Source organism: Streptomyces sp. NPDC002467, assembly GCF_042889825.1.
Classification (GTDB): Bacteria; Actinomycetota; Actinomycetes; order Streptomycetales; family Streptomycetaceae; genus Streptomyces.
Genome location: NZ_JBIARJ010000008.1, coordinates 134,126 through 180,211 on the forward strand (window position 1 = coordinate 134,126; position 46,086 = coordinate 180,211).

The following is a 46,086-nucleotide window of genomic DNA, read 5'->3' on the forward strand; positions in this document are numbered from 1 at the left end:
GTTGGGGGTGCTGGCGGCCCCACCCCCGGGGGCGGGGGGCCGGGCCCCCGCCCCCCCCCCCCGGGCCCCGCGCGGCCCCCCCCCCCCCCGCGCCCCCCCCCCCCACGGTGCGTTGGTCGGTCAGTCCAGGGCGTGGACCGGGAGGGCGACCTCCGGGTCGTCCCGGCAGACGCCCGTCCGCAGGTCGAAGAGCTGCTTGTGCATCGGCGAGGCCACGACCGGCACCCCGCCCCGCGAACCCATGATTCCGTCCGCGATCACGTCCGCGCCCGAGAAGGGGTCCCGGTTGCCGACCGCGTACACCTCGCCCGCGCGGTCCTCGAAGAGCGCCGCCTCCGTGCCGTCCGCAAGCACCGCCGTGCGCCCGCGCCCCGGCTCCAGACCCCGCGCGGCCGTACGGAGGTCCGCCGCACCGGAGCCCGCCTCGCCGGAGCCCACCGCGCCGTGGCCTACGACTATGAGCGTCTGCGCCATGGTTCTCACTCCGTGTGCGTGCGGTCGTGCGGTCGTGCAGGTGTTCCGCTTCCGACTTTCGACCGTAGGTCCGCTCCACGGCCCCCAGCGCCGGTGAAGCCCCCTGGTCAGGGGACCGGCACCCCGTTCCGGACAGGACGTACGGCCCTCGTGACGGGCCCTTGGCCGCCCCGCCCCGGGCCCCTGTCGCGGCTACCGTGGAAGGTGTCCCGGGCCGATCCGGTCGTACGCCACCCGGCGCGAAGGGGGCGGCACCCATGCTCGTACTCGCCGTGCACGGCAGCACGGTCCCGGCCGCCGCCGCGACCATCGCTCGGCTCGCCTCCGCCATCGAGGCGCTGAGCGGGATACGCCCGGTCGTCGGCCACCTGGACGTGCAGTCCCCGTCCCTCGCCGACGTCGTACGGGCGCACCCGTGCGCGGTGGTCGTCCCGCTGCTCCTCGGTGACGGCTACCACCGCCGCGTCGACATCCCCGCCGTCCTCGAAGGCACCGGCTGCGTCCTCACCGAGGGCCTCGGGGGCGAGCCCGGCATCGCCCTGGCCCTGTACGGCCGGCTGCGGGAGGCCGAGCGCCGCCGGGGCCCACACACGCGGGCCGACGCCGTGGTCGTGGCGGGCGCGGGCTCCTCACGGCCAGGCGGGAACGCCGGTACGGAGGACTGCGCGGCCCGCCTCGCCGCCCTGCTCGCCGCCGACCCCGACACGGGCCCCGACCCCGTCCCGGTGGTCCCCGCGTACCTGACCTCGGCCGACCCCACGGTTCCGCGGGCGCTGGCCGCCCTGGAGGCCGCCGGACACCGCCGCATCGCCGTCGCCGCGCACCTGCTGGCCCCCGGCCGCTTCACGCGGACCCTCGCGGGCCTCGGTGCGTGGACGGTGTCGGAGCCGCTGGCCGACCACCCGAGCGTGGCCCGGCTGGTGTTGGGGCGCTACGAGACCGCCCGAGGCACGCGGGCGGTGCGGGCTGCGCGTCCGGCCTGCTGAACGGGCGCGCGTCTGATCTCCTGGCCGGTATGGCCTACCTAACGATGACCCCCCGCCGCCGCGACGAACTCCACCGCGCGTCCACCCCGCTGGAACTCTTCTTCGACCTCTGTTTCGTCGTCGCCATCGCGCAGGCCGGCGCCCGGCTGGTGCACGCGCTGGCGGAGGGCCACCCGGGGGCGGGGGTGACCGGCTACTTCTTCGTCTTCTTCGGCGTGTGGTGGGCGTGGATGAACTTCACGTGGTTCGCCTCCGCCTACGACGTCGACGACGTCCCGTACCGGCTCGCGACGTTCGTCCAGATCGTCGGCGTACTGGTCTACGCGGCGGGGGTGAGCCGGGCCTTCGACGAGAACGACTGGACGGTCCCCGTCATCGGCTACATCATCATGCGCGTCGCGCTGACCGCGCAGTGGCTGCGGGCGGCGGCCGCGGAACGGGGCGCGGCGAGGACGTCCGCGCTGACGTACGCGGTCGGGCTGGTGATCTGCCAGGCGGGCTGGGTGGCGCTGCTGTTCGCCCCGGAGGGCGCCCGGCGCTGGCTGTTCCTGATCCTGGTCGTCGCCGAGTTGCTCGTCCCGGCGATCGCGGAGCGCAGCCACCAGACCTCGTGGCACGCGCACCACATCGTGGAGCGGTACGGCCTGTTCACCATCATCGTGCTGGGCGAGACGATCTCGGCGGCCACGGTGGCGGTCAAGTCGGCGCTCGACGAGCACGACGCGGTGGGCCTACTGCTGCCGATCGCCGGCGGCGGGCTGCTGATCGTCTTCGCGGCGTGGTGGATCTACTTCGCGGTGCCGATGCACGAGCGGCTGAACACCAATCGGGAGGCGATCCCGTGGGGGTACGGGCACCTGCTGATCTTCGCCTCGGGCGCGGCGATCGGGGCGGGCATCGAGGTGGCGGTCGAGCACGCGGTGGGTGCGGCGCACATCTCGCAGGTGGCGGCGAACGCCGCAGTGACGGTGCCGAGCGCGGGTTTCCTCCTGATGGTCTGGCTCCTGCACTCCCGCCACTTCAAGCGGGGCGTGGCACAGCAGCTGACGCTGCCGGTGTCCGCCGTCGTGGTCCTGGCGTGCACGTGGGCCGGCGCGTACGCGGTGCTGTACGCGGGACTGGCCTGCGCGGCCACGGTCGCGATCGGCCTGGCCCTTGCCACGAACTCCGTCCCGGAACCCACCGCCCACTGACCCGGGGCTCCGCCCCGTACCCCGCTCCTCAAACGCCGGAGGGGCTGGATTTCGCTCCTGCCGTCCGCCGGGCAAATCCAGCCCCGCCGGCGTTTGAGGCGCGGGGGCCGGGGCGGAGCCCCGGCAGCGGCGCGGCAGCCGGACCGTCACCCCCGTGCCTCCGGCGGCGTTGGCAGGCCATGACACTCCCCGCACAACGCATCGGCGGAGCCCCCGGCAGGGAACTGGCCGAGCCGGGCTTCTGGCAGGCGCCGCCCGCCCACCGACTCGCCGTCTTCGCCCGCCTCCGAGAGACCGGCGGCCCCGTATTCGTCCCCGAAGGGACCGGCGGGGCCGGTCACTGGGCCCTCCTCCGCCACGCCCACGTGCAAGAGGCCAGCCGCCTCCCCAAGGTGTTCGCCAGCGCCCCCGGCGTGACCACCCCCGAGCCCGCCCGCTGGGTCCGCGCCCTGTTCGGGGACTCCATGGTCAACCTGGACGGCCCCGACCACGCCCAGCTCCGCAAGATCGTGCAGCGGGCCTTCACGCCCCGCCTGCTGGCGGCGGCCGAGGCGGACATCCACGCCGTGGCGACCCGCATCGTGGACCACGTACTGGCTGACCGGCCGGACGAGTTCGTCTCGGCGGTGGCTTCCCGGCTGCCGCTGGAGGTCATCTGCAACATGATGGGCATCCCGGAGCGCCACCGCCCCGAGATCGCCGACCGCGTCAACCACGCCTCCGAGAACATCGGCGTGCAGCGGGGCCTGGCCTCGCGGCTTCGGATGCCCGGTCGGGGGCTGCGCGCCCTCGCCCGCATGCAGCGGATGGTGGCGGGCATCGGGCGCGAGCGCCGCAAGAACCCCACCGACGACCTGATCTCGGCACTGGTCTGCGCGAACGTGGACGGCCAGGCCCTCGGCGCGCGGCAACTCGGAGCCTTCTTCTCCCTGTTGATGGTCGCCGGGGTGGAGACCACCCGCAACGCGATCACCCACGGCCTGACGCTGCTCACCGACCACCCGGACCAACGGGACCTTCTGCTCTCGGACTTCGAGAAGCACGCGGACGGCGCGGTCGAGGAGATGATCCGGCACTCGACACCGATCATCCAGTTCCGCCGGACGGTGGTCGCCGAACACACCGTGGAGGGGCACCTGTTCCACCCCGGCGACAAGGTGGTGCTGTACTACGCCTCCGCCAACCGGGACGAGGCGGTCTTCCCCGACCCGGACGCCTTCGACATCACCCGCTCGCCCAATCCGCACCTCGGCTTCGGCGGCGGCGGCCCGCACTTCTGCCTGGGCGCGCACCTGGCACGGGTGGAGATGCGGGCCCTCTTCCACGAGCTGCTGACCCGGCCGGTCGGACTGCGCGCGGTGGGCCTGCCCGATCTGGCGGGGTCGAACTTCGACAACCGGGTCCGCTCGCTGAAGTTCGCCTTCGAGCGGCCCTGAGCCCGCCCCGCCCGTCCCCGCCCCAGGACCGGGAAGGGGGCCGGCCACCGGGCAGGCTGGGAGCCCGGCGGCCGGAGCGCGGTGCCGTGCCGCTCGCCGCGGCGGCGGCGGCGCGGCTACTTCTGCAGGCGGCGCACCGAGAGCACGCAGTGGGCGCTGCCCGTGAGCACCGCCTCGTCGCCCGCGAACGCCTGAAGGGTCTCCGGGGTGACCGGCCGGCCGGGGACGGCCTCGGGCCAGGCCCGCGTCGCGAACAGGAAGTACGCCTGGCCGCTCTCGTCCGCGGCGGCGACCCACTCGTCGGGAGCGGTGCAGCGCGCGTTCATCCCGGGCAGGGTGAGCGCGATCTGGTTGCCCTCCAGCAGGATCTGCACCGGGAAGCCGGCCGGGTTGCGGGTGCCGTCCATGACGACGTCGCCGATGGGCAGGCCGATCTCCTCCAGCAGCCCGCGGGCCGCCGTCTCCCCGGCTTCCCGGCCGCCCGGGCCGTCACCGAGGGTGTAGGCGAGGAGGTACGGGATGTCGTGCGCCTCGGAGGGGTCGCCGATCCAGGCGAGCACGGAAAGGGTGCCGAGCTGGGTCCGGTCGATTTCGGCTTGTGTAGAAGTCATGCGCCGCACCCTAGTGGTCCGGCCGCCGAGCCTTTCACGGCCTTTCACCCGGGCGGGCTAGACCGCCCAGAATCCCTCTCCGGAATTCGCCCGGATGTTCGCGTCCTGGTACTGGAGACGGTCGATGCGCGCGTTTTCCGGGATTTCGAACACCACCCAACCCTCGGCCCGTTCACCGACGGCGAGGGAATCAAAAACGAGCGGTTTGCCCGTCGTCAGTTCACCGGCGGGCACCACCGGGTGGCGCTGTCCCGCGCTGTCGTGCGCCCACATGCGTCCGAGAGCCCCGTACGAGTCCCCGCCCACGTTGACGAACGACATCGAGGCGGCCACCCACCGCTTCCCGGGCGCCGGGGCGAAGTCCTTCGCGACGCTGACCGCCGGGTCCACGTACGCGGCCAGCAGGACCTCCAGGTGGCGACCGAGTCGCTGCCCGCGCACCCGTAGGGCGTCACCCACATGGGCATCCTTCGCCCCGGCCCGCACGGGCGCCCCGGCGGCGCCGGGAGCACCGTCGTCCACCGGGACCGCGGGTGCGGCGGCCGGGGCGAGCGCCCCCTCGGGAGCGCGGTCGCAGGCCGCGGAGCCGAACAGGAGCAGGGGCAGGAGGGCGGTGGCGGCGAGCACGGGAAGCGGGCGGGGGACGGGGCGCATTCGGGATCCCTTCGGCACGTATTCCGGCCAGTCTCACGCGCCCCGAAGGCGAATTGCACACACCGACACGAGTGCGCGGAGCGAGTGGGGGTGCCCGGCTGCCAGCACAATTCGTTCCGGCGGATTCCCGCCGCCGCGATCCCTTGCGCGATCCCTTGGAGGAAGAATGCGCATCTCCGGCCGCCGAATGGCGCTGGCAGCCCTGTCCGCACTGGCCGCGACCACGGTATTCACCGCCCCTGCCGGCGCCACCGTTTTCAACCAGGGTATTTCCGTACGGCCTGACGTTCGTATCGCCGGGGACGGCAGCATCACCCTTTCCGGCACCTATCGCTGCGAGCAGGCGTCACCCATGGGGGCGATGCAGGTCAAGGCCGCGGTCCTCCAGGAGGGGCACCAGCTCAGCATCGGCGGCGCGCAGGTCGTCTGCGACGGTACGGAGCGCGTGTGGGAGGCGCACGCCCCCGGCTTCGCGACGCGCAGCGTGCGGCCGGGCCGAGCCACGGTCTCGGCGGAGCTCCAGGAGATCCACTTGTCGGGCCTCATGCCGTCGGCGGTCGCCACGGTCGCCCAGGACGTACGGGACGTCGAGGTCCGGGCGGACCGCTGAGCGGTACGGACCCACCACGCGCGCCCGCCGGTCCGGTGGCCGCCGCCGCCCGGACCCGGGTGTTCCGGGTCGGGGCGCTCCGGACCCGGGCGCTCCGGGCCCGGAGCGCGGCGGCCGGCGGCCGGAACCGGGAAGCGCCGGCGCGGAAGCGCCGGCCGGGGCCCGGGCCCCGATCCCGGGCGTCCGGGCAACGCCGCTACCGGCACTCGGGCACCACGTCCGTCATCGACATGAAGGCCACCGACTGGCACCCGGGGACCGCGTGCGGTCGTCCCGCCGTCCGGTCCAGGACCGTCGGCACGCCGGCGGCGAGGAGGATCAGGGCGAGGATGCCCGTGATCGCGCCCTTGCTCAGCCCGCGCACTGCGCGGTCCCGCGGAGCCGGTCGCACACGAAAGCTGTCATGGTCCGCATCATCACCCCGCCCCCGACTCCCCACAACTCGGCGTGACGGACCGGTCACCCCACGCTCCGGGGGCTGCCGTTCGCGTCGAACTCGCACCACACGGCCTTGCCCTCGCCCCGGGACTCCACGCCCCAGTGCGTGGCCAACGCGTCCACCAGCAGCAGCCCGCGTCCCGTGGTGGCCGCCTCGCCCGGGGAGCGCCGGCGCGGCCACACGCTGGAACGGTCCTTGACCCACAGCCGGATCCGGCGCACCGGCTCGGGCAGCACCTCCATCGTCAGCACCGCCCCGCCGTCGGTGTGCAGCAGGGCGTTGACCAGCAGTTCCCCCGCCGCGAGCTCCACGTCGTCGGCGAGCTCCGGCATGCCCCAGTCGCGCAGCGCCTGCCGCAGGGCGTAGCGGGCCTCCGACAGGCCCTCCGGATCGGCCTGGTGGACGTACTGGTGGATGCGCGGGGCCCGGTGGGTGCCCGGGTCGGGTGCGCGGCGCAGCACCAGCAGGGCCACGTCGTCCCCGGAGCCCCAGCGCTCCCACAGCCGGTCGGAGAGGTGGTCGGCGAGCGCCCCGGCGTCCTGCGGGCCGCTGCGCACCGCGTGGGCGAGGGCGTCCATGCCCTGGGTGATGGCGGTGCCGGGCTCCTCCACGAGCCCGTCGGTGCACAGCACGAGGGTCTCGCCGGGGACCAGGTCGAGCCGGGTCTCGGGGAACTCCTCCTGCTCGAAGATCGAGGCCAGCCCCAGCGGCAGGCCGCCGCGCACGTTGGGCCAGCCGGTACGCCCGTCCGTGTGACGGATCAGCGGGCCGAGGTGGCCCGCGCGGACCGCCCGTACGCCCCCGGTCTCCAGGTCCACCTGGGCGTACATGCAGGTCGCGAAGCGTTCGGTGTCCAGTTCGGCGAGGAAGCGCGAGGCCCGCGCCAGCACCGTGGACGGCGGGTGCCCCTCTCCCGCGTAGGCCCGCAGGGCGATGCGCAGCTGGCCCATGATGGCCGCGGCGTGCGTGTCGTGGCCCTGTACGTCGCCCACGACGAGGCCGACCCGGTCGCGGGGCAGCGCGATCACGTCGTACCAGTCCCCGCCGACCTCCCGCCCGCTCCAGGCGGAGTGGTAGCGGACCGCGATCTCCCCGCCCGTGATCTCGGGGATCCGGCGCGGCAGCATGGCGGCCTGGAGGCCGGTGGCGAACTCCCGCTCCTGGTCGAAGAGGAGCGCCCGCTGGAGCGACTGGGCGACGATGCCCGCCAGGCCCAGGCACAGGTTGCGTTCCTCGGGGCTGAACTCGCTGCGCCGCCGGTAGAACAGGACCAGCCCGCCGATGGCCTTGGCCTGCGCGATGAGCGGCAGGTAGGCGGCCGCGTCGTAGTGGATCCGGTTCAGGTACTCCGAGAGCAGCGGGAACTCACCGCCGAGCTCGGTGAGGGAGGTGACGAAACGTGCCTTCCGGGAGAGCACCGCCTGCGACAGCGGGAGCGAGCCGTCCAACCGGGTGAACTGGCGCTCGCTGAGGATCTCCAGCGTCTCCCCGCTCAGCGCGATGATCTTGATGGAGGCGCCCTCGACCAGCCCGAGCGCCAGCCCGTCCGCGCCGAGCCGCTCCAGGGCCCCGGCCCCGGTCAGCGCGGCCGTCACGTCGTCGACCGTCACCGCCCGCGACAGGGCCTCGGTGGTCCGCTGCACGATCGTGGTCTGCTGGGCGCGCGCCGTCTCCAGCTTCCGCAGCAGGGTGGCGTGGGCCAGCTCCGGCGTGGCGTCCCGGACGATCCCCACGATCCGGTACGCCCGCCCCTCCGGGGTCCGCTGGACCCGGCCCTGGGTGTGGGTCCACTGGTCGGTGCCGTCGCGCCTGCGCACCGTGAAGTACGCGCCGTACGTGTCCCCGCCGGCGTCGAGGACGGAGGCCACGCTCTCGTTCAGCCGGGCGGCGTCCTCGGGCGGGATGCGCAGCCCGAGCCCCTCCGGCGTGCCGTCGAACTCCTCCGGCGCCACGTCGACGACGCCCATGCCCGCCTCGTCGAGCACCATCGTCCCCGCGTCCAGGTCCCACTCGAAGCTGCCCATGCCGTTCAGCGCGAGCCGCTCCCCCGGCCCGGTCGCCGGGGAGCCCCCGTCGGGCCGCCGGGCCCGCCCGGGTCCGTCCTGCTCCGCCGCTGCCACGCTTCACACCACCTAACGGACGGGCCAGCACGGCTGGGAGATGAGCCGCTCCCACTCCTCGTCAGGATGCCCCGGAAGAGTGCGCCCGGCCTCCCGCCAGCGCTTGACGAGGGACAGGTAGATCGTGGCGTGGTCGGGGGCCTGCCCCGCCTGGTGACCGGCCCCGTAGCCGTACCCGGACCCGTACTCGGCTCCGTACCCGGACCCGTACTCGGACCCGTACCCGGATCCGTACGGCGCCCGGTGCGAGGGCGGCGCCTGGTTCCCGGCCGGCCCGCGGGCCGGGTCGTACCCGGCCGTCCTGGCCGCCGCGGGCTGTTCCCCGCGGCTGGCGGGGATCCGCACCCAGCCACGGCCCTGTGCTCGCTCCGCGCTCATCGCAGACCTCTCTCACCCGCAGTTCCGTCACTCACCGCAGATACGTCCTCGGCGACCCGGCGGCGGCCCGGCGGGGCGCGACGATCGTCCGCACGCCCGACAGCGGGCCTCCGGCGCCGAGGCGCTTTCGGACTCCTCTCACCAGTCTCCCCGCCGTGAAGCCCGCACCGTGCACGAATCGCATGGAAGGGCCGAATGAGGGAGCCGTCAGCAGCCCCGCGAAGAACAGCCCGGGCCACGAGGACTCGAAACCGGGGCCGAGCTCCGGCGTCCCGGTCCTCCCCACGGTCGCAAGCGAGGCCCGCAGCCCCGCGTCGAGCAGCCCCAGCCGGGCCAGGTCCGGAACGAAACCGGTGGCCGCGATGACGTGCGCGGTGTCCAGGACCACCGGCGCCCCGGACCGGGTGGTCAGGTCGAGCCGGGTCCGCCCGCCCTCGGCGACCGCCCGGTGCAGTTCGTGCCCGAGCAGCACGGGCACGCGCCGCTCGAACCGCTCGCGCAGCCACCAGGCACCGGCCGGCCCCAGCGCGGTCGCAGCGATCCGCTCCCTGCTCCGCGCGGGCAGCCGGCGCACCGCCCAGGGCAGCTCCGACCACGCCCAGCTGCGCCAGCCGGTGCCGAGGCCGCTGTGCGGATCGCGCAGGGCGCGCAGCGCGGGCCGGCTCAGGGGCTGCGGCACGGTGTTCCAGTTCAGCCGGGAGCGCCGGGCGACCAGGCACGGACGGGCGCCCCGCTCGGCCAGCAGCGCGGCGGTCTCCAGCGCCGCCTGCCCGGCCCCGAGCACGGCGACCTCCTGCCCGGCGAACCGGGCCAGGTCCCGGTGGCCGCTGCTGTGCGAGCAGTGGCCGGGCGGCAGCCCCCGCAGGGCCTCGGGGAGGTGCACGAACGGCATGACCCCGACCGCGAGGGCCACCGTACGAGCGAGCAGCTGCGGCCCCTCGGCGGTGCGGACGCGGAACCCGTCGCCCTCGGGGGTCACCTCCGTCACGGTCACCTCCTCCACCTCGGGCGCGGCGTGCCGGGCGAACCACATCCCGTACGAGCTGAACGTGCCGATCGGCAGCGGAGTGCCGTGTTCCGCGCCCAGTCCGCGGCCTGCGCAGTAGTCGGCCAGGGTGTGCCCGCCGTCGGGCGCCGACAGGTTGGAGGACCAGGGCTCCGACTTCAGGTACATCCCGTCGGGCATGTGGTCGCGCCAGGAGGCCATCGGCCGCCCGAGCAGCCGTACGTCGAGCCCCGCGCCGGCCGCGTGGGCGGCGATGGACAGCCCGTACGGGCCCGCGCCTACCACCACGAGATCGTCGATCCGCGTCACGCGCGCTCCTCCCCTTCCGCCCGCCGGACGGGCCCGTTCACCCGCCCGTTCACCTGGTCACCAACTCGTCCGGCTCCGCCGGCGCCTCCGGCGGCGCAGCCGGCGGGGCCGCGAGCGCGGTGCGCCGACCCTGCTCCGGGAACCCGCGCAGCACCCGGGCCGCCTTCCCGGCGCCCCGCCCCGCGAAGGCGGCGAGCATCGCCACGAACGGCCCCGGATCGTCGGCCGCGAACCAGGCCGCCTCCACCCGCCCCCGTCGGGGCCCAGCGGGCCGCGGCACGAAGGGAACGGGGCCGGCGCGACCGCCCCCGGCCGCCGGGGCGGCGCCCGCGCCGGCCCGCCGCACCGCACCCGGCGGGGTCCGCCCGGCCCGCCTCGCGGGCGGTCTGCCGCCGCGGAGCACGGCCAGCAGGGCGTAGTTCTCCGCGACGAACACCCGGCCCGGTCCGCCCGAGGGCTCCGGTACCCGTTGGCCCGTCAGGTCCAGGTACATCGCCTGTACGACGTCCAGCCCGGCCGGGTCGGTGAACAGCCTGAACTGCGCGCCCGGGCGCGGGTTGAAGTCCACGAGCCGGAAGGCGCCCGACTCGTCCCTGCGGAAGTCCAGGTCCAAGATCCCCTGGTAGCCGAGCCGTTCGGCGAGCCTCAGCCCCGCCTCCTCCACGGCCGGATCGGGCAGCCAGCGGCCGACCGCCGTCAGCCCCGTCCGCAGCGGCCAGGACAGCTCCTTGCGGCCCGACCCGGCGAGCAGCGGACGCCCGCCCCGACCGAAGGCGCCGTGGAAGAACCAGTCGGTGTCCGGCCCGGCCGGCAGGAACCGCTGGAGCAGCAGCGGGCTCCCGGCCTCGGCGGAGCGCTCGTACAGCCGGACCGCCTCGGCCTCGGTCCGCACGAGCGCGGTGCTCCGCAACTCACCTCCCCCGGCGGGCAGCAGCCACGGCCGGCTCCACTTGGCCACCAGCGGCAGCCCCAGCCGCCACGCGGCCCGCGCCGCCTCGGCCGCGCTCCGCGGGACCACCGTCTCCGGGTGCGGGATGTCCCACCGGGCGCAGAGCCGCGCCAGCTCGGCCTTGTCCGCGACCCGGGCCGGCAGGTCGTCGGGCTGACGGGGGATCCGGAACCGGCCCTCCAGCATCGGCGCGACCCGCGCCACGGCGATCGCGCTCAGATCGTCCATGGCGATGAGCACCGCCGGCCGCCCGATGCGCTCCGACACCCCGGTCAGGCACTCCAGCAACGGCTCCGGCGCCTCGGGGTCCAACCCGCCGGGCGGCCCTGGGTGCACGGCGCGCAGGTACCGCGAACGCGCCATGGGACCTCCCCCGGCCTCGACGACGGCATGGACCTCCACGCCCTTGCGGCCAAGGGATCTGACGGCGCCGAGGGTTCCGTGGTGGAACGGATTCCGGTCGAGTCTGAGCACAACAGCGGGCACGTGGACGGGATAGGCGTGCATGGCAACGGCGTCTTTCACCTAGTCGGACCAAGCGGAGGATGCTACGCAGATGCGAATGGCCTAGGAGGCCGTCACCGGGCAGGCCATTCGTCGGATCTGATGTCTAACGTCTTCGACAAGCACATCGATTCGGGAAAGCCCGGGGAGACGCCATGCGCAGACCACGCCGCCGACTGGCGACCACCTGTATCGGTACGGTCGCGGCCGGACTGCTCGCCACCGGCGCCGCGCTGTCGGCGGCGCCCTCGAAGGGCTGGTCGGGACACGACGACATCGCCATGGGCGCCTATCTCGACTATGGACCGACCGGAGTGGCCCGGATCCCGCTCCTGTCGAACTGGCTGGGCGGCAAGGAGATCCGGGTGGGCCACACCTACCTGCCCGGCGACCAGTGGGCCGGCATCGAGGGGCGCGTCTCCTTCCTCGCCGACTGGGCCGCGTGGCGGCTGTCCCGCGCCGACCGGATGTTCGTCCTCAACGTGCCCATGCAGGAACGCAACGAGGACCGGCTGTCCGACGCCCGGGTCGCCCGGCTGATCGGGGCGGGCGCGCGGGGCGAGTACGACGCGCACTTCCGCCGGCTCGCCGAGCGGCTGGTGACGCTGGGCGTCCCGGACACGGTGATCGTGCTCGGCTGGGAGATGAACGGCACCACCTACTCGCACCGCTGCGGGCCGGACCCGGAGAACTGGAAGGCGTACTGGAAGCGCATCGTCAACACGATGCGGTCCGTTCCCGGTCAGAGGTTCAAGTTCGATTTCGCCCCCAACCGGGGCACGGACGCGATCGGCTGGACCCGTTGCTACCCGGGCGACGACGTGGTCGACATCATCGGAATGGATTCGTACGACCAGGGTCCCGGCGACACCTTCGACGACCAGATCTCCCAGCCGTACGGGCTCCAGCAGCACGTCGACTTCGCAGAAGCACACGGCAAGGAGATCTCGTACCCGGAGTGGGGGCTGTTCCGGCGCGGGGACAACGCGGAGTATGTGCGGCGCATGTTGCAGTGGATCGAGCAGCACAAACCGCTCTACCACACCATCACCGACTACTGCCCGCACGGTGTGTGGCAGTGCAAGCAGAACCCCGAGTCGTCGAAGGCCTTCCGGGAGGCGCTGACCCCGGAGAAGTCCGTCCCGGTCCCGACGCCGGTGGTGCCGACGCCGGTCGTCCCGACACCCGTGGTCCCGACCCCGGTGGTACCCACCCCGGTCATCCCCACGCCCGTCGTCCCGACGCCCCAGATCCCCACCCCTCAGGTCCCGACCCCGCACATCCCCACCCCCCAGGTCCCGACGCCCGAGATCCCCCCGATCCCGACCCCACAAGTGCCGACGCCGACACCGGTGCCGACACCCGACGTCCCCAAGCCCTTGCCGGTGTCCCCGACTCCGGTCACGCCCCCGCTCGACCCGGCGCCCGACCCCACCCCGGACGCCACGCTCCCCGCGAGCCCCAGCCCGCTCGTGCCGAAGCCCGATCCCGCCCCGGCCGTGACGCCGAAGCCCAAGCCCAAGCCGACGCCCAAGCCCACCCCCAAGCCCCGGCCCGAGCCGGAAACCCCGCCGGTGAACGGCAAGCAGTGGTGCGTGCCGCTGAGCTTCGGCGAGTGGCTCTCCAAGCTCGTAGGCAAGCAGTCGGTCTGCGTGAAGGTCGACTGGGGCAGGGAATCCGGCTACTGGCCCTTCTAGACGGGTCATCGCACGCGCAGTTCACCCAGCCGCGCCCGCCAGTCCCGGGCGGCCGGCAGGGCCTCCCGCAGCGCGTCCACCGCCCGCTCGCGCCCCGCCAGCTGCGACTCGTGCAGCCGCAGCAGGGGCGCGAGCGCGTGCGTGGCCAGCAGGAACCGCTGGTTGACGACCGTCTCGGGCCTCCAGTGGTTCTTGTACGGCTCGTCGCCGCGCAGGAAGCTCACCACCGGGCGGCCGTCGGCCAGCGCCCGCCCCGCCTCGTGGCGCAGCAGCAGCGTCGCCACGTCCACCTTCCGGGCGCGCAGTTCCGGGTCGGCCCCGTACAGGTAGCCGCCGCTCAGGCCTGCCGACAGCAGGGTGACGTTGGACGCCACCACCTTCCCGTCCAGCCGGAACTCCGTCAGCCGGCCCTCCCCCGCCCGCACCATCCGCCGGGTGGCCCGGGTCAGGTGCTCGGCGAAGCGCGGCCGCAGGTGCTCGGGGGTCACCCCGCGGCCCCGCCACTGCTTCTCGTGCAGCCGCAGCAGGGTCCGTACGGCACGGGGCACTTCCTGCTCGGTGACCTCGTGCTCCTCGATCCCGACGGCGTCGGTCTTGCGGAGCTTGGCCCGGACCCGCTGGGCTCCGGAGGCCGGCATCCGCTTGACCAACTCGTCGAAGGGCAGCGTGGGCAGTTCCATGCAGGTGGAGTCGGTGAGCCGGGCGCCCGTCCCCGGCCAGTACTTGTACATCTGCTCGACCGCGGCCCCGGGGCGGACCTCGCGCAGGTCGACGACCGCGCCCCGGGCGGCCCGGTGCAGCCCGTGGGCGAGCGCCGGGACGACCTGGTCGGCGTACTCGGCGGAGACGAGCACGTCGAACCAGTCGGTGATGGCGCCGCCGAGCGGCACGAGCAGCGGCATCGGACGGTGTACGAGCATCAGCGCGGCCGCGCCGACCAACTCCTCGCCGCGGCGCACGAGGACGAGGCGCAGCCGGCCCTCCTTCCCGTACGACAGCCACCAGGAGTGCAGCCAGGCGTGGCTCTGGAAGGGGGTGGCGGTGGGACAGGCGCGGACGAGCCGGTTCCACGGCCCCTCCAGGGCGGCGAACTGTCGGGGGTCTCGGCAGAGGGTGACCGACAGGGACGGCCCGGCGCAGGCCCTGGTCATCGGACGGACTCCTTCTCCTTGGCGTCGGCGTGCTCACCCTGGGCCGGGAGCGAGGCGTACCCCTCCACGGCCGGCTGCGCCTCGGGCTCTTCGGGGCGGCGCCTGGTGCGGCCGCCGGGCCGGGCGAGCAGCCACAGCCCGCCGAGCAGGCCGCCGGCGCACAGCCCGACCGCGCCGCTGATGGCGGCGGAGGGGGAGGCGGGTTCGGTCGGGGCGACGGCCTGGCTGAACAGGAGCAGCTTCACCCCGGTGTTCTTGGTGGCCTGGTTGCTGCTCAGCGAGAGCGCGTCGGCGACGGCGTTCGCGATGTCGGCGGCGCCGGAGGGGCTCTTCGAGGTACCGGTGATGGCGATCATCGGGGACTCGGGGGAGGTCTCGGCCCGCACCTGGGTCCGCAGCTGCCGCGCGCCGATGCCCGCGCGGGGCTGGGCGTAGGCGAGGGTGGAACCGCTGGTGGCGATACGGCCGTACGCTTGGGCGAAGCCGAGGGCGGTGGCGGGTTCGGTGGTGTCGTCCGGGACGGCGACGACGAAGCTGGTGGCGGCGTACTCGGGGGCCTTGAGCACCCCGTACGCCCCGCCGGCGGCCAGCCCCACCAGCGCGCAGGCGGGCAGCGGCCACCAGACCGGCACCCGGCGGCGGCTCGGCCGGCGCCGGCCGGAACGGTGTTCGGATTCCTTCGGATCAACGGCGTCGGCCATGTGCGTGCGCTCGCTTCCTGTGTGTCGGGGAGTTCTCTACGGGCCCTGCCGGGCCCCTGCGGGGAGCTACGGGGCAACGCTCAACCGGTACCGCCCTGCCCGGACGCGGCCCCTTGCCGCCGCCCCGGCGGGGGCACTTCCAGCCCCGCCGGCGTTCGAGGCGCGGGGTCCGGGGCGGTGGCCCGGGGGGCCCGCGCCCCGAGCGGATCCGGTGCGGCCCCACCGGGGTCCGGGGCGGCGGCCCCGGAAGGGTTCAGGGCCAGGTCGTACACGTCCATGAGGAGGGCCGCGCTGCGGGCGATGTCGTAGTGGCGGGCCACCGGCGGCACCGGCAACCGCTTCGCCCCCGCCTCCATGTGCCCCCGCAGCGCCGCGACGAGTTCCTCCGTGCCCGTACCGATGCGGCGGGCCCCCGGCGCCTGCACGGCCGGCAGGTCGTCGATGGCGGGGCAGGTCACGTGCAGCACGGGCAACCCCGCCGCCAGCGCCTCGACCACCGCCAGCCCGAACGCCTCCTCCCGCGACGGGGACACGAACACGTCCATCGCCGCCAGCAGCGCCGGGATCCCCGGGGTGCGCCCGTCCGCGCTGTCGCCCAGCGGGTCCCGTTCGCCCAGCAGGTGGATCCGGCTCTGCGCGCCCAGCTCCGCCGCCAGCCGGCGGAGCGCCGCCCGCTCCGGCCCGTCCCCCGCCAGCAGCAGGTGCGCGCCCGGCAGCGCCGCCACCGCCCGCACCAGTACGTCGAACCGCTTGCCCGGCACCAGCCGCCCGACCCCGCCGACCACGAACGCCCGTTCCGGCAGCCCGGTCCTGGCCCGCGTACCACGCCGTGCGCCCTCGTCGAAGCGGAAGCGGACGGCCTCGATCCCGTTCGGGACGACGTGCACCCGCTCGGCCGGCACCCCCCACGCCTCCAGCCGGGCCGCCACCGTGTCGGACACCGCGACCGTCGCCGCGCCGAACCGCTCACTGGCCAGGTACAGCGCCCGCACCCCGCGCGTCAGCGGCCGGCCCTCGATCTCGCCGTCCCCGAGGGAGTGTTCGGTGGCCACGGTCGCCCCGACGCCCGCGACCCGCGCGGCGAGGCGCCCGTACACGCAGGCCCGGTACAGGTGCGTGTGCACGAGGTCGTACCGGCCGCGCCGGATGAACCGCACCAGCTTCGGCAGCGCCCCCAGGTCCCGGTTGCCGGTCATGCCCAGGTGCACGACCCGGACCCCGTCGGCGCGCAGCCCCTCGGCCACCGGTCCGGGGTTGGTCAGCGTCAGGACGTCGCACCGCATCGGCATGTGCCGCAGCAGCAGCCTCAGTTGCTGCTCGGCGCCGCCGACGCCGAGCCCCGTGATGATGTGCAGGGCCTTCACGGCAGCACCACCCGTCGCAGTTCCCGCACCTGGTGCCGCAGCTGCTTCACGCGCAGCCGCGCGCCGCCGTCGGCCTGGCTGACGTGGGTGCGCGGCAGGGCGTACCGGCCGGCCAGCCGCCCCGGGTCGATGGCGCAGGCGTACCCGTACCCGGCGGCCCGGGTCGCCTCGACGACCCGGGCGTCGAGGTGCCCGTACGGGTAGCAGAACCCTTCGGGCAGCACGCCGGTGAGCTCGCGCAGCAGGTCGCGGCTGCCCCGCAGTTCCTGCTGGAGCACGTCGTCGGCGGCCGCGGTGAGGTCCTGGTGGAGCAGCCCGTGCGAGCCGATCTCCTGTCCGGAGTCGGCGATCTCGCGGACGCCCTCGGCGGTGAGCAGGGCCTTGCGGGGCCCCAGCGGGTCCCACACGTTGTCCACGCCGAGCCTGCCGGGCAGGACGAACAGGGTGGCGGTGCAGTCGTGCCGGCGCAGCAGCGGCAGCGCGCCGGTCAGGAAGTCGGCGTAGCCGTCGTCGAAGGTCAGCCCGACGAGCCCGGCGGCGCGCCCGGCGGCACGGGCCCGCAGCAGCTCGCCGACGGACACCCCGCGCAGGCCCCGGGAGCGCAGCCACAGCAGCTGGGCCTCCAGGGCGACGGGTGTGACGGTGATGCCGTACGGGTCCTCGGCGGGGTCCGTGAACTCGGCGACCGAGTGGTACATCAGGACCCACGGCAAGGCGGTCCGGCGGGGTGGGTCCACCACGGCGGCGGGGGCCGTGTCGGTGTCAGCGGACATTGCGGAACCTCTGCGTGAGCTGGGAGATCTGAGCGGGCAGGGCGGTGACTTCGAGGGCGCGTATGGCCGTGCCGGTGGCCCCGAACATGGCCGGGACCAGCAGGCAGCCGAGGGCGGCGCTGAGCAGCGGGTCGGGGATCATGGGCCCGGCGATCCAGCCGGTGGCGCCGGCCGCGACGGCCGCGACGCCGAGCCGCCCGATGCTGACGGCGACCCGGCGGACCTGGATGGCGACGATCCGGGAGCCGAGGCCGGTGAGCAGGAGGGCGGCGGTGGTGGAGATGCCGGCCGCGTTGGCGGCGGCGATGCCGTAGGTGCCCCACCAGCGGACGGCGAAGGCTCCGGCGACGATGTTGACGAGGAGTCCGGCGGCCATCGCGAACGCCGGGAACCAGGTGGGCCGGGCGGTCGAGAAGAACGGCCGGGACAGCGCCCCGACGAGGCAGTGGCCGAGGAGGCCGAGCCCGTACACCCGCATCACGGAGGCGGTGGCGAGGGTGTCCTGGTGCGTGAACGCGCCGCGCTCGAAGAGCACTTGGATGATCTGGGGCGCGTAACCGATGACGAGCGCGGTGCCCATGAGCACGGCGAGCGAGGCCAGCGCCAGGTCCCGCTCGACGCGGCGCCGGGCCTTCTCCCGCTCCCCGCCGGCCATGGCCTGGGCGACGACGGGGAAGGTGACGGTGCAGATCATCAGCGACAGCACCATCGGCATCTGCGCGACCTTCTGCGCGTAGTTCAGGTGCGAGATCGCCCCGGGCGGCAGGGAGGCGGCGAGGAACCGCTCGACGAGCACCTGCGACTGCCGGGACACCGCGAAGAAGACCACCGGTGCGATGACCCCGAAGGCGATGAGGGTGGGCCGGTCGCGGTCCCGCTGGCTGCGGGCGGTGCCCCGGCCGCGGGTCGTGCCGAAGCCGACGTTCCTGATGAAGGAGGGCAGTTGGACGAGGACCATCAGCAGCCCGCCGACGGCGACACCGGCCGCGGCGGCCCGGACCCCCCACAGGGCGTGGAGGGCGACCATCGTGCCGATGATGCCGATGTTGTACGAGACGTAGATCGCGGCGGGCGGCACGAAGGAGCGGTGCGCGCGCAGCGCGGCGCTGAAGTATCCGGCGATCCCGAAGGAGAGCACGGTCAGGGCGGTCAGTCGGGTGCACTGCACGGCGAGCCCGGGATCGGGCAGGCCGGGGGCGAGTACGGAGACGACGGCCGGCGCGGCGAGGACGAGCAGCGCGGCGACCACGGCGAGGAGCAGCGCGAGCCGCGGCAGGGTCGCCCCCACCAGCAGCCGTACGGGGTCCTGCGCGCGGGCCTCCTTGCGCGTGAGCCCGGTCCGGGCGGCGGCCCGCCGGGCCAGGGCGTGGCTGAAGGCGGGCACCATCAGCAGAGCCATGGCGTCCTCGATGAGCAGCGTCGAGGCCATCTCGGGGACGGTCCAGGCGATCAGGAAGGCGTCGCTGTCGTGGCCGGCCCCGAAGAGGTGCGCGATGGTCTGGTCCCGGACCAGCCCGAACACCGCCCCGGCGGCGGTCAGACCGGCGGTGACGGCCGCGGCCTTGGCGAGGAACCGCCCGAGCGGCTGGCTCCCGCCGGGCGCCTCGGCCGGCGCGGCGGCGGGAGACCCGGTCGTGCGGCCGTCCCGCCCGCCGCCCGTCCCGGCGTCCCCGGGCCGGCCGCTGCCGGCTCCCGCCTGCCCACCGGCCCACGCGGCGATCCGCACGCTCCGCGGCCCGGGATCACCGCCCGCGTACCCGGCAGGGCCGTACCCGGCCGCAGCGGTGCCGTCCCCGGCCTGCCCGCCGGGCCCGCCCGCGTACCCGGCGGATCCGAAGGCCGCCGAGGACGGGACGCCCGACGCCCCCGGGCCCCGGGCCGGCCCGGCCCCGGGCTCCACCGCGCCCGGAGCGGCCGGCCCGTCACCGTTCGCGGGCCCGGCACCGGCCCGTACCGCGATCGGCATTCCGTGCCGCCCGCCTTCGGCGGAACCGGGCCCCGCCGGACTCCCGGGGACGGGCACGGGTACGGCCCCGGAGGCCCGGCCCCCGGGCTCCGCGGGGCCGTCGCCGGAACGGGGCGACGCCCCGCCCGCGAGGCCGGGTTCCGGCACGCCCGGGCCGTCGGCGGACCGCGGCAGCCCGCCGGTCACGAACCCCGGGTCCGAGACCGCGGGGACCCGGCCCGCGTCCGGCAGGCCGGAACCCTGCCCCGCCGGCCCGTCGGCCGGGCGGGGCAGGCCGCCCGTCACGAAGCCGGGGTCCGACACGGTCGGCACGGCCGGGTCCGGCGGGGCCGGGACATGGGCGGGGCCCGCCCCGGCCCGGGGGCCGGAGGCGGGCCGCCAAGGCGTCGTGTCCGTCACGGGCCGTCCGCACCCGGAACGGCGCGCACGCCGGTGCGCCCGCCCGCGGCAGCAACCGCACCGCCGCGCCCGCGGCCACCCCGACCGCCGGGCGCCCCCGGCGAACCGACGCCCCCCGGGGAGGGAAGCGCCCACCAGGCCGCCAGACCGACGATCACACCGGTCAGGACCGTCGACGGCCCGCCGATGTCCGCGTACAGGAAGTCGATGAGCTGCCACACGAACAGGCCTACCGCGATCAACCCGCAGTCCCGCGTCCGCCCGTCGCCCCGCACGCCCCTGCCGGAGGCGAGCCGGCTGAGGCCCGCCACCAGCAGCACCGCCCAGCCGCCCGCCAGCGCGGTCAGCCCGGTCAGTCCCTGCTCGCTGAGGACCAGGAGGTACATGTTGTGCGGGGAGAGCAGCGGCTGCCGCAGGAACGCCTGGCCCGCGCCCGCCGTGTCGCTGCCGGAGGACAGGCCCAGGGAGGAGTGCCCGTCCCGGTTGGCCGGGAAGCCCTTCAGCCCGACCCCGACCGCCGGCCGCTCCCGCCACATCGACTCGGCCGCGGCCCACATCGTGTAGCGGTCGGTCACCGACTGGTCGGGCGCGCTCGACACCTGCGTGATCGAGGCCAGCCGCTCGCCGACCATCTCGGAGCCGACGCCGAACCCGCCCACCAGGACCACCCCGACGGCGCCCAGCGCGACCAGCACCTTCAGGGCCCGCCGGACCCCCGCCAGGAAGATGACGAGCAGGGCCGCCCCCGAGGTGGCGATCCACGCGCCCCGGCTGAACGACAGCACCAGCGGCACCACCAGCAGCAGCGCGACGCCCGCGGCGGTCCGCCGGACCCGCGGCGCGAGCCCCGGCGACAGGGCCAGCGCCGTCGCCGCGATCAGCCCGTACGCCACCACCGTGGCCATGCCCATGACGTCACCGGGACCGAAGGTGCCCACGGCGCGGACGTCCTCGCCCTGGTACGAGGCCCCGGTGTGCGTCGCGTACTGCACGACCCCCACCGCGCCCTGCACCAGCGCCAGCACCACGAAGCACCCGGCGGCCAACCGGAACTCCGCCGCGTCTCGCACCAGCAGCACGATCGCCGCCGGGACCAGGACGAAGACCTGGAGGTAGCGCACGAAGCCCGGCAGGGCCGCGTACGGGTCCCCCGCGGTCATCGTCGCCACCGCGAGCCCGACCCCGGGCGCCCCGAGCACGAGCACGCCCAGGGGGCTCAACTCCCTCACCCGGCCGCGCACCGCCTGCACGGCGCACACGAGCACCAGCAGCAGCGAGGCCGCGTCGGCCGGGCCGACCTTGCCGGAGGCGGTCGCGTCCCCCGCCGGGAGCGGGGCGAGCAGGAACAGCACGGTCGCGGCGAGCGGCAGCAGCGGCCAGTGCCGCCGCAACAGCACCGGCAACGGCGCACCGGGCCGCCGTACGCCCTTCGGGAACGGGGATACCGCGAGGCTCATCAGCTGCCCCCCAGCCGGAAGCGGAAGAAGGAGGCCGCGGTGCGGGCCAGGATCCACAGGTCCTGCCACAGCGACCAGGTGTCGATGTAGTGGTTGTCGAAGCGGGCCCGGTCCTCGATGGAGGTGTCCCCGCGCAGGCCGTTGATCTGGGCCAGCCCGGTGATGCCGACGGGCATCCGGTGCCGGGCCTCGTAGCCGGGGTGCACGGTGGAGAACTTCGCGACGAAGAAGGGCCGCTCGGGCCGGGGACCGACCAGGCTCATGTCACCCCGTACGACGTTCCACAGCTGCGGCAGCTCGTCCAGCGAGGACTTGCGCAGGAAGGAGCCGACCGCGCTCATCCGGCGGTCCCCCGCCACCGTCCACCGGGTGGCGGCCTCGTGCGCGTCGGCGCGCAGGGTACGGAACTTCAGCAGGGTGAAGGGCCGCCCGTACAGGCCGACCCGCTCCTGCCGGAAGATCACCCCCGGCCCGTCCCCGATCCGCACGGCGAGCGCGCAGACGCCCACCACGGGCGCCGCCGCGACGAGCGCGAGCAGCGCGAGCACGGCGTCGATGCCGCGCTTCGCCCAGCGCTCCACGGGCCGTACGGGGCGCGGCAGCAGCGGCTGCACGGCGTACCCCCACAGCTGGTCGGCGGGGCACGCCACCCGCATGCCGGTGACCTTGGCGGTGCCGGCCGGGTCGGCGAGCCAGAGCCGGCAGCCGTGGTCGTGGAAGAGCCGCACCAGGGAGGCGGTGTGCTCGTCGGCCTCGGGCGGACGGGTGAACACCGCGTGCCGGACGGAGTTCTGGATCACCGCGCGCCGGATGTCCTCGTGGGTGGCGAGCAGCGGCATCGCGCCGCCCTCCCCTTCGGCGACGGCCTCGGTGTCGGCGATCCCGACCGGGCGCAGGCCGAACTCGGGGCGGGAGTGCAGGGCCGCGGCCACCGCGCCCGCCCCGGCGCCGGGTCCGACGACGAGGGCGGAGGCGGGCCTGCGCACGGCCGTGCGGCGCAGGCACTGGTTGACGAACCCGCGTCCCGCGCACGTCAGTACGGCCATGACGCAGGCGGCGCTCAGCAGGAGCTCCCATCCGAGGGCGCGGCCGAAGCCGCCGGCCCAGACCGCCGCGACGGTGCACCACAGCACGGCGGACCGCCCGGCCAGCACGGGCAGTTCGCGGAGCGCGGAGGGGGCGAGCCGAGGCCGGTACAGCCCGGCCTGCGCGTGCAGGGCCACGAGGAGCAGGGCCACGAGGACGGTCGCTCCGGCCGGCAGCGCCGGCGCGGGCAGCGCCACCACGGTCAGTACGGCGGCCAGCGCGTCGGCGGTGAGCAGCGGGAGCACCCGCCCGCGGCGGCGGATCCGCTGCGGGCGCACGGCGGGCCGGGCCCGGTCGGCCTCGGGCCCGCGCGGGGGGTGGATGGCGGCCTGGGCCCGGCGTACTGCCGTGGTGCCCGCCGACTCGGGGCCGCCCTGCCCGGTGTGCCGCCTGGCGGGTGCGCTGTCCATCGTCATCGGGTGTTGCGCTCCTGGTTCAAGGGCCGGGGCCTGCCCAGCAGTTCGTGGTACAGACCGGTGACCGCATCCGTGGTCCGCCGCACGTCGAAGTCGGTCCGGGCGTGCTGCCGTGCCTGCTCTCCGAGTTCGGCGAGCAGCCGCGGTTCGGCGAGCAGCCCTCCCAGGGCCTTGGCCAGGGCCGTCGGGTCCTCCGGCGGTACCAGGCACAGGCGTCCCTGGCCGGGCGGCAGGCTCTCCCGGGCACCGCTGACGTCGGAGACCAGGACCGGGCGGCCGCAGGCCATCGCTTCGAGCGGGGCGAGCGCCATGCCTTCCCACCGTGACGGCAGTACAACGAGATCGGCGGCCCGAAGCCACGGTCGGATGTCCCGGGCGGCTCCCGCGAAGAGCACCCTCGTGCCCGACAGGGCCGCCGTGCGGCGCAGCCGTTCGGCGTCGGGGCCGTCGCCGACGAGGGCGAGGCGGGCTCCCGGGACGGCGGCGAGCAGCTCCGGCCAGGCGCGGAGCAGGACGTCCTGCCCCTTCTGCTGGCAGAGCCGGCCCACGCAGACGGCGAGGGGTCCGTCGCCCCGGAACGCGGCGGGCAGCGGCAGTCCGGCGCGGGCCAGGGCCTTGTCGTGGTCGGGATCGGGGTCGCCGGGGCGGAAGTGGTCGAGGTCCACGCCGTTGCGGATCACCGACCAGTGGGCGGCGATGCCCTCGGCCTCGCCGGCGCGGCGTTCGGCCTCGCTGACGCAGAGCACCCGGTCGGCCCAGCGGGCCCCGTACCTCTCCCACCTCAGGGCGAGGGCGGCGGTGGCCCCGCCGACGGCTTCGAAGGACCAGGCGTGCGGCTGGAAGACGGTGGGCAGGGCACCGCGCGCGGCGAGCCGCCCGGCGAGGCCCGCCTTGGCGCTGTGGGCGTGCAACACGTCGGGCCGGACCCGGCTCAGCAGCCGCCGGGCACCGAGGAGTTCGGCGGGCAGCGCGGGGCCGGGGGCCCGTCCGGCGCGCCAGGTGAGCACCTCGGCCCCGGCGGCCCGGGCGGCGTCGGCCAGGACGCCGCCGCGCGGGCAGCCGACGACGGTGCGCAGGCCTTCGGCGCTCTGGGCGCGGACGAGGTCGGTGACGACCCTGGCCACTCCGCCGTCGACGGGCTGGACGAGATGGAGGACGGTCGTGGGCCGTGCGGCCCGTGGCTGTGTGGGCACGTGGAGTGCTCCTACGTTCAGCGGCGCGCGTCTGTCTGAACGAAGAGCACACCGAGGAAATGACCTTGACTTTCGCCCTTGAGCCCGAAGTTCAGGCTGTGGGCGCCACCGGACAGGGCGGGACTCAGGTCGAACACGTCCGCGTCATATCCGAGATTGTTGATGTGTTCGGGCTGTCGCACGAACGAGTGATCCCCGAATTCCGTGATCGTGGAATTCATAACATCATTAAAAGGATTTTCTGCATCGCCGATGGTCACCCGGCGCCCGCTGTCGGAGGTCACGGTGAGTGAGTCGCCCAGGACCCCGCGGTCCCCGTCGTAGCCGACCAGCCCGACCTTCCCCGCGGACCCGGGCGGCGCCGACAGCCCGTCGACCTCGACGACCCCGTCGCCGGCCCGGGTCTCCAGCACCTCGAAGCCGTCCCACAGCGAGATCCGGCGCAGCGGCTCCTTCGGGTGCTCGTACGCCACGACGAGCGTCCAGCCGCCCCAGGCCCCCACCTCGGAGTGGCCCATGGCGACGTTCAGCTGCGAGACCGTCCACACCCCGGCGCCGCCCTTGCGCACCATCGGGGTCACGTCGGCCGAGGCCTGGTAGGCATCGCTGCCGGCGTCCGTGCGGTGGCCCATCACCGTGTCGGCGAGGACCTCCTTGTAGGCCCCGCCGGGCTCGGCGACCAGGACGCGGCCGTTGTCCTCCGGCGGCTTCTGCTCGCCCACCCGCAGGTTCCCGCCCCAGTAGAGGCGGGCGTACGAGACCCTCGCGCCCTGCGGGATCCGGAGGTCGGCCCGGGTGGAGTTGTAGGTGTCCGGGTCCGCGTCGACCTCGTTGTAGAACATCTCGAAATCGCCGTTGACCCCCGCCGCCCCCCGCCCGACCTCGGCGCAGGACGCGGCCCGCGCGGACTCCTGGCTCCGGCAGCCGATGGCGGAGTTCGAGGCCCGGACCAGGCCGCCGTGCTGCACGGCCTGGTAACGCTCGGTGAAGGGGACCCGGGGCAGTTCTTTCGGAGACGGGGCGCCCGAAGCCGGCGACACGGAAACGACCAGGCAGGACAGCAGACCGAGCGTGCCGAGGATTCTGCGGGAGGAACCCATGACACAGTCTCCATTTTCGATCAACGGGACAAAACAGGAGTGCACTTTGTCAGAAATCGGGCTGGAAATCACGTCGGACTCGCTCGTACGGCCTTTCGGGCGATAACGCGCACCTTCCGGACCCGAACGTCGTTATGGCTTGCACCATTGTTCGAACCGAAAGGAATTACGGAGATGAAGAAGAGGCTGGTGCGCAGCACCACCATGGCCGTCGCGAGCGCCGCGATGCTGATGGGCGGCGCGGGCCTCGCCTCCGCGCACGGTGGGGACGGCGCGACGGCGGACGGCTTCACCGGCGGTTCCCCGGGCGTCCTGTCCGGCAACCTGCTCCAGGTCCCGGTGGACGTCCCGGTGAACGTCTGCGGCAACACCGTGAACGTGATCGCCCTGCTGAACCCGGCGTTCGGCAACACCTGCGTGAACGCCTGACCGTCAACCGTGCCGCCCGAAACGGCTGCATCCGGGTGAAGCCACGCAACCCAAACCGGGGCCGGGCCGTTGATCCGGGTGCTCCACTACCGGGCAATCCTGCAAAAAAGGGACGACAATGATCAAGAAGATGATGGCCTCGGCCGCGGTTGCCGCCTCGGTCGTGGGCATGGGTGCGGCCATGGCGCCGCAGGCGATGGCGATCGGCAACGACCACGGCATCAACACCGTGAACGGCAACGGCGCCTCGCAGATCTACGGCAACCAGGCCACCTACGGCAACATGAGCCCGCAGATGGCCCTGATCCAGGGCTCCTTCAACAAGCCCTGCATCGCCCTGCCCGCGAAGGCCAACGTGCAGTCCGTGCTGGCCCTGGTCAACGTCGGCGTCCAGGACATCCCGGTCCTGTCCAGCCCGCAGAACCAGCAGTGCACCGAGAACTCCACGCAGGCCAAGGGTGACGAGGCCCTCTCGCACATCCTGGACAACATCCCGGTCCTCTCCGGCAACGCCTCCGCCGGCAGCTGACCGAGGCCCGTGCCAGCGAGGCCGCCGCACCTTCGGGTCGCGGCGGCCTCGCCGCTTGTGGGTTTCCGGCACACCCGATCGAAAAGGGTGACCCCGTAAATCCGCCGGCCCATCGGAACCGGAATTCGGGCAGGGCATCGGAGTGAATTCCCCGACTCCCGCCGAAAATCCCCGGTTTCTTTTCCCCCGGACACTCGTTGTTAATTCTGCAGTGGATACGCCCCTGCGGGAAGGATCGAAAACAAATGACGTACAAGAAGGCAGTGGTGCTGGCCGCCGGCGTTCTGATGGCTGCCGGTGCCGCCTCCCCCGCCATGGCCGACGCGGACGCCGCGGGTGTCGCGAAGGACTCCCCCGGCGTCCTGTCCGGCAACCTGCTCCAGGTTCCGGTGCACGTCCCGGTCAACGTCTGCGGCAACACCGTCAACGTGATCGCCCTGCTGAACCCCGCGTTCGGCAACACCTGCGTCAACGCCTGACGAAGCTCTTGTGCCCGCAAGGGCAACCTCCTCGAAGGTGGCCTCGGAGTGCACGGCGGTGCACTCCGAGGCCACCTTCGATTCAGCACCGGCGCCACCGCCGGTAGACAGGGAAGGACCCATGCGACAGGTACTGAGCCGACAGGTACTGGGCAAGGGGATGCTCACGGCCGCAGCCGCGTCGAGTCTGCTGTCGATCGCGACCGGTGCGGCCTACGCACACCCCGGAGCCACGGCCGAGGCCTCTCATTCGCCGGGTGTGCTGGCCGGCAACAGCGTCTCGGTACCGATCACCTTCGCGCCGAACGTGTGCGGCAACAGCGTGGACGCCGGGGCGGGACTCAACCCCGCGTTCGGCAACACGTGCGCCACCACGACCGGCTCCCACGCCGAGGACGACCACGACTACTCGCGCTACCTGAGCCCCCAGAACGCCGAGGCCCTGGAGCGCTACCTCGACGAGCGCGAGGCCCGCCACCGCGTACCGGAGCAGCGCCACGAATCCCCGGGCGACCGGGGCGGATACGGCCACTCCGACGAGCAGCAGCCCCGCCACGAGCCCCGCCACGACCAGGGCGGACACGGCCACGCCGACGAGCAGCAGCAGCCGCCGCGCCACCAGCCCCAGCACGGTCAGGGCGGCTACGGCGACTCCGACCGGCCGCAGGGCGAGGAGGAGTGCGACGACCACCCCCGCCCCGAGGCGGAGCACCCGGCCCCCGTACCCCACCCGGCTCCCCCCGCTCCCCCGAAGCCGCAGCCTCTGCCGCACCCCGTGGAGGAACTGCCGCCGCCGGCCCCGGTGGACGAGGCCCCCAAGCCGCTCCCCGCCCCGGTGCCGGCGCCGATCCCGGCCCCCGCGCCCGTCGGGGAACTCCCCGTACCGGCGCCGGTCCCGGTGCCCCAGCCGCCCGTGGAGCAGGCGCCCGCGCCGCTGCCCGCCCCAGCGCCCGTACCGGCACCGGTGGAGGAGGCTCCCCAGCCGCTCCCCGCCCCCGCACCGCAGGTCCCCGCCCCCACGCCCGGCATGGAGGAGGGCCCCGCGCCGCGGCCGCCGCACGGCAGCCAGCCCGTGGAGCGCCCGGCCGACCAGCCCCCGGCCGCCCCCGCCGGCGACACCCCGGTCCACCTGCCCCCGACCCCCGCCACGGCCCCGGCCCCGCACGTCCCCGCGCCGGCGCCCGCACCGGCGCCCGCACCCGTACCGGCGCGGGTGACCGCGCCCGTGCTGGCCGAGACCGGAGCGGGCCAGCCCGCCGCCGCGGCGGCCCTCGCGTCGGCACTGATCCTGGGCGGCGCCATTCTGTACCGGCGGTCACGCGTCGCCTGATCGACCGTCCCGGTAGTACCGGTAATACCGGGACTACGGACAATCGGAAGAAATACCGGCCGGAGAATCCCCATCGGATTCTCCGGCCGCTGTCATGTCCGCACTGTGCACGCGCCCCCTCGGCGTTTCCGTACGGGCAGGCGATCGTTACCCATGGAGAAAGCGGTGCGACGGTCGCCGCTGACACCTCTGTCCACGAAAAGAAGAGGATTTCGACAATGAAGCTCTCGAAGGTCGCCGCTGTGGTCGTCGGCTCCGTAGCCGCCCTCGGCGCCTCCGCCCCCGCCTTCGCCGCCGACGCCCCGGCCGCGTCGATGCCCCCGATGAGCCTGACCGGCGGGGCGACGGAGGTGCTGAACGCCGTCAACCCGGTCAGCGAGGCGCTCCCGCAGACCGCCGGCAACGCGCTGGCCGAGCAGGGCGACGCCGTCAACAAGGTCGTGGGCACGGCGCAGAAGGTCAACAAGGTCCGCAACGACGTACCCGGCACCGTCCTCGGGCTCGCCAACGGCGCCACCCGGACGACCCCGATGCTCGGTGGCGTCAAGCTCAACGGCGGCCGGGGCTGAGCCGCCCGGACAAGACCGTGGGCGCCACCGGCAAGGCCGGGGCGCCCACAGTCGGTTGAGCTGTCTGGCAGTCGTTCCGCAGACGTCAGTCGTTGACGCAGACGTTGCCGAACGCGGGGTTCAGCGCGCCGATGACGTTGACGGAGTTGCCGCAGACGTTGACCGGAACGTGGACCGGGACCTGGCCCAGGTTGCCGGACAGGACACCGGGGGAACCCACGGCCGCGCCTTCGGCCGACGAGTCGGCCATAGCGGAGCCGGCGGCACCGGCCGCAGCGAGACCAGCGGTGGCCAGGACCAGGGCGGCCTTCTTGGCAGAGTTCATGGGAAGTGCACCTTCTGTTCGATGTTCTGCCCCGAACCGGGGCTCACATCGAGCGAAACGGTCCAGCTTCCCGGACGACACGGCCTCCGGCCGAATCAAACCTGTTCAGCTCAATTGTCGTAGTCGTGCGACGGGCTCCAGGCGGCCTTCCCCGCGCCCCGCACGTCCGGGAGATCCGGGACGTCCGGGATGTCGGGCAGCTCCGGCACCAACTCCGCCGGAGGCTTGAGCGGCGTCGCCGGCAGCTCCGGCACCACCGTGTCGACCGGCGGGAGCTCCACCGGCAACTTCGGGACTTCCACCGGCAGCTCGGGGAGTTTGACCTCCGGGAGCTTGATCTCGGGAAGCTTGATCTCCGGGAGCTTCGGCAGCTCGATCGGCGGCAGCTTCACGCCGAGCAGGCCGCCCAGCGAGTTGAGGAGGTCCCCGATGGTCTTGGAGAGGCCGGAGAGCAGGTCGTCGATCGGGCCGGCCGCGGCCACCTGTTCCTCGACTTCCTCGATCTGCCGCTGGACGGCCGCCGATCGCCTGGCGATCTCGGCGGCGCCCTGACCGTCCGCGGCGCCCGCGGGGGCGGCCGCGCCGGTCAGTATGACGACGGCGAGGGCCGACGGGACGAGCATGCGGGCGCGGGACGGCTTGGTGCGGTGCATGGGTGTTCCTTCTGGTGGTGGCATACAAGCGGACCAGAGCGGTCCGCTTCCTTACTCACCGTGCGAACACCTCGCACGGAGCGCAACCGGATCATGAACGGCTGAGGGGTGCGTACGGGCTTCGCGCACGCGTCCGCAGAAGGCTCACCCCCTCCGGGGAAAACCCCGCGGCACGCGGGCCGTTTGAGTGAAGCACCGGAACCAACCCCCTGGTGGGGCAGTTGACCAGGGCGCTCCATCAGCGGGCACTCGTGCGACTAAAGGATCAAGATGTTCAAGAAGTTCATGACCGCCGCCGCGGTCTCCGCCGTTGCGGTCGGCGCGGGCGCCGCTGCCGCCGCCCCGGCCATGGCCATCGGCAACGACAACGGCATCAACACCGTCAACGGCAACGGTGCCACGCAGGTCTACGGCAACCAGAAGACCCACGGCGACCAGAGCCCGCAGCTCGGCCTCGTCCAGGGCACCCTGAACAAGCCCTGCATCGGCCTGCCGGCGAAGGTCAACGCCCAGTCCCTGGTCGCCGTCCTCGCCAACGTCGGTGTCCAGGACATCAACGTCCTGTCCAACCCGCAGAACCAGCAGTGCACCGAGAACTCCACCCAGGCCAAGGGCGACGAGCCGCTCTCGCACATCCTGGACAACATCCCGGTCCTCTCGGGCAACGGCTCCGTCGGCAGCTGATCCCAGCCCCCGCGTCGAGCGACGAGGGCCCCGGCAGCGTCCAGCTGCCGGGGCCCTCGCGCGTTCGGCCGTACGGGGTGGCGTCACCCGGTCCAGAAGTCCCACCACCGGGTGAGGACGAGCATCCCGATCACCCCGATGTGCAGGGCGGGCGGGGCCCAGGCGAACTCCGCGAAGAAACCGCGGACCGGGCCGGGGGCGGGGAGCACGCCCGTACGGACGTTGTGCGCGGTGACCGCCCAGAACATCAGCAGGGTCGCCACCCAGGCCAGGCAGCACCACAGACAGAGCGCGTTGATCTCGTACAGCGACTGGATCATCAGCCAGGTGCAGAACCCGACGCCGAAGACCGTGCCCGCGTGCAGGCCGAGCCAGAACCAGCCGCGGTAGCGGGCACCGGCCAGTACGCCCGCGGCCACGCACACCACGACACCGTACGAAACCAGCCCGAGCATGGGATTGGGGAAGCCGAACGCGTGCGCCTGCTCGCTCTGCATCACGCTGCCGCAGGAGACCACCGGATTGAGACTGCACGCCGGCTTGAAGTCCGGGTCCTCCAGCAGGAGGAACTTGTCGAGGGTGATCACCCAGGAGGCGAGGAGTCCGGCCGCCCCGGTCAGGACCAGCAGCCAGGCCAGGCCCTTCGAAGCGGGCACCGCGCCTTCGGGCCCGCTCTCGTGTCGACTTCCGGGCCGTCCTTGTTGGCGCGGGACGTCCACTGTATTCGTTGCCATGCGGCCCATAGTCCCGCGCTCCGTCACAGAGCGGGCCGAACCATGCGCATCCGTACGGAAGTTGACCTGAAGGTGTGGTGGGAACCACTGATGGTTCCCGGACGTTTTACCGAACCCCGGACGTTGTGTCAGAGCCAGGGGCTACGTTGAGCTTCCGCGAAGTGACTAGCTGCGACGGCCTGGAGACCCACCTTGAGCGATCCGTACGAGACAACCGAGGCGCACCTCGACCGCCTCCTGGGCCGCACCCTCAACTCCTTCGACCTGCCCGACGGGTTGGTCGAACGCCTCGGCACGGCGCTCGCCCACAGCTCTTCGCTCCACACCACCCACCACAGCCCGGCGACGGGGCTGTGGCGGGAGACCCACCGGCACACCTACCTGCTGACGGACGGCGGTTCGGTCTCCCTGTGGGAGCTGACGTACCGGCGCGGCGAGGGCGACCGCACCGTCCGGCACGAGGTCTTCGCGAGCAAGGCGGAGAGCCGCCTGGCCGTGGCCCGGCTGTTCGGCGCGGACGCGGCGGACGCCGCGTCGGATCCGGAACTGCTGCCGGGCGACGAGGAGCCGGAGACCGACGTCGCCGTGCTGACCGCGCTGTTCGCGGCCTCCGCCCCCGCGCAGCGACACCGGGAGTACGCGGTGGAGCAGTCCGCCGACCACGCCCGGCGGGTCCTGCGCCGCGCGGAGAACCCGGACCGGCCCGGCGAGGAGGTGGCGGCGCTGCTGCGGTCGGCGTACGCGCACCACATCACGCAGGCGTTCGGCAGCGCCCGGCAGTGCCGCCCGGACGGGCGGGAGGCGGGCTTCAGCCTGTACGAGCACGCCTTCGTGCTGCTGGACGGTACGGAGTTCAGCCTCTGGGAGGTCGAGCACACGGCCACGCCGGACGGGCGGCACATGTGCGAGGTGTACGACAGCGAGGTGGCGGCGCGCGGAGCGATGGAGCACCGCTCCCGGGTGCGCTGACTCCGCCGCCGGTACGGGCGCGGAGCGCACGTACCGGGCCGGGCCCGGGCGGTACCCGCTTCGGGTCAGGGCGTCGCGGGTTCGGACAGGCGGAGCTCCAGGGGCGGGTCCTGGGTGGTGCGGACCGCTTCGGGGTCCAGGTCCGCCGGGGTCGGCATGGCACTGCCGGGGAGCCGGACCGCGGCCGCGCCGTGGGACAGGGCCGAGGCGAGCGCGGTCGGGCCGGCGCCTCCCGCGACGAGGAATCCGGCCAGGGCGGCGTCGCCCGCGCCGACGTTGCTGCGGACCCGGTCCGCGGGGACCCGCGCGGTGCCGTAGTGGACGCCGTCCTCCTCGACGAGGAGCTGGCCGTCGGCGCCCAGTGAGGCGAGCACGGCGCCCGCGCCCAGCGAGCGGAGCTCCCGCGCCGCGTCGAGCACCTCGCCCAGCGTGGACAGCGGGCGGCCGACCGCCGCGGCCAGTTCGGCGGTGTTCGGCTTGACGACGTCGGGGCGGGCCGGGAGCCCCGCGAGCAGCGCCGGGCCGGAGGTGTCCAGGGCCACGCGGGCGCCGCCCTCGTGGGCGCGGGCGACGAGGTCTGCGTACCAGCGGGGTTCGAGGCCGCGCGGGAGGCTGCCGCAGCAGGCGATCCACCGCGCGCCGCCGGAGCAGCCGTGGACGGTGCCGAGGAGGAGGGCGGACTCCGTCGGGGTGAGCTCCGGGCCGGCCGCGTTGATCTTGGTGAGGGTGCCGTCGGGTTCGACGAGGGCGATGTTCGAGCGGGTCTGGCCGGAGATGGTGACCGCGGTGACGTCCACGCCCTGCGCGCCGAGGAGTTCGGCGATCAGGGCGCCCGGGGCTCCGCCGAGCGGGAGGACCGCCGTCGTGCGGTGGCCCGCGGCGGCCACCGCGCGGGAGACGTTGACGCCCTTGCCCCCGGGGTCGACCCGGTCGCCGGTGGCGCGCACGACCGCGCCGCGGACGAGCGAGGGGACCTCGTACGTCCGGTCCAGGGAGGGGTTGGGCGTGACGGTGAGGATCATACGAGCACGACTTCCGTACCGGCGGCCTCGATCGCCGCCTTGTGGGTGGGGGCGAGCCCCGTGTCCGTGATGAGCAGGTCTATGTCCGCGAACGAGCCGAAGCGCGCGAAGTGCTCCTGTCCGGCCTTGGCGGAGTCGGCGAGCAGGACGACCCGGCGGGCGGCGGCGATCGCGGCGCGCTTGACGGCGGCCTCGGCGAGGTCGGGGGTGGTCAGGCCGCCCTGGGCCGCGAAGCCGTTCGTCGCGAGAAAGAGGACGTCGGCGCGGATCTCGGCGTACGCGCGCAACGCCCAGGCGTCGACGGCGGCGCGGGTGCGGTGGCGGACCCGGCCGCCGACGAGGTGGAGGTCGATTCCGGTGTGGTCGGCGAGGCGGGCGGCGACGGGCAGCGCGTGGGTGACCACGGTGAGCGCCGTCTCGACGGGGATGACGGCGGCGAGGCGGGCGATGGTGCTGCCCGCGTCGAGGACGACGCTGCCGCCGCCGGGGAGTTCGGCGAGGGCGGCGGCCGCGATGCGGTCCTTCTCGTCCGCGGCGGTGGCTTCTCGCTCGGTGAGGTCCGGTTCGAAGTCGAGGCGGCCGGCCGGGATGGCGCCGCCGTGCACCCGGCGGACCAGGCCGGCGCGGTCGAGGGCCTTGAGGTCGCGGCGTACGGTCTCGGCGGTCACCTGGAAGCGGTCGGCGAGGGAGAGCACGTCGACGCGGCCGGCCTCGCGGGCGAGGCGGAGGGTCTCCTGCTGGCGCTCCGGCGCGTACATGTGGGTTTACGTCCGTTCCGTGCCCGAATGCGTGGACCCGTCCACCATACGTCCGGTTTCGGACGCCAACAAAGAGAAACGGACACGCCCGCCGGTGGGGGCGGGCGCGTCCGTGAGCCGGGGCGGGTTTCGCTAGGCGACCGGGGTGGGGGTCTTCTCGGCTTCGGGTTCGGCGGGGGCGGTGTACTCGGAGCCGCCCTCGCGCTGCTCCATCGGGATCGGCTTGCGCGGCAGCAGGAACATCACCGCGCAGATCACGACCAGCACCGCCGCGATCGACCACAGCGCGCCGCGGAAGGCGTCGACGTACTGCGGGCCGAAGACCATGTCGTCCTCGATCTGTCCGAAGAAGACGACCGAGGTCAGGGCCAGGCCCAGGGCGTTGCCCATCTGGCCGGTGGTGTTGATCAGGCCGGAGGCGGAGCCGGCGTGCTCGCGCGGCACCTCGGACAGCGTCGTGTCATTGAGCGGCGCCACGATCAGGCCCATGCCGATGCCCATGAGGACCAGCGGGGCCGCCATCTGCCAGGAGGCGATCTCCATGCCGTAGTAGGAGGACTCCCAGATGTAGAGGAGCAGGCCCGCGGCCATGGTCAGCGCGCCGGCCTGGAGCACCTTGCGGCCGAAGCGGGGCACGAGCTTCCCGACGGAGATGCCCGCGGCGGCCGAGACGGAGAGGGAGAAGGGGATGCCGGTGAGGCCGGCGTGCAGGGCGGTCCAGCCGAGGCCCAGCTGCATGTACAGCGTCCAGACCAGGAAGAAGATGCCGGTCGCGATGCCGAAGGTCAGCTGGACGGCGATGCCGCCGGCGAAGCTCTTGACCTTGAAGAGGGAGAGCTCGACGAGCGGGGACCCGTCCTTCTTGATCTTGTACTTCTCGTAGGCGATGAACGCGGCGAAGACGAACGGCGACGCGATCATGCAGACGAATCCCCACAGCGGCCAGCCGTTCTCGCGGCCCTGGGTGAGCGGGAAGATCAGCATGACCAGGGCGAGGGTCGCGAGGACGACGCCGCCGAGGTCGAGGCGCAGGGCCTTGGGGGCCTTGGACTCGCTGATGAACATGCGGCCCAGGATCACGGCCGCGATGCCGACCGGCAGGTTGATCAGGAAGATCGGCCGCCATTCGAGGCCGGCGATGTTCCACTCGCTGAGCAGCGCGCCGAGCATCGGGCCCGAGACGGCGCCGAGGCCCACGATCGCGCCGAACATGCCGAAGACCTTGCCGCGCTCGTGCGGCGGGAAGGTGACGTGGATGATCGCCAGGACCTGCGGGACCATCATGGCCGCCATCCCGCCCTGGAGCAGGCGGGAGGCGACGAGCATGCCCGGGTTGGCCGCGATGCCGCAGAGCAGCGAGGCGGCGGTGAATCCCGCGACACCGATGAGGAAGAGGCGCTTGCGACCGTAGATGTCACCGAGACGGCCGCCGGTGATCAGACCGGCGGCGAAGGCGAGGGCGTAGCCGGCGGTGATCCACTGGATCGCGCTGGTGGACGCGCCGAGGTTCTCGCGCATGCTGGGGATGGCTATGTTGACGATCGTGACGTCGACCAGGTCCATGAAGGTCGCGGTCATCACGATGGCCAGTGCCAGCCAGCGGCGACGGTCCGCCTGCGTGGTTGCGGGTGTTGTTGCCTCGCTCCGCTCTTCTCGTGCGGGCCCGTTCGGTCTCTCGGGCGATTTCTTGGACGTCTCGGTGCTCATGAGGAGAAACCTAGACGGGATGTAGGTCAGGGCGTGTCCTCTTTCGCCGGCAACCTGGTGCCATGACCGACACACCGGCACGGCTGCTCTCCCTGCTGTCCCTCCTCCAGACCCCGCGCGAATGGCCGGGGAGCGAACTGGCGCAGCGGTTGCGGGTCAGCGCGCGGACCATCAGGCGGGACATCGAACGGCTGCGGGAGCTGGGATACCCGGTGGAGGCCACGCTGGGCGCGGAGGGCGGCTACCGGCTGGTGGCCGGGGCCGCGATGCCGCCGCTGCTCCTCGACGACGAGGAGGCGGTGGCGATCGCGGTGGGGCTGCGGGCGGGGGCCGGGCACGCGGTCGACGGGATCGAGGAGGCCTCCGTACGCGCCCTGGCCAAGCTGGAGCAGGTGCTGCCGTCGCGGCTGCGGCACCGGGTGGGCGCGCTGCAGTCCGCGACGACCGCGCTGACGCGGGGGGACGGGGCGAGCGTGGACCCGCGGACGCTGACGACGATGGCCTCGGCGGTGGCGGGGCCGGAGCGGCTGCGGTTCGCGTACCGGGCGGCGGACGGGGCGGAGTCGCGGCGGCTGGTCGAGCCGTACCGGCTCGTCAGCACGGGCAGTCGGTGGTACCTGGTGGCGTACGACATGGAACGCGAGGACTGGCGGACGTTCCGGGTGGACCGGGTGCGGGAGCCGTTCGCGACGGGTGCGCGGTTCGCTCCGCGGGAGCTGCCGATGGACGCGGAGGAGTTCGTACGGCGCGGGCTGCGGGGCGGGGGGACGTACGAGGTGGAGGCCGCCTTCGCGGCGGGCACGGAGCAGCTGCCGCCGTGGCTCCGGGCCTTCGCCCTGCCGGGCGGGGGGCGGCCGGAGACGGTGGTCCGCTTCGAGACGGGGGACGCGCCGGAGTGGATGGCGGCGAGACTGGCCCTGACGGGCCTCCCCTTCACTGTCCGGGAACCGGCGGAGCTGCGCGTTGCGGCGGCGGCCTTGGGGGCGCGGCTGTCGGGCTCGGCCGAGTGAGCCGGCGCGGGTCAAAGATCCGGGGCTCCGCCCCGTACCCCGCGCCTCAAACGCCGGCGGGGCTGGATTTCGGCTGCTGCCGGATCGTAGGTGCGCCCACCATGACTCGCCGCTGCGCGGCAAACGACCGCGCGTGGCGGACGGCAGCGGCCGAATCCAGCCCCGCCGGCGTTTGAGGCGCCGCCGGAGGCACATCGGCCTCGCCGGCGATTGAGGCGCGGGGTCTGGGGGGGAGCCCCAGGGGCCCCGGCACAGGGGAGCCCCGGCGCCTGGGGGGGATAGGCACCGGGGCTCGTTCAGGGGGGTGGGCCGGCCGCGTCAGGCCACCGCGTCGAAGCCCGTGTCCCGCGCCATCCGCTTCAGCTCCAGCAGCGCGTGCTTCTCGATCTGGCGGATCCGCTCGCGGGTCAGGCCGTGCTGCTTGCCGACCTCCGTCAGGGTCCGCTCCCGACCGTCCTCGATGCCGTACCGCATCTTGATGATCGACGCGGTGCGCTGGTCGAGCTTGCCGAGCAGGTCCTCCAGCTCCTCGCTGCGCAGCAGCGAGAGCACGGACTGCTCGGGGGAGATCGCGGCGGTGTCCTCCAGGAGGTCGCCGAACTGCGTCTCGCCCTGGTCGTCGACCGACATGTTCAGGCTGACCGGGTCGCGCGCCCAGTCCAGGACGTCGCCCACGCGCTTCTCCGTCGAGTCCAGCTCGGCGGCGATCTCGGCGTGCTCCGGGTCCCGGCCGTGCTCGCGGTTGAACTCGCGCTGGACGCGGCGGATCCGACCGAGCTCCTCGACCAGGTGCACGGGGAGGCGGATGGTGCGGGACTGGTCCGCGATGGAGCGGGTGATCGCCTGGCGGATCCACCACGTGGCGTACGTGGAGAACTTGAAGCCCTTGGTGTAGTCGAACTTCTCGACCGCGCGGACCAGGCCGGCGTTGCCCTCCTGGATGAGGTCGAGGAGCGGGAGACCGCTGCGCGGGTAGCGGCGGGCCACGGCGACGACGAGGCGGAGGTTGGAGCGGATGAAGACTTCCTTGGCGCGCTCGCCTTCGGCGGCCAGCGCCTCCAGCTCCTCGCGGGCGGGCACGTCGCCCTCCCGCTCGATCTCGCCGTCGAGGATCTGCTGGGCGTACACGCCCGCCTCGATGATCTGCGAGAGCTCCACTTCCTTGGCGGCGTCGAGCAGCGGGGTGCGCGCGATCTCGTCCAGGTACATGCCGACCAGGTCGCGGTCTGCGATCTCCCCGCCCGCAGCGCGTGCGCTGCTCGTGGACTGGCGACGGGCGACGGCGCGGGTTGCCATGCGTGCTCCCTTGCGATGAGTTCGGTCGCGGTGCGGCTGCGGGACGGCCACCGTGGTGCGGTGGGACGCCCTTCGGACACTCTCCCGAGTGCCCGCTTCCGAAGGAAACAACGACTGGAATCAGGACAGAATTCCCACGTTGCGCCCTCTTTTTCGAGATCTTGCAGTATCCTGCCCCGCCACGAGAGGGAAGCGGATTCCGCAGGACGCCGAGGAGGTGCAGGTCAGGCCGGGGACGGAGGCCGATCCGGCACCCCTCACGGACGTGTACAACCACTACGTCCGTGAGACCGCCGTCACATCCGACACGGCCGCCTCGACCCCGGAACAGCGCCACCGATGGCCGCACTCCCACCCTGAAGACGGCCCTCACCGGCTTCTGGTTGCCTGGACCGGCAATCGAATCGCCGGATACGCCACAAGCAGCCCATTCCGCCCCAAACCGGCGTCGCCTGGGCCACCACCCTTCCGGGTGAGGGTGCGGGGCGCCCAAGGGCTGATACTCCATGCGTCAGGTCGCTCTTGTGGGTGATCGCGCGTTTGGGGTCAACGTGGCTACGGTCGCGGGTATGAAATCCAAGGAGCGGGCGGCGTTAGCCGCGCCGTTCGTTGCACCCGGCCCTCGTGGTGTGTCAATACGTGACCGCCTCAAGGGCCTGACCGGTGACGATGAGAGGGTGCTGCGGCTGGTGGGCGCGCACCTGGGTGCACTTGCCGGGCGGGATCTGAAGAACCGCTGCTCGGACGGTCTGGAGCATTCGAACACCAGAGCGATCGTCGTGGGCATCGGACCGTCCAGGCCGCACCGGACACCCGAGGACGTGAGGAAGCCCGACACCGCGTTCCCGGACCACGCACACGATGCGCGCAGCCCGGACACGGACAGAAAGCGGGCAACCAGCACGCCCAACACCGTCCGGGGCGTGCGGCTGGCGGAGAGCGGTCCTGGCAACAGGACCCACTACCGCTCAGCCCCTAAGAACGGTTCATCGAGGTGTCACCCAGACCTCGAACTCCCTAGCCGAACTGGAGGGAGCGCTTCGAGAGGCCCATCCAGAAGCCCGTCACCGGGTCGCGGCGGGCGGTGAGGTCGCCCGTGGCTTCGGCTGCGCCGAGGGTGACGAAGAGGGGGGCGAAGTGTTCGGTGCGGGGGTGGGCCAGGCGGCCCGAGGGGGACTTGGCCTCGAAGTCGAGCAGTGAGTCCAGGTCGCCCGCGGCGAGGGCCTCGTGGCCCCAGGCGTCGAACTCCGCGGACCAGGCGGGCGTGCCCGCGTGGCGCAGGGCCGCCAGGTTGTGGGTGAAGAAGCCGCTGCCGACGATCAGGACGCCCTCGTCGCGCAGGGGTGCGAGCTTGCGGCCGATGTCCATCAGGCGGCGCGGGTCGAGGGTCGGCATGGATATCTGGAGCACCGGTATGTCGGCCTCCGGGAACATCTCCACGAGGGGGACGTACGCGCCGTGGTCGAGCCCGCGGTCCGGGATGTCCTGGACGGGGGTGCCGGGGGCCCGGAGGAGCCCCCGGACCTCGGCGGCGAGCTGCGGGGCGCCCGGAGCTTCGTAGCGGACCTGGTAGTAGTGCTCGGGGAAGCCCCAGAAGTCGTACACGAGCGGGATCGTCTCGGTCGCGCCGAGGGCGAGGGGCGCCTCCTCCCAGTGGGCGGAGACCATCAGGATCGCCCGGGGGCGGGGCAGGCCGGCGGACCAGGCGGCCAGTTCGCCCGGCCAGACCGGGTCGTCGGCGAGCGGCGGCGCCCCGTGGCTGAGGTAGAGCGCCGGCATGCGGGTCCCCTGCGGGGGTGTGGCCGTGGGGGTCATGAGGGGCTCCTCCGTCGGGGTGCGGGGCCGGGCCCTGCGGGGTCGTACGGGGCCACCTGAAAAGACTAACCCCGCTTGGTTCAAATTTGAACCAAGCGGGGTGGTCAGTCATTCCGAGTCATTCCCGGACGGGCACCGCCCCGTCAGTGGGCGATCACCGGAACCTTGACCTCGGCGTCCTCGGCCGAACCGGCGGCCACCACGCCGCCCGCGCCCGGGCGGCCCGTGTTGATCAGCGTCAGGGCGATGGTGGAGCTGGCGACCAGGATGCCGACGGCCCACCAGATGGCGGAGGAGTAGCCCTCGACCATGGCCTGCGCCTGTACGAGCTTGGCCGCCGCGCCGCCCGCCGCGGCCTCGGCCGCGTGGTCCGTCAGGTACGCGGTGGTCGCCGAGGCGGCGATGGTGTTCAGCAGCGCGGTGCCGATGGCGCCGCCGACCTGCTGCGAGGTGTTGACCATGGCGGAGGCGACACCGGCGTCGGCCGGGTTCACCCCGTGCGTGGCCAGCGACATGGCGGGCATGAACGCCGTACCCATGCCGAGGCCGAGCAGCAGCTGCGCCGGCAGGATCAGCGCCGGGTACGAGGAGCCGACCTCCAGCTGCGTCAGCAGCAGCATGCCGGTGGCGGCGAGCAGGAAGCCCGGGCCCATCAGCAGCCGCGGCGCGACCCGGGTCATCAGGCGGGCGCCGATCTGGGTGGAGCCCGTGATCATGCCCGCGATCATCGGCAGGAAGGCGAAGCCGGTCTTGACGGGCGAGAAGCCCTTCACGACCTGGAGGTAGTAGGTGAGGAAGAGGAACAGGCCGAACATCGCGATGACGGCCAAGCCGAGCGAGAGGTAGACACCGCCGCGGTTGCGCTCCAGCAGGACGCGCAGCGGCAGCAGCGGGGACTTCACCTTGGACTCGACGAAGACGAAGGAGGCGAGGAGCGCCGCCGAGGCGATGAACATGGAGACGGTGACCGCGTCCGACCAGCCGGCGGACTCGGCACGGGTGAAGCCGTAGACCAGCGCGACGAGACCGAGCGTGGAGAGGATCACGCCGGGGATGTCGAGGGGCGCGCGGTTGCGGCTGCCCGCGGGCTCACGGATGACCAGCCAGGCGCCCACGGCCGCGATGATCGCGAACGGGATGTTGACGAAGAAGGTCCAGCGCCAGTTGAGGTACTCGGTGAGGAAACCGCCGAGGATCAGGCCGACGGCGCCGCCGCCGCCCGCGATCGCACCGTAGATGCCGAAGGCCTTGGCCCGCTCCTTGGCGTCGGTGAACATGACGGCCAGCAGCGAGAGGGCGGCCGGCGCGAGCAGCGCGCCGAAGGCGCCCTGGAGGGCACGGGCACCCAGCATCATGGCCTGGCCGTTGGCCGCGCCACCGAGGGCGGAGGCCAGGGCGAAGCCGATGAGGCCGACGACGAAGGCGTTCCTGCGGCCCCACTTGTCGGCGATGCGGCCGCCGAAGAGGAGCAGACCGCCAAAGGCCAGCGCGTACGCCGTGATGACCCACTGGCGGTTTCCGTCGGAGATGCCGAGGTCGGTCTGGGCCGAGGGGAGGGCGATGTTCACGATGGTCGCGTCGAGGACGACCATCAGCTGGGCCAGGGCTATGAAGACGAGCGCCTTCCAGCGACTGGGATCAGCGGCAGCCTGCGGGGGTGTCGCGGCTGTTTTCGACATGGGGGTACCCACTTCGCGGTGCGGAATGAATGACGTATGGGATGTACGGCGGGAAAATTACTGAAAGACGATATTTGCGACTGAACTGCGCGTCACATGGTTTTCCGCCTCAGGTCCTCGAGCGTGGCCGCCGAACCGGGCAGCACGGAGTGGGCCGGAGCCCGCAACCCGTCGAGGAAGAGCTGGATGTGACGGTGGGTGAAGCGGTCGATTTCGATGCAGTCGGTACCGGGGAGGGGGCGGCTGAGCTGGGACAGGGCGACCATCAGGTCGCCGACGCCGATGTCCGTGCGGATCAGACCCGCCTCCTGACCGGCGGTCAGCAGGGTTTCGACGGCGGCCTCCAGGGAGGCGCGCGCGTCGAGGAGTTCGGGGTGGTCGCGGTCGAAGCCCTCGGCGAGCATCGGGCACAGGGCGCCGATCCGCTCGTCCGCGGCGGAGTGCGTGAAGCGGCACAGGGCCGCGAAGGCGTCTGGCTCCTCCGCGAGGGAGGCCTCGGCGGAGGTGGTGACCCGGCCCATGACGAAGAGCACGACCTGGTGGATCAGGGTCGGGCGGTCCGGGAAGTGCCGGTAGAGGGTGGCGTTGCCGACGCCCGCCCGGCGGGCGACCTCGTCGAAGGGGGCGTTGCAGCCGAACTCGACGAACATCTCGCGGGCCGCCGTGAGGATCCGCTCCCGGTTCCGCACCGCGTCGGCCCGCGGCCGCGGGACGGCACGAGCGGCGGGTGCCGGTGCGCCGGACGCGGCCGGTGCGGTCGGCTCGGGATGCTCGGGATGCTCGGCCACCGACGTTCCCCCGCTCGCCGCCCCGGAGGCCTCGGCTGTCTTCGTGGTGCTGTGGCGCTTCATTCCGGGGCCTCCCTGGCGCTGCGATCCGTACGGCCCCTCCCAAACGGGGAGCCGGTCCCCACTTCGTGGGACTCACGTTGAAACGGGGATCGGCTCCCCGGTTATTTCACCCCTGAGTGTGAGCCGGGCCACACGACACTTCGGGGCCCGTCACCGTTTGGCCTCTCCCGACGCGCGGGCGCGCCACGCCCGTCAGAGGGTGATCGCACAGAGCGCAGACCGGGCAGGGCCGGCTGCCGCGGAGCCGAAGGCGATCTCCAATGCCGCAGACGCGCCACCGGATACGCAGGCCACGCCTCACCAGGGCCTACATCGGCCTCACCGCGCTGGCCCTCGGTGTCACGGCGACTGCGAGCGCGGGCATGTCCAGCCGCGGCCACTCCGCGGCCGGGCCGGTCGCCACCAGCGCCGAGTCGGCCCTCGCGCCGTGCCGGATCGCCGGCACGATGGGCGTGCAGATGTCCGAGGGCCTGCCGACCCCACCGGGGTACTCCCGCTCGACCGGCGAGGTCCGCGCGCTGAACCTGATGATCGACTTCCCCGACGCCAAGGGCGAGGGGGCGGCCACGGACCGGCTCGCGGAGTTCTTCCCGCAGACCTCGGACTGGTTCCGCACCAGCTCCTACGGACGGCTCACCTACCGGGCCGAGGCGCCGATAAAGAACTGGCTGCGGATGCCGATGCCCTTCGCCTCGTACGGGATCGAGCGCGGATCCGCGTACGAGCCCGGCTACCGGCAGCTCGTCGAGCACATAGCCAAGGCCGCCGACCCCGAGGTGGACTTCACCCGGTACGACCTGATCAACATCCTCGTGACGCCGAACGCCGGCCCGTCCGCCCTGGACACCGTCCTGTCGGTGACCTTCTCGGGCAACGGCGAGGCGCCGACCGCCGACGGGGTGCCGCTGGCCAACACGTCCTTCGTCTACAGCCGGCAGGACGACGGCTCCGGCACCTACCGGGAGACCGGCTACCGGGTGCTCCCCCACGAGAACGGGCACGTCTTCGGGCTGCCCGACCTCTACACCTCCGACGGCGGGGGCACGGTCGGGCACTGGGACATCATGAGCGAGGACTGGGGCGCCAACAACGACCTGCTGGGCTGGCACAAGTGGAAGCTGGGCTGGCTGGACAGCTCGCAGATCAGCTGCGCCGCGAAGTCGGGCACCAGCGACCACATCCTGTCGCCACTGGCGGTGGAGGGCGGTACGAAGCTGGCCTTCGTCCCGATCTCGGAGAGCGTCGGGTACGCGGTGGAGGTGCGCACCCAGGCCGGGAACGACGAGGCCGTCTGCAAGCCGGGCGTCCTCATATACAAGGTGGACTCCGACGTGGACACCGGGCACGGACCGGTGACGGTCTCGGACAGCTCGGGTTCGAGCGGCGGCTGCACCCGGCGGCCCAACGTGCACTCGGAGCTCTCCGACGCGCCGTTCCGCCCGGGCGAGACCTTCACCGACGACAAGGCGGGCATCAGCATCTCGGTGGTCGGCGAACTGCGCAACGGCAACTTCCAGGTGCGGATCATCCGCCCCTGACCGTCCGCGGGTGGGCGGCCGACCCCATGGTTTCCGCCAACGCCCGGCACGCCGGGTACGTCCGGGGCTTACCGGTGGGTACCGTTCCGGGCTTCGCGCCGCCCTCGGAGCGCGCCGCGGACCGCGCACGCGCCCGCGTTCCGGTTCCGACGGACGGGCGGTGGATTTCCCTGACTGTCGCTCAATTCGACACTGTGAGAAGGCCGTTCCGCATCACGTCCCGATCGGGGAGGAACCCGACTGGAGTATTCACCATGGGCGGCGCCACCAGCCGAACGGTTCCCGTAGAAATCTACGAAGAGCGGTTCTCAGCCAGGGGAGTTTTCATGTCTTCGGCCGCTAGCTGACTCCACTGGGGCCCCTGTGTACTCCTGGTGCAAGCGTCAACAGCACGGGGGATTGCGCTTGTTGTGTCCGCACGTCCGGCCACCACGTTTCGTGGGGCTTCTGCGTGCTGCCGGTTTTCCGGCCGGACCATTGGATCCCCCCTGGCGTTCTTCGAACGAAGGGGACAGTCATGAGCAAGAAGTTAGCCACGCGGAACATCGAGATCGTCTGGCCCGACCTCGGTATCACCGTCACCGCCGAACTCGACGGTCGTAACCCCGAACTGGCCGACGCCCTCTGGGACTCACTGCCCTACCAGAGCCTCCAGGGCCACGCCCTGGTCGCCGGTCAGCACCTCTACCACCACGTGCCGATCCCCTCCCTGCTCCACCTCCACGCCTCCGAAAAGATCGCCGACCGCCGCGACGCACCCGACGGAACCGTCTTCTGCTCCGGCCTCCAACACCTCGGCATCAAATACGGCGCCCTCACCGAACCCATGCCCGCAGCCCCCGTCGGCCGCATCCGCGAAGAAGACATCGCGGCACTGAAGGAAGCCGGCGGCGCCGTATGGGACGCCGTCTACTCCACCAAGAAGCAGATCCTCGTCGAGGTCCGCAAAGCCGGCACCACCGGCGGCCACACCATCCCCGAACTCACCGCCACCAACGCCGACGCACAGGCACTGATCCACGACGTCTTCACCGAGACCGACCGGTACTGGCTCACCGCACCGCCCGAACTCGCCGACCTCCACGAAGGCCTGATCCCCTCCGGCGCGGGCACCCTCGACACCGTCCTGCCCACCCTCCTCTTCGTCAACGGCGAAACCCGCCCCCTCGGCTACGCCTCCTACGGCGGACTCATCCGCGCAGCCGTCGCCGACATGCCCATCGAATCCCTCCGCCAGATGACCCGCCTCCTCGTCGGCGTCCCCGCGGAATTCCTCGGCTACTGCGGACTCGAAAAACTCTGGGCATACACCCAACGCTTCCTCGACGTCCTCGACCACCTCGACCGCGACGACTACCTCGCCGTCACCCGCCAACTCGCCCTCTACATCAACCTCCTCGGCGCCTGGAACCTCCACCTCTTCCCCTGGGACGCCACCGACCACCTCCGCCAACAACACCCCGCCGAGCGGGAACAGTCAGTCGAACTGGTGAACCAATAGGTCCCACGCGGCACTCGTCTTCGCCGACCACCCCTCCCCTTCCGAACCGAACTGGAGTTCCCATGGGTATCGCCAACAAGCACACGATGTACGACTCGACCGTCATCGACGCCACTCCGGACGCCGTCTGGGCCGTCGTCCGCGACGCCCTGAAGGTGGTGTCGATCGTGTCCGGTCCCAACGCGAAGGACGTGGGCTGGGCCGAGGGCGGCGAGGTCGAGCGGGTGCCGGCGCGTTACGACTTCACGCTGGTCTTCAACGACGGTCTCGTCCAGCAGGAGATCGCCGGGCGCAACGAGGTGGAGCGTTCGCAGACCTACCGCGCCGTCGCCCCGACGATGGGTGTCGACCAGTACGTCGCCACGATCCGCATCCGGCCGATCACCAACGACCCGAACCGCTGCTTCTTCGACTGGACCCGCGAGCTGACGATCGCCGACGACGCGGACCCCGCGGTCGTCGAGGCGATCGTCGCAATGATGTCGAAGCAGACCGACGCCATGCGGGACCACTTCGCGTCGACCGAGAAGTAATTGCGACGGAACACCTCGATATTGAAGGGAAATGCCGTGACCGAGATATCCATGTCCACTGCTCGACACATCGAGATCGTCTGGCCCGACCTCGGTATCACCGTCACCGCCGAACTCGACGGTCGTAACCCCGAACTGGCCGACGCCCTCTGGGACTCACTGCCCTACCAGAGCCTCCAGGGCCACGCCCTGGTCGCCGGTCAGCACCTCTACCACCACGTGCCGATCCCCTCCCTGCTCCACCTCCACGCCTCCGAAAAGATCGCCGACCGCCGCGACGCACCCGACGGAACCGTCTTCTGCTCCGGCCTCCAACACCTCGGCATCAAATACGGCACCCTCACCGAACCCATGCCCGCAGCCCCCGTCGGCCGCATCCGCGAAGAAGACATCGCGGCACTGAAGGAAGCCGGCGGCGCCGTATGGGACGCCGTCTACTCCACCAAGAAGCAGATCCTCGTCGAGGTCCGCAAAGCCGGCACCACCGGCGGCCACACCATCCCCGAACTCACCGCCACCAACGCCGACGCACAGGCACTGATCCACGACGTCTTCACCGAGACCGACCGGTACTGGCTCACCGCACCGCCCGAACTCGCCGACCTACACGAAGGCCTGATCCCCTCCGGCGCGGGCACCCTCGACACCGTCCTGCCCACCCTCCTCTTCGTCAACGGCGAAACCCGCCCCCTCGGCTACGCCT

At 73.0% G+C, this 46,086-nt stretch carries 44 protein-coding genes and 2 pseudogenes; 19 read left to right on the plus strand and 27 right to left on the minus strand.

Annotated features, from left to right (window positions below; genetic code table 11):
- Positions 1–120 precede the first annotated feature (120 nt).
- The gene (locus ACFYYJ_RS18565; RefSeq protein WP_389133693.1) at positions 121–474 is read right to left on the minus strand and encodes a nitrite reductase (NAD(P)H) small subunit; all 354 of its coding nucleotides are present in this window, start codon (positions 472–474) and stop codon (positions 121–123) included.
- Between the two features lie 257 nt (positions 475–731).
- Here ACFYYJ_RS18565 and ACFYYJ_RS18570 point away from each other — a divergent pair, with 257 nt between their 5' ends.
- From ACFYYJ_RS18570 to ACFYYJ_RS18580, 3 genes are all read left to right on the plus strand, one after another.
- On the plus strand, positions 732–1,460 hold the full coding sequence (locus tag ACFYYJ_RS18570; protein WP_389133695.1) for a sirohydrochlorin chelatase: 729 nt from the start codon (positions 732–734) through the stop codon (positions 1,458–1,460).
- Positions 1,461–1,489: 29 nt separating this feature from the next.
- Entirely contained in the window at positions 1,490–2,653 is a 1,164-nt protein-coding gene (locus ACFYYJ_RS18575) for a low temperature requirement protein A (RefSeq protein ID WP_389133698.1), read from the plus strand.
- A 179-nt stretch (positions 2,654–2,832) separates the two neighbouring features.
- On the plus strand, positions 2,833–4,089 hold the full coding sequence (locus ACFYYJ_RS18580) for a cytochrome P450 (protein ID WP_389133701.1): 1,257 nt from the start codon (positions 2,833–2,835) through the stop codon (positions 4,087–4,089).
- A 116-nt stretch (positions 4,090–4,205) separates the two neighbouring features.
- Here ACFYYJ_RS18580 and ACFYYJ_RS18585 read toward each other — a convergent pair whose 3' ends face one another.
- Together ACFYYJ_RS18585 and ACFYYJ_RS18590 are read right to left on the minus strand one after the other, a co-directional pair.
- Positions 4,206–4,700 carry a DUF5949 family protein gene (locus ACFYYJ_RS18585; protein WP_385131788.1) on the minus strand — a complete coding sequence of 165 codons (495 nt, stop codon included), beginning with the start codon at positions 4,698–4,700 and terminating at the stop codon, positions 4,206–4,208.
- A gap of 57 nt (positions 4,701–4,757) precedes the next feature.
- A complete protein-coding gene (locus tag ACFYYJ_RS18590; protein ID WP_385131785.1) occupies positions 4,758–5,354 on the minus strand; it encodes a hypothetical protein in 597 nt (198 codons plus the stop codon).
- 166 nt (positions 5,355–5,520) lie between these two features.
- Here ACFYYJ_RS18590 and ACFYYJ_RS18595 point away from each other — a divergent pair, with 166 nt between their 5' ends.
- Positions 5,521–5,964, plus strand: a complete 444-nt coding sequence (locus tag ACFYYJ_RS18595; protein WP_389133704.1) for a DUF6299 family protein — start codon at positions 5,521–5,523, stop codon at positions 5,962–5,964.
- A gap of 196 nt (positions 5,965–6,160) precedes the next feature.
- Here the strand turns inward: ACFYYJ_RS18595 and ACFYYJ_RS18600 are convergent, their stop codons facing one another.
- The 5 genes from ACFYYJ_RS18600 to ACFYYJ_RS18620 form a co-directional block, all read right to left on the minus strand.
- A complete protein-coding gene (locus ACFYYJ_RS18600; RefSeq protein ID WP_385131780.1) occupies positions 6,161–6,328 on the minus strand; it encodes a hypothetical protein in 168 nt (55 codons plus the stop codon).
- Positions 6,329–6,423: 95 nt separating this feature from the next.
- The gene (locus ACFYYJ_RS18605) at positions 6,424–8,523 is read right to left on the minus strand and encodes a SpoIIE family protein phosphatase (RefSeq protein WP_385363877.1); all 2,100 of its coding nucleotides are present in this window, start codon (positions 8,521–8,523) and stop codon (positions 6,424–6,426) included.
- 12 nt (positions 8,524–8,535) lie between these two features.
- On the minus strand, positions 8,536–8,901 hold the full coding sequence (locus ACFYYJ_RS18610) for a hypothetical protein (protein WP_389133710.1): 366 nt from the start codon (positions 8,899–8,901) through the stop codon (positions 8,536–8,538).
- A 31-nt stretch (positions 8,902–8,932) separates the two neighbouring features.
- Complete coding sequence (locus tag ACFYYJ_RS18615; RefSeq protein ID WP_389134007.1) at positions 8,933–10,207, minus strand: NAD(P)-binding domain-containing protein; 1,275 nt, start codon at positions 10,205–10,207, stop codon at positions 8,933–8,935.
- A gap of 58 nt (positions 10,208–10,265) precedes the next feature.
- A complete protein-coding gene (locus ACFYYJ_RS18620; protein WP_385363880.1) occupies positions 10,266–11,528 on the minus strand; it encodes an ATP-grasp domain-containing protein in 1,263 nt (420 codons plus the stop codon).
- Between the two features lie 296 nt (positions 11,529–11,824).
- Between ACFYYJ_RS18620 and ACFYYJ_RS18625 the strand changes: the two genes are divergently transcribed.
- On the plus strand, positions 11,825–13,366 hold the full coding sequence (locus ACFYYJ_RS18625) for a glycoside hydrolase family 26 protein (protein ID WP_389133714.1): 1,542 nt from the start codon (positions 11,825–11,827) through the stop codon (positions 13,364–13,366).
- Positions 13,367–13,371: 5 nt separating this feature from the next.
- Here ACFYYJ_RS18625 and ACFYYJ_RS18630 read toward each other — a convergent pair whose 3' ends face one another.
- The 9 genes from ACFYYJ_RS18630 to ACFYYJ_RS18670 form a co-directional block, all read right to left on the minus strand.
- Complete coding sequence (locus ACFYYJ_RS18630; protein WP_385131768.1) at positions 13,372–14,517, minus strand: GNAT family N-acetyltransferase; 1,146 nt, start codon at positions 14,515–14,517, stop codon at positions 13,372–13,374.
- A complete protein-coding gene (locus ACFYYJ_RS18635) occupies positions 14,514–15,218 on the minus strand; it encodes a lipopolysaccharide biosynthesis protein (RefSeq protein ID WP_389133718.1) in 705 nt (234 codons plus the stop codon). Before ACFYYJ_RS18635 ends, ACFYYJ_RS18630 begins: the two co-directional genes overlap by 4 nt.
- Positions 15,219–15,298: 80 nt before the next feature.
- On the minus strand, positions 15,299–16,582 hold the full coding sequence (locus ACFYYJ_RS18640; RefSeq protein ID WP_385131764.1) for a glycosyltransferase: 1,284 nt from the start codon (positions 16,580–16,582) through the stop codon (positions 15,299–15,301).
- Positions 16,579–17,355 carry a polysaccharide deacetylase family protein gene (locus tag ACFYYJ_RS18645; protein ID WP_385131762.1) on the minus strand — a complete coding sequence of 259 codons (777 nt, stop codon included), beginning with the start codon at positions 17,353–17,355 and terminating at the stop codon, positions 16,579–16,581. The genes ACFYYJ_RS18640 and ACFYYJ_RS18645 overlap by 4 nt, the downstream gene beginning before the upstream one ends.
- Positions 17,345–19,075, minus strand: a complete 1,731-nt coding sequence (gene murJ, locus ACFYYJ_RS18650) for a murein biosynthesis integral membrane protein MurJ (RefSeq protein ID WP_389134009.1) — start codon at positions 19,073–19,075, stop codon at positions 17,345–17,347. Before murJ ends, ACFYYJ_RS18645 begins: the two co-directional genes overlap by 11 nt.
- 641 nt (positions 19,076–19,716) lie before the next feature.
- Complete coding sequence (locus ACFYYJ_RS18655) at positions 19,717–21,177, minus strand: O-antigen ligase family protein (RefSeq protein WP_389133723.1); 1,461 nt, start codon at positions 21,175–21,177, stop codon at positions 19,717–19,719.
- Positions 21,177–22,679, minus strand: a complete 1,503-nt coding sequence (locus ACFYYJ_RS18660) for an exopolysaccharide biosynthesis polyprenyl glycosylphosphotransferase (protein WP_389133726.1) — start codon at positions 22,677–22,679, stop codon at positions 21,177–21,179. Before ACFYYJ_RS18660 ends, ACFYYJ_RS18655 begins: the two co-directional genes overlap by 1 nt.
- Positions 22,676–23,872, minus strand: coding sequence for a glycosyltransferase (locus tag ACFYYJ_RS18665; protein WP_385363886.1), 1,197 nt, complete (start codon positions 23,870–23,872; stop codon positions 22,676–22,678). Before ACFYYJ_RS18665 ends, ACFYYJ_RS18660 begins: the two co-directional genes overlap by 4 nt.
- A 17-nt stretch (positions 23,873–23,889) precedes the next feature.
- The gene (locus tag ACFYYJ_RS18670) at positions 23,890–24,972 is read right to left on the minus strand and encodes a DUF3344 domain-containing protein (RefSeq protein WP_389133730.1); all 1,083 of its coding nucleotides are present in this window, start codon (positions 24,970–24,972) and stop codon (positions 23,890–23,892) included.
- Between the two features lie 174 nt (positions 24,973–25,146).
- On the opposite strand from ACFYYJ_RS18670, the gene ACFYYJ_RS18675 reads away from it, so the two are divergent.
- From ACFYYJ_RS18675 to ACFYYJ_RS18695, 5 genes are all read left to right on the plus strand, one after another.
- Complete coding sequence (locus tag ACFYYJ_RS18675) at positions 25,147–25,401, plus strand: chaplin (protein WP_389133732.1); 255 nt, start codon at positions 25,147–25,149, stop codon at positions 25,399–25,401.
- A gap of 118 nt (positions 25,402–25,519) precedes the next feature.
- A complete protein-coding gene (locus tag ACFYYJ_RS18680) occupies positions 25,520–25,930 on the plus strand; it encodes a rodlin (protein WP_376661546.1) in 411 nt (136 codons plus the stop codon).
- A gap of 245 nt (positions 25,931–26,175) precedes the next feature.
- Positions 26,176–26,409 (plus strand): chaplin, encoded by a 234-nt coding sequence (locus ACFYYJ_RS18685; protein WP_384757197.1) that lies wholly within the window; start codon positions 26,176–26,178, stop codon positions 26,407–26,409.
- 121 nt (positions 26,410–26,530) lie between these two features.
- Positions 26,531–27,739, plus strand: a complete 1,209-nt coding sequence (locus tag ACFYYJ_RS18690) for a chaplin (protein WP_389133736.1) — start codon at positions 26,531–26,533, stop codon at positions 27,737–27,739.
- 218 nt (positions 27,740–27,957) lie between these two features.
- Positions 27,958–28,308 carry a hypothetical protein gene (locus ACFYYJ_RS18695; protein ID WP_385130408.1) on the plus strand — a complete coding sequence of 117 codons (351 nt, stop codon included), beginning with the start codon at positions 27,958–27,960 and terminating at the stop codon, positions 28,306–28,308.
- A gap of 85 nt (positions 28,309–28,393) precedes the next feature.
- Here ACFYYJ_RS18695 and ACFYYJ_RS18700 read toward each other — a convergent pair whose 3' ends face one another.
- The gene (locus ACFYYJ_RS18700; protein ID WP_384595498.1) at positions 28,394–28,633 is read right to left on the minus strand and encodes a chaplin; all 240 of its coding nucleotides are present in this window, start codon (positions 28,631–28,633) and stop codon (positions 28,394–28,396) included.
- Positions 28,634–28,743: 110 nt separating this feature from the next.
- The gene (locus ACFYYJ_RS18705) at positions 28,744–29,286 is read right to left on the minus strand and encodes a hypothetical protein (protein WP_389133739.1); all 543 of its coding nucleotides are present in this window, start codon (positions 29,284–29,286) and stop codon (positions 28,744–28,746) included.
- A 270-nt stretch (positions 29,287–29,556) separates the two neighbouring features.
- Between ACFYYJ_RS18705 and ACFYYJ_RS18710 the strand changes: the two genes are divergently transcribed.
- Positions 29,557–29,970: a rodlin gene (locus ACFYYJ_RS18710; protein WP_384757399.1), complete on the plus strand. Its 414-nt coding sequence runs from the start codon at positions 29,557–29,559 to the stop codon at positions 29,968–29,970.
- 83 nt (positions 29,971–30,053) lie between these two features.
- Here the strand turns inward: ACFYYJ_RS18710 and ACFYYJ_RS18715 are convergent, their stop codons facing one another.
- Positions 30,054–30,713, minus strand: a complete 660-nt coding sequence (locus tag ACFYYJ_RS18715; protein ID WP_385130415.1) for a vitamin K epoxide reductase family protein — start codon at positions 30,711–30,713, stop codon at positions 30,054–30,056.
- 183 nt (positions 30,714–30,896) lie between these two features.
- On the opposite strand from ACFYYJ_RS18715, the gene ACFYYJ_RS18720 reads away from it, so the two are divergent.
- Positions 30,897–31,673 (plus strand): DUF6227 family protein, encoded by a 777-nt coding sequence (locus ACFYYJ_RS18720; protein WP_389133742.1) that lies wholly within the window; start codon positions 30,897–30,899, stop codon positions 31,671–31,673.
- Positions 31,674–31,738: 65 nt separating this feature from the next.
- Here ACFYYJ_RS18720 and pfkB read toward each other — a convergent pair whose 3' ends face one another.
- The 3 genes from pfkB to ACFYYJ_RS18735 form a co-directional block, all read right to left on the minus strand.
- A complete protein-coding gene (pfkB, locus tag ACFYYJ_RS18725; RefSeq protein ID WP_389133744.1) occupies positions 31,739–32,695 on the minus strand; it encodes a 1-phosphofructokinase in 957 nt (318 codons plus the stop codon).
- A complete protein-coding gene (locus ACFYYJ_RS18730) occupies positions 32,692–33,453 on the minus strand; it encodes a DeoR/GlpR family DNA-binding transcription regulator (RefSeq protein ID WP_385366078.1) in 762 nt (253 codons plus the stop codon). Before ACFYYJ_RS18730 ends, pfkB begins: the two co-directional genes overlap by 4 nt.
- Before the next feature lie 132 nt (positions 33,454–33,585).
- Entirely contained in the window at positions 33,586–35,160 is a 1,575-nt protein-coding gene (locus ACFYYJ_RS18735; RefSeq protein ID WP_385130426.1) for an MFS transporter, read from the minus strand.
- Positions 35,161–35,222: 62 nt separating this feature from the next.
- Between ACFYYJ_RS18735 and ACFYYJ_RS18740 the strand changes: the two genes are divergently transcribed.
- The gene (locus tag ACFYYJ_RS18740; protein WP_385366079.1) at positions 35,223–36,170 is read left to right on the plus strand and encodes a helix-turn-helix transcriptional regulator; all 948 of its coding nucleotides are present in this window, start codon (positions 35,223–35,225) and stop codon (positions 36,168–36,170) included.
- A 318-nt stretch (positions 36,171–36,488) separates the two neighbouring features.
- Here ACFYYJ_RS18740 and ACFYYJ_RS18745 read toward each other — a convergent pair whose 3' ends face one another.
- Entirely contained in the window at positions 36,489–37,466 is a 978-nt protein-coding gene (locus ACFYYJ_RS18745) for an RNA polymerase sigma factor RpoD/SigA (protein WP_385130432.1), read from the minus strand.
- A gap of 196 nt (positions 37,467–37,662) precedes the next feature.
- Here ACFYYJ_RS18745 and ACFYYJ_RS18750 point away from each other — a divergent pair.
- Both ACFYYJ_RS18750 and ACFYYJ_RS18755 read left to right on the plus strand, forming a co-directional pair.
- Positions 37,663–37,914 (plus strand): annotated as a pseudogene (locus ACFYYJ_RS18750) (GNAT family N-acetyltransferase); the annotation flags it as partial.
- 121 nt (positions 37,915–38,035) lie between these two features.
- A pseudogene (locus ACFYYJ_RS18755) lies at positions 38,036–38,227 on the plus strand (hypothetical protein); the annotation flags it as partial.
- Between the two features lie 256 nt (positions 38,228–38,483).
- Here the strand turns inward: ACFYYJ_RS18755 and ACFYYJ_RS18760 are convergent.
- From ACFYYJ_RS18760 to ACFYYJ_RS18770, 3 genes are all read right to left on the minus strand, one after another.
- The gene (locus tag ACFYYJ_RS18760; protein ID WP_385365584.1) at positions 38,484–39,281 is read right to left on the minus strand and encodes a dioxygenase; all 798 of its coding nucleotides are present in this window, start codon (positions 39,279–39,281) and stop codon (positions 38,484–38,486) included.
- A 143-nt stretch (positions 39,282–39,424) separates the two neighbouring features.
- Positions 39,425–40,960 carry an MFS transporter gene (locus ACFYYJ_RS18765; protein ID WP_389133747.1) on the minus strand — a complete coding sequence of 512 codons (1,536 nt, stop codon included), beginning with the start codon at positions 40,958–40,960 and terminating at the stop codon, positions 39,425–39,427.
- 92 nt (positions 40,961–41,052) lie between these two features.
- Positions 41,053–41,811, minus strand: a complete 759-nt coding sequence (locus ACFYYJ_RS18770) for a TetR/AcrR family transcriptional regulator (protein WP_389133749.1) — start codon at positions 41,809–41,811, stop codon at positions 41,053–41,055.
- Positions 41,812–42,071: 260 nt separating this feature from the next.
- Here ACFYYJ_RS18770 and ACFYYJ_RS18775 point away from each other — a divergent pair, with 260 nt between their 5' ends.
- From ACFYYJ_RS18775 to ACFYYJ_RS18790, 4 genes are all read left to right on the plus strand, one after another.
- Positions 42,072–43,349, plus strand: coding sequence for a M6 family metalloprotease domain-containing protein (locus ACFYYJ_RS18775; RefSeq protein ID WP_385130444.1), 1,278 nt, complete (start codon positions 42,072–42,074; stop codon positions 43,347–43,349).
- Between the two features lie 517 nt (positions 43,350–43,866).
- A complete protein-coding gene (locus tag ACFYYJ_RS18780) occupies positions 43,867–44,850 on the plus strand; it encodes a hypothetical protein (RefSeq protein ID WP_389133752.1) in 984 nt (327 codons plus the stop codon).
- 62 nt (positions 44,851–44,912) lie between these two features.
- Entirely contained in the window at positions 44,913–45,383 is a 471-nt protein-coding gene (locus tag ACFYYJ_RS18785) for an SRPBCC family protein (RefSeq protein WP_385130450.1), read from the plus strand.
- A gap of 36 nt (positions 45,384–45,419) precedes the next feature.
- A partial coding sequence (locus tag ACFYYJ_RS18790) for a hypothetical protein (RefSeq protein WP_389133755.1) occupies positions 45,420–46,086 on the plus strand: 667 nt, incomplete at its 3' end.

What these genes read in the sequence shown, in the direction of transcription:
- ACFYYJ_RS18565 (WP_389133693.1), bottom strand. Translation starts at nt 474, where the DNA reads ATGGCGCAGACGCTCATAGTCGTAGGCCACGGCGCGGTGGGCTCCGGC.
- ACFYYJ_RS18570 (WP_389133695.1), top strand. Translation starts at nt 732, where the DNA reads ATGCTCGTACTCGCCGTGCACGGCAGCACGGTCCCGGCCGCCGCCGCG.
- ACFYYJ_RS18575 (WP_389133698.1), top strand. Translation starts at nt 1,490, where the DNA reads ATGGCCTACCTAACGATGACCCCCCGCCGCCGCGACGAACTCCACCGC.
- ACFYYJ_RS18580 (WP_389133701.1), top strand. Translation starts at nt 2,833, where the DNA reads ATGACACTCCCCGCACAACGCATCGGCGGAGCCCCCGGCAGGGAACTG.
- ACFYYJ_RS18585 (WP_385131788.1), bottom strand. Translation starts at nt 4,700, where the DNA reads ATGACTTCTACACAAGCCGAAATCGACCGGACCCAGCTCGGCACCCTT.
- ACFYYJ_RS18590 (WP_385131785.1), bottom strand. Translation starts at nt 5,354, where the DNA reads ATGCGCCCCGTCCCCCGCCCGCTTCCCGTGCTCGCCGCCACCGCCCTC.
- ACFYYJ_RS18595 (WP_389133704.1), top strand. Translation starts at nt 5,521, where the DNA reads ATGCGCATCTCCGGCCGCCGAATGGCGCTGGCAGCCCTGTCCGCACTG.
- ACFYYJ_RS18610 (WP_389133710.1), bottom strand. Translation starts at nt 8,901, where the DNA reads ATGAGCGCGGAGCGAGCACAGGGCCGTGGCTGGGTGCGGATCCCCGCC.
- ACFYYJ_RS18620 (WP_385363880.1), bottom strand. Translation starts at nt 11,528, where the DNA reads ATGGCGCGTTCGCGGTACCTGCGCGCCGTGCACCCAGGGCCGCCCGGC.
- ACFYYJ_RS18625 (WP_389133714.1), top strand. Translation starts at nt 11,825, where the DNA reads ATGCGCAGACCACGCCGCCGACTGGCGACCACCTGTATCGGTACGGTC.
- ACFYYJ_RS18630 (WP_385131768.1), bottom strand. Translation starts at nt 14,517, where the DNA reads ATGACCAGGGCCTGCGCCGGGCCGTCCCTGTCGGTCACCCTCTGCCGA.
- ACFYYJ_RS18635 (WP_389133718.1), bottom strand. Translation starts at nt 15,218, where the DNA reads ATGGCCGACGCCGTTGATCCGAAGGAATCCGAACACCGTTCCGGCCGG.
- ACFYYJ_RS18645 (WP_385131762.1), bottom strand. Translation starts at nt 17,355, where the DNA reads ATGTCCGCTGACACCGACACGGCCCCCGCCGCCGTGGTGGACCCACCC.
- ACFYYJ_RS18655 (WP_389133723.1), bottom strand. Translation starts at nt 21,177, where the DNA reads ATGAGCCTCGCGGTATCCCCGTTCCCGAAGGGCGTACGGCGGCCCGGT.
- ACFYYJ_RS18660 (WP_389133726.1), bottom strand. Translation starts at nt 22,679, where the DNA reads ATGACGATGGACAGCGCACCCGCCAGGCGGCACACCGGGCAGGGCGGC.
- ACFYYJ_RS18670 (WP_389133730.1), bottom strand. Translation starts at nt 24,972, where the DNA reads ATGGGTTCCTCCCGCAGAATCCTCGGCACGCTCGGTCTGCTGTCCTGC.
- ACFYYJ_RS18675 (WP_389133732.1), top strand. Translation starts at nt 25,147, where the DNA reads ATGAAGAAGAGGCTGGTGCGCAGCACCACCATGGCCGTCGCGAGCGCC.
- ACFYYJ_RS18680 (WP_376661546.1), top strand. Translation starts at nt 25,520, where the DNA reads ATGATCAAGAAGATGATGGCCTCGGCCGCGGTTGCCGCCTCGGTCGTG.
- ACFYYJ_RS18685 (WP_384757197.1), top strand. Translation starts at nt 26,176, where the DNA reads ATGACGTACAAGAAGGCAGTGGTGCTGGCCGCCGGCGTTCTGATGGCT.
- ACFYYJ_RS18690 (WP_389133736.1), top strand. Translation starts at nt 26,531, where the DNA reads ATGCGACAGGTACTGAGCCGACAGGTACTGGGCAAGGGGATGCTCACG.
- ACFYYJ_RS18695 (WP_385130408.1), top strand. Translation starts at nt 27,958, where the DNA reads ATGAAGCTCTCGAAGGTCGCCGCTGTGGTCGTCGGCTCCGTAGCCGCC.
- ACFYYJ_RS18700 (WP_384595498.1), bottom strand. Translation starts at nt 28,633, where the DNA reads ATGAACTCTGCCAAGAAGGCCGCCCTGGTCCTGGCCACCGCTGGTCTC.
- ACFYYJ_RS18705 (WP_389133739.1), bottom strand. Translation starts at nt 29,286, where the DNA reads ATGCACCGCACCAAGCCGTCCCGCGCCCGCATGCTCGTCCCGTCGGCC.
- ACFYYJ_RS18710 (WP_384757399.1), top strand. Translation starts at nt 29,557, where the DNA reads ATGTTCAAGAAGTTCATGACCGCCGCCGCGGTCTCCGCCGTTGCGGTC.
- ACFYYJ_RS18715 (WP_385130415.1), bottom strand. Translation starts at nt 30,713, where the DNA reads ATGGGCCGCATGGCAACGAATACAGTGGACGTCCCGCGCCAACAAGGA.
- pfkB (WP_389133744.1), bottom strand. Translation starts at nt 32,695, where the DNA reads ATGATCCTCACCGTCACGCCCAACCCCTCCCTGGACCGGACGTACGAG.
- ACFYYJ_RS18730 (WP_385366078.1), bottom strand. Translation starts at nt 33,453, where the DNA reads ATGTACGCGCCGGAGCGCCAGCAGGAGACCCTCCGCCTCGCCCGCGAG.
- ACFYYJ_RS18735 (WP_385130426.1), bottom strand. Translation starts at nt 35,160, where the DNA reads ATGAGCACCGAGACGTCCAAGAAATCGCCCGAGAGACCGAACGGGCCC.
- ACFYYJ_RS18740 (WP_385366079.1), top strand. Translation starts at nt 35,223, where the DNA reads ATGACCGACACACCGGCACGGCTGCTCTCCCTGCTGTCCCTCCTCCAG.
- ACFYYJ_RS18745 (WP_385130432.1), bottom strand. Translation starts at nt 37,466, where the DNA reads ATGGCAACCCGCGCCGTCGCCCGTCGCCAGTCCACGAGCAGCGCACGC.
- ACFYYJ_RS18760 (WP_385365584.1), bottom strand. Translation starts at nt 39,281, where the DNA reads ATGACCCCCACGGCCACACCCCCGCAGGGGACCCGCATGCCGGCGCTC.
- ACFYYJ_RS18765 (WP_389133747.1), bottom strand. Translation starts at nt 40,960, where the DNA reads ATGTCGAAAACAGCCGCGACACCCCCGCAGGCTGCCGCTGATCCCAGT.
- ACFYYJ_RS18770 (WP_389133749.1), bottom strand. Translation starts at nt 41,811, where the DNA reads ATGAAGCGCCACAGCACCACGAAGACAGCCGAGGCCTCCGGGGCGGCG.
- ACFYYJ_RS18775 (WP_385130444.1), top strand. Translation starts at nt 42,072, where the DNA reads ATGCCGCAGACGCGCCACCGGATACGCAGGCCACGCCTCACCAGGGCC.
- ACFYYJ_RS18780 (WP_389133752.1), top strand. Translation starts at nt 43,867, where the DNA reads ATGAGCAAGAAGTTAGCCACGCGGAACATCGAGATCGTCTGGCCCGAC.
- ACFYYJ_RS18785 (WP_385130450.1), top strand. Translation starts at nt 44,913, where the DNA reads ATGGGTATCGCCAACAAGCACACGATGTACGACTCGACCGTCATCGAC.